Here is a 57,671-nt window from a genome sequence, read left to right on the forward strand (position 1 = left end):
GCTGATCTATATCGCCCACCAGTATGAGACGCATAGACTCAGGGATCGCTTTAAGAAGGGCATTCATAAGTATGATATCTATCATGGAGCATTCATCTACTATGAGCACATCTCCTTCCAGAGGATTGTTCTCATCTTTTTGATATCCTTCGGGGGGCTTGCATTCCAAAAGGCGGTGGATGGTCCTTGCCTCCATCCCTGTTGCTTCTGTCATCCTCTTGGCAGCTCGTCCCGTTGGCGCAGCAAGGAGGATCCTCAGGCCATATGTCTTATATGCTGATATGATGCCGTGAGTAGTAGTAGTCTTGCCGGTACCCGGACCGCCTGTCAGTACCATCACCTTGGCAGTAGCCGCTGTCCTTATGGCTGCTGCCTGGACATCATCATATTCCATTCCTGTCTTTGCGCTGATGGCATCCACATCTACAGACAGATCATAGTTACCAGTCTCTGCCCTGGCATTCATCAGCTTTGTATAGAGCTTATCTCCAGCAGGAGAAGCCGCAAGCTTTTTTAATTTGCTGGCCGTCCCAAGCTCTGCATAGTAAAAGGGTGGAAGATAGATCGCCGGGCAAATATTACCTTCCTTATCAGTATTTATTATCTTATTTTCCAGTATCAGATCCTGCCTCAGGATCATGTCATCCAGAGTCATGGTGATAGTTTCCGTAGAGGCTTCCAGTAGCTCTGATGCTGTATTTATCAGCTGCTCTTTTTCAGCATAGACATGTCCGTCGCTGGCCAACTCAGACAAGGTGTACATAATACCACTTCTAAGTCTCACATAGGACTCAGAGTCAAAGCCCAGCTTTCCGGCAATCTGATCCGCAGTCTTAAAGCCTATCCCCCAGATATCATCTGCCAGCCTGTAGGGATTCTCCTTCATAACAGCTATACTATCATTTCCATACTGCTTGAAAATCTTGGCAGCATAGGAACTGGAGACCTGGTGTTCCTGGAGAAAAAGCATGATATTCTTGATCTCCTTTTGCCGCTCCCAGGACTCTGCTATCATTTGGACTCTCTTATTTCCAATCCCCTCTATTTCTATCAGTAGTCCTATATTATTTTCTATTATGTCAAAAGTATCAGTCCCAAATCTCTGTACTATCTTTTTTGCAAACTTCGGCCCGACTCCCTTTATGAGTCCCGATCCCAGATATTTCTCCATCCCGTATATGGAAGCCGGCAGGGTTTCTTCCCAGTTCTCAGCAAGAAACTGCCTGCCATATTTGGAATCCACCTTCCAACTGCCCTCCACAATGAGCACTGATCCAACATTAGCATCCAAAAGATTACCTACTACAGGAACCAGGTCAGCATAGTCTTTGATCCTGCATTTAAGTACAGAATATCCATTTTCAGGATTCTGATATGTAATCCTCTCCACCACGCATCTTATCTTCACCATATATCAGCCGTTCCCGATTCATTTAAGAGCCTGCTTCTGCGCTTTATGCCTTATTCTCTTCGCTTTTCATATAGCCCAGCACTTACGGCCTCGCCTTTAACATGTATGGACTTCGTCAAAAGGTCTTCATCCGCTTCAAGGCAGAAATATTTAAGGCCATCATCATAATAATACTCTATTATACCGCTATCTAATACTATGGTAACAGGGCCAAAGGATTTATTTATATCTATTTCACTCTTTCCTATACTGATGGTAACAGGAGTATCACTTGTAGCCTCTGCAACAATTATAGCAGCCCTGCCTTCTAACTGATAGCAGAGCTCACCTTCTTTATCTGCTGCCATCTCAGCCTTATCAAAATGCTCCCACAGTTCCCTGACAGGACTGATCTTGAGCCTGGGGCCTTTTGTTGTAGCTGTAAGAGACAGCTCCATGGGAATAGACATCATCCCCCTGTAGATGCCATTATCTGCCGTAGTTCGCAGCCATGCGATACTGATCACTCTATCAGCTAGTCCTGAATAGGTCTGAGCCGCATAGGGGAGCCCATTACCATAGGCATGTAATACCTCTGTTTCAGGAATGAAACTATAGCCATCAAAAGAGCCTAGCATATAATAGCCATCAGCTGACCAGAATACCCATTTGCTATTATCTCTGTCACCATCTATTGGCAGGCAGAAAAGATCAGGACATTCCCACATCCCCTCTGCAGATAGTCTCTGACTCTCGGTCCAATGTAAAAGATCAGGAGACCTGAATATAGCAAATTCATTTTCATCCAGGTAGAGAACCATAATATAGGAGCTGCTATCACCATGATAAAAGACCTTTGGATCTCTGTTCCCTCCCTTAATATGATCTATGAGCAGTCCCTTTTTCTCTAAATGCTCGCCTCCGTCAAAAGATACAGCCAGCCTCTGAGTATGCCCGGCGCCTCTGTCAACTGACCATTTATTAGTACCACCTGCTGCGGTATAGAAATACAGCAGTGCATCCCGCCCAAAGGCTGCAGCATTATTTATATCTTTATAAGCAGATCCCGAGAACACAGTACCATATTCGTCAGGCTCCATTACCATAGAATGCTGCTCCCAGTTTATAAGATCACGACTGACGGCATGCCCCCAGTGCATATTTCCCCAGGATGAGCCATAGGGATTCCACTGGTAATAGAGATGATAGATACCATCTGAATATACAAGACCGTTGGGATCGTTGATCCAGCCCTCATCAGCAGTATAGTGGAGCTGGGGACGATAGGGATAATCTGCAGATTCCCTTTCGCTTCTGCACTCTATAAGAGAGAGTGTCTCATTAGGTGCTTTTGACTGTATCTCCACCTTCCTGCCAATATAATTCTCCACATCCATGGTAAAGATATGATCCGCTTTATCAGCCAGTTTCAGATCCGACTCTCCTATCTTTACTCCTTCAATATACAATTCAATCTTTTGCTCTGCAGCATCCCTTGCAACAGGGAATGCCAAATACTTATCTGAAATCTCCAATATCATAAAAACGCCCTCCTCTATATCATTATAGAGGATGGCGCTTTTATTAACATTCCTTTATATGATTATTTTATTGTTATTTGTACATAAGAAGTCAAAAACAGAAAGTACTATATCATAATCCTTCCGTCTCTCATGTTGATATTCCTTGTTCCAGCCATTGCAACATCTTTATCATGGGTAACGAGAACAATAGTCCTTCCTGAGCTATTAAGTCTTTTCATAACAGTTACAATATTCCTGGTGTTTTTTTCATCCAATGAACCTGTAGGTTCATCCGCCAAAATCACATCAGCATCCTGCGCGAGAACTCGTGCAATTGCGCATCTTTGTTTTTCTCCACCAGATAATTGATGCGGAAACTTATTAACTGCTTGTTCTATCCCAATAACTTTTAATGCGTCAAATACCCTTTCTCTTCGCTCGGCATGCCTAATTCTCCTATATTTTAGCGGAAGCTCTACATTATCATACACTGTCATTTTGTCAATCAAAGCAAAATGCTGAGCTATAAAACCAATTGATTTGTTTCGAAACCGACACAATTCTTTTTCTTTCAGCGATAGGATATTAGTCCCATTATAAAAGTACTCTCCTGAATCTGGTTTTTTTATTGCACATAGGACCTTTAATAGGGTCGTTTTTCCACATCCGCTCTTTCCTGTTATGGTTAAAAACTCACCTTTATCTATTTCAAGATTAACACCACAGAGTGCCTCAGATTCACCAACTTCCTTATCATACGACACTCTAATATTTTTCAGTTTTATCATCATATGTCCTCCCCTATATTTAAGAAATCATCTTGCTTTGAAAAGAAAAAACAAGACAAAATAGCAATTAAAGCCCCAATTGATAATGTCATTATTTGTAAGGTAACTAACAAACGGTTATTATTCATTGAGTGTAAAATCATGCAATCAACTGCATCGGCAATAAATACTATAATAAAAACAAAGAGTCCAATCATCAAAACAACATCTTTTAATGACGCTCCAAATAATATATTAATCACAAAAAAATCCCTATTATTTCTTATCAATGTGCAGATCATCATTGCTATGGAAAGACATGAAAGCACAATAATCAAAGCAGAACACATAGTAGTTTGAAATGCAACATCTTTTGTCATAGACGAACAAGTATTGAATACATTATTCGATCTTTCAAATTGTATATCATTAAAAAAATAGTATGAATTATCAAGTCCTGCTTTTGCCAATAATGAATCATATATTATTTTCACTTCGTCCGCGCTTCTATCCGAGCAAATCAAACAATTTAACTTCTGATCCATAAGGGCTCTTGAAAAATCCGTTCTATCATCAACATCAAGTGCAGGAGCAATTATATAACGATTACAAGATATCATATTTGAAGTTGAGTTATCATAAAAAAAAGAATCTTCTTTAATGAAACCTATTACATTGCACGTGTATTTTTCACACATATAATAAACGTCAAAAGAATCACCTATACTTAAACAATCCGAATAATCGCTACCCAACAATACAGGAATAACGTTTTTGTCATTACTTATATAATCAGAATTATCAAATGATCTTCCTTTTGAAATACAAATATCAAATACTTCAAAAAATTCAGAAGATACTTCTAAAGCTTTTATACAATAGCACAAATCCTTTCCAATTTTGTAGATAGAATCGTTGCCGAATCCAGTTTCGTAATTATATAGAAAAACATCATCAATTCCCATTCCTATTATCTCAAATGGTTGTTCGATAGCCTCAACATAAGAAAAATGACTATCATTTCTCAAAAGCGTCTCGAACGTTTTTAGTTTATCATATAAATTGCGTGAGTCCGTTTTCCAATATTCATTGAATTCATCGCCCTCAAAGGCATCTCCAGAACAATAAAAGTGAGTTTTTCCATAGTTATTATTGTATTGTATAGCACTTTTATTTGCCTTTATAGAAATATCTATTAAATTTACAAACAAAAACATATTAGCCGAAATCATCAATACAATCACAGCTACTTTAATAATGTTATTATGTATAACCCTTAAGAAAAATGCGAAATAATTGCTTATCAATATGAATAATCCTCCAGATTTAAAAACCTATGAACTATTATTGGCAAAAGAATTACAGATAATAATTCAAACGCAAGTCCAATAACAATAGCTTTATAAAGCTGTGATTTGAAGTACATAATGCATATAGGCATTATTAATAGCATTGCAATAATGACTGCATATGTATATCGCATTTGCAATAATGATATTATGCGATTAATTGTTATACCTGATAACCGAAATATATACATATCCTCTTTATAAGAATCAGCCCATTCTGCAAAAAAAGCCAGCAGCACAAAAACACAGCAGATAAGCAATAATATATTCCATTTCGCAGTTATTATTGTAGAGATTAGTGTATTTTCAAAATCCGAATCTGGTATTATCAATTTAGAATGTATGCCTTTATTTGATAAGCATCGCACTATATCTTTGGTTATTTCTATGCCTTCATCAGAGTCAATGTAATCCAAAGTGTATATTTGGTTATCACCCAATTCAACACATTTCAAATTCCGAAAAATGTACCCATCGATTGGTGTAGTTATCTCAATACCTATAATACCAATGACGCGATATTCTAAATTTGATATCATAATGTATCTATACCCATCACTCTTTATATATGAATTCTCCTCGAGTGATTTTCCTATAACAACTGCGTCATATTTGTTGTCAAAGTCAGCCTTAGTAAAAAAACGTCCTTCCTTCATTGGAATATCAACATATCGCCCTGTAAAATAAATCGCTCGTTCGTTGCCATCATCTGCGGTAATTGATAAGCGTTCATCCATACGATCAATGTAATTCATCAGCTCTTGTAAGCCATCAGATTTTTCTAAATATAATTCGTTGTATGACACTCCAAAACTCGCTCTACATATCTTACTGAGAAAGTTAACTTCATCCAAATGCTCGCTCATAACGATAGCAGAAAAAATCGAAGCCCATAATACAACTACAAGTATTATTTCAATGCTTTTTATCTTTCCAAACAATGTCATATCTAATTCCTTATGTAATTAATATACTGTTATTTCATATAACAGTTAATGATTCTTGTGGATGCTCATACAATTACACATTAGTCTCTGCAAATACTATCTTCCATAAAAACCGCATGCCATTAAGCATGCGGTTTTATACAAATATAGATTTCTAATATAACAAAAGCACTGTGCATAAATCATTATCTTGCCAACGCTACAAATGTAATTTTACCATCCGTAACTGTTATGGCAAGTAGGGAAGTACTTTTGGTACGCTTTATAATCCTTACTTGTATGAGCAAGTTCATCCATCAAGAGTAACTCATACGATACTGTTGCGGTAATATCCCCATTACCATATACCTTATTTGACTGAACAAAAATACCCTCATCCTTTTTTCCCATTTGAGCCTTAACCCAATGCCGCTTTTTTTTATTTTTATATCCTCTTGTTTGAGAATAGGCCGTCTTCTTATAAGTTGTCGCCCTGAGAATAGCATGATGTTTTGATGTCCATTTAGCTCCATTCTGCCACGATTGTTTTAAGGTAATGGCACTTGCTACATTCGCAACGGGAGCACAAAACAGACTTATTGTGATAGAGCATAATAACGCCATACATAAACTTTTTAATCTTTTCTTCATTTTTCTATCCTCCTTTTGATTTTTATTGCATAACTGAAACAGCGCTATTTCAGCAATTACAATCCTCTTTATAAATCTCTTTTATTGTGAACGTTCCTTTAAGTACAACTCGACACGATTCTGTATAATATCACATACATCTGCAGCACTTTTTTGTCCTGCCCAGTATGACTGAGCCTCTTCGTAGATGATATTATATATATACGGATCAGTAGTTCCAATCTTATCTGCTGATCTGAGAGCAGTAAGGAGCATTTCTCTTTCAGCTTCTGATAAACCATCTACCTGGATCTCATCACCATCAGGATATGCCTCAAATTTACTATCTTCTTTATACATATACTCATCAAAATGTTTTTCTATAGAAGATGAGCGCACCGGAAATCCGCACTTTATCGAGTCCTGATAATCTGATTTTAGAAAAGAGGATACAAATTCCCAGCAGCCTTTTTTATCTTTGGCTTCAGAATAGATACACAGCTCAGAAACAGGTTCCAGGCAACTAATGCCTCCCTCTTCACCAGGAAAGCCGGCGACATCAACATCTGTACCAAAGTCTCCTCGTACCTCATTCAAATAATCCTGAAGGCAAGATAAAGATACAACTTTAGCTAAGGCCCGTCCTGACTGGTACAAGGATATAGATTCATCAGATTCTATAGATGGATCATCTTCCTTCTTCATCTTATTACTCAATTCCAGAATCCGCCTAAAGTTTTCATGATCGAAGTCGCATTTGCCGCTTTTATCATTGCAAAAAGCAGCTCCTTCAAATCCAAATACATCAGCTATAAAATCCGTAGAACTATTATCTCCAAAAAAAGTTTTGACAGGGATACCGCTTTCCTCTGCAATATCTTCAATTCCATCAAAGCACCACTTTGTCCAATCTCTGATAGAACCAGGCCTTACAACAACAGTATTAAACTTATATGCAGGTACGATGGACCATATATCTCCAGTAGGGTAAAAAGCCTTTTGGATATTTGAGGGACAATCATCAACATCAAAATCCGGATCATTCTTTATATAGACATCTAACGCTTCTATCATCCCAAGATTTTTAAGCCATTCCACCTTTGAGGAATCCTGTAAAAGCATGATATCCGGAGCATTACCATTTAATATATCTTTGTATAATAGAGCAGCAGCATCAGTATCAGTTTCTTCCAAATCATAATAATCTCGTACGATTATCCTATAATCGCTGCTTTGTTTGTTAAATTCAGCCACCTCACGCTGTACATCCAGATCAGGCTGCCAGCAGCCCAATATCAGCTCTGTTTTTGAATCATTATCTATATCTGTTACTTTTTTTAATTCAGATAAAGTGACAGAATCTCCGGATTCTATAAGCAAAAGATAACTATCGTCAGAAATGCGGGCCACATTTACAACATCTTCAGGCACAATCCCATAATCCATATACATGCATACAGTCTTAAGCTCATCCGTCTCTGCATTATATTCATAGATTCCTTTATCATTTGTCACAAGAAGAAGACCACTTAAAGCAGGAAAATAATTATATGTGTCATAACCATTTAGAAAAGAAACTTTATTAGTTCCAATTCTTCCTTCCTCCGAGATAACCTCCACCTTATCAGCATCTTCTGATGATAAATGAACATATATCAGTCCGTTTCCCACAAGAATGATACTGCAAATGTCACCGCCCTCTGGGCTATATCTGTATATTTCCGAACCGTCATGTGTCGAAAAGAGTGTTAATGACTTTTCAAAACAAACAGCAATGCAGTCATCAGAAACGATATACGCATCATAAATATAATCTGATTCAAAATCCACTTCCCACTCTTTTTCACCGTACTCATTATATTTGATCAGATGATTGTCTGTATCGTCTGGCAATACCCTACCTGCAAGATAAAGATTTGATTCACTGTCTATAAGGCCATGACAATCATTTTCTGTATAACAAGCAGCCACTCCATCTGACATGCTTAATGTATCTGAAAGGGGGATATAATTTTCCGAAAGAATCTTGCCATCAGCGTCAAAAGACAAAACTTCATAGGCAAATAGAAAATCATCTGCACTCGCTGTTTCCGGTATATCTTTTCGAACAATATCTGTCAAGTATATCTTGTCACCTATACCAGTCAATCTAGCTGATGAAGATATTTCTTGATCGCCTTCGATTATAAATTCTTTTTGTTCAAATTCGCTGCTTGGAATCTCTGCACTTGATATGAGAGCATCCTTCTTACCAAGCCCGCAAGAGGATGCGAATATAGAAATAATAATAATACCGATAATAAATATAGATTTAATTCTCATTACTATTTGTGCTTAATAATACTGCAATAATGCCGCTTTAAGTCTTCTCCCTCAAAATGTCACGTTTACTTATTGTACACTAATATTACCATAAGTCAACACAGTAAATATATTCAAAACGCCTGTGTTTATTTATCAAGCTTTTAGGCAATATATAAAATAATCAAGATAACCCACCACCTTTAGGTGGTGGGAATATCTTGATTACGGGTGCGGGGTTATAAGCCCCGTACCCGTAGAACTGCGTCAGCAGTGATTTTATAACGAGCAAAAAGCGAAGCGTTTGCGAGTTTAACCCGGCTCCTTTAGTATTCGTCATCTTCAGCTGTGCCCAGACCATAATTTAGTATCTCATTGTATCTGGCATTTGCTTCTTCGCTTTCCTTCTTGTCTCTCCATGCCTCAATCTCACTGCAGATTGCCAGCATCTCATCCACAATGAGCTCTGCTGATGAAGGTCTCACATTATATAGATATCCCATCATCCTGTTCATCGCTTTGGGACTGCCCAGATTCCTGGCTACTTCCATGCCAAGTTCATCCGGGAATCCCAGTTCCCTTATGGCTTTTACCAGTTCATTTCTTGTCCTTATCCATTCCGCACTGTTTGATGTCATCACGTCCTCCAAAGGTAATGCATTTTCGGGGCCGGTCTTACTATATTTATGATCACACGAACTACTAGCAATTCAGATGGCGCCCTTTGCTGTATACTCATTATACATTCTTTGACTAATAATCCAAGAATGTATGTATTATTAGATGACCATTCAGAAACACGCATTTGCTGCGTGTTTCGTGAGAACATGAATCAAGCAAATACAACACAAAAACCCCCGGCGCAACCTGATATGTCCGGATTCCGGGTACATATTAGCTTATGCCAGGGGAATTATAATAATTAGATCTTAATTATTGAATTTAGAGATCAGTCCGTCTATCACATCTGCCAGCTTATGCTCTTTAGCTTCAGCGTCAGCTTCATCATTTCCTTTAACAGATAAATATATCTTGAGCTTGGGCTCTGTACCGGAGGGCCTTACTACAACTGACATACCACCTTCCAGGTAGAACTTCAGTACGTCGGACAGAGGTAGGCCGTCCACGCCCTTTAGGTAGTCATTTACTCTGGACACCTTGTAGCCCATGAAGTCTTCAGATATATTCCTGAACGCAGCCATGATATCCTTCATGACCTTCTCACCTGTCGCGCCCTTGAATTCATAGCTGTAGAGCCTGTCCAGGCAGTAACCAAAGCGTCTGTGGATCTCATCAAGCTTTTCTGTCAGAGATATGCCCTGAGCCTTGTAATATGCGAACATATCACAGATCATCAGAGCGCCGTTTACCGCATCCTTGTCTCTTACATGATCGCCTGTAAGGTATCCGTAGCTCTCTTCAAAGCCAAAGATATAATCAGAGGCTCTTCCGGCTTCTGCCAGCAGCTCTATCTGCTCACCAATATATTTAAAGCCTGTCAGGACATTGATAGTCTTTACGCCGTAGCTGTCTGCTATGCTCTCACCCAGTTCGCTGGTCACTATTGTCTTGACCATTACAGGACTGGCAGGCATGCTGCCTTTCTTTTTTCTAAGCTCGCATACATAGTCCAGTAGCAGGCACCCTGTCTCATTACCGGAGAGCAGTCTGTAATCGTCTCCATCTCGTACTGCTATGCCTACTCTGTCGCAATCAGGATCTGTGGCCAGAAGGAGCTCTGCGCCTGTCTTTCTCGCTGTCTCCATACCACGAGCCATAGCTTCCTTGATCTCAGGATTGGGATAAGGACATGTAGGGAAATTACCATCAGGCTTTGCCTGCTCTTCTACCAGAGTGATATTCTCATAACCCAGCTCCTTCAGAGCTCTAAGCACAGGCTTTAAACCTGTTCCATTCAAAGGAGTATATACTATTGGAATATTTTTATCCACTTTAGAGATATCAGGATCATCATCAGCTACAGCAGATAAGAGAGAGAGCTTTTTGACCTCTTCTGTAAATCTGTCATAAACTTCATCAGGGATATAGGATATCAGGCCCTTTGAAAGACCTTCTTCAAATGATATTCTCTTAACTCCCTGCCAGATATCCACTTCACCGATAGCTGCCTGTATCTCGCCGGCAGCTTCCTGAGTGATCTGACATCCATCAGCTCCATATACCTTGTAGCCGTTATAAGCCGCAGGATTGTGAGATGCTGTCACCATGATACCTGCCGCTGTATGAAGGTCTCTTACAGCAAACGACAGGCATGGAGTAGGCATAAGCTCAGGATATATATATGCATGGATACCGTTAGCAGCAAATACTCCTGCGCTCACCTTTGCAAAAAGGTCTGACTTTATCCTGGAATCATAGGAAATAGCAATAGAACGGTCAGGAGCCGCAAAATGCTTTATTACATAATCCGCCAATCCCTGGCTTGCCTTTGCAACGGTATATATGTTCATACGGCCGCAGCCTGCGCCGATAATGCCCCTAAGACCACCTGTACCAAAGGACAGCTCCTTATAAAAGGCATCTTCTATTTTCTTTTCATCATCCTTAATTTCTAAGAGCTCTTTTTCCAGATCCTTATCTTCCAGATCCTGCTTACACCAACTTGCATATTCTACTTTGTAATCCATCAAACTCCTCCCAAAAGAGAACAGATATTATCATCAGTTAGCTTTAGAAGCTATTATCATCATTTTTCCTTTTAACAAGGCTCTGCCGTAGCCGCATGGGATTATCAGACTGTCACCTTTTCTGACCTTTTCTCCATCTATCTCTCCCTCACCGTCTACCACAGTGACATTAAGATAGCTCTCTTCATCCTCCAGCACAGCTTCGCCATCCACGTTTATCTTATATACGCTATAGTATTTGCCGCTGTATAGAGTCAGCTGCTTGTTTATCTCGTGCTCCTGGGCTTCTGCAGCTATATAGCAGTTATCCAGAGGAGCTGCAGGCGCTGTTATGACAGCCTTACTCTCTGCGATATGAAGAGGCCTTTTGACGCCGCCTGATAACCTGTCATAATCATATACCCTGTATGTGATATCGCTGCTCTGCTGAGTCTCCAGTATGAGGATGCCGCTTCCTATAGCATGTACGGTACCGGGATCAATCTGGAGGAAATCGCCTTTTTTGACCTTTACTTTTCTAAGGAGCTTATCCCATTCTCCCTTATCGATCATATCGGACAGTTCCTCTTTGTCCCCGGCATTGTGCCCCAGTACCAGCTCGGCACCTTCTTCGCAATCCAGGATATACCAGCATTCAGTCTTACCCAGGGATCCGTTCTCATGGACCCTTGCATATTCATCATCAGGATGGACCTGGATACTAAGCTTATCCCTGGCATCTATGATCTTGACCAGGAGAGGAAATCTGTCTCCATTGTCACCGCTGCCAAACAGCTGTGGCACTTCCTCCCAGAGGCGTGATAGTGTGAATCCGTCATAGCTTCCACCCATCACCTTACAATCGCCACCAGGATGAGCAGATACAGACCAGAGTTCACCTATGTCACTTCCGTTTTCGCCGCAGGCGAATTCCTTTGAGAGTCTGTCTCCGCCCCATATGGTATGCTTGACCTCTGCCCTTAATCTGATCAGTTCTTTTTTCATGAGTCTTCCTTTTTGCTTCTATTTAGAATTTCTAATTAGTCTTATTTCCATCGGCATCAAATAATCTCACATAGCTTACCAGCTCAGCAAGATCTGTCCTTGCAATACCGATCTTCTGATCTGCTGCGCCATAGCCCATGATCAGCTCGCCGCCCTTGATAACAGCGCCGGTTGTGAAGATGCAGGGGCAGGGGAATTTATCAGGAAGCTCCCATTTCTGCCTTGCATAGATCAGTCTCTCGCTCATCCTATGCTTTATTACAGGAAAATCATCTTCCTTTTCCTCCAGGATCATAAAGGACTGAGTATAGCCATAGTCAGGCAGCTGTTTGCCATGATAGGATATGAGCCACTCACCATTACCCAGATCGATGGGGGGGAAGCTTGCGCCTACTCTCTCCTCTTCCCAATCAAACTCACTCTTTGCCAGGAGAGTATGGCGTGCCTTATCAGTCATAAAGTCAGCAAAATTATCAGCACAAGCCATAAATATAGCAGGAGTCATTACGCCCTCACCGCCTGTGAAATTGTAGGATTTCTCAGGTCTGTGAAGCATGACAAGCTGCTCTTTGCCATCTATCTTCATCTTCTTTGGGAAGAAGAATACGTCCCTGTTATCACTCTTATTACCATCAGTGAGAGGTCCTACATATGCAAAGGCATCATCATATCTCTGCTCTTTAAGGGCAGTCAGATCCACCTTGAAGAGAACAGTAACTGTATCATTCCTGTTAGCAAGGCAACCGATCATATTATTCTCATCTTCAGCCCAATCAGGAAGATTGTCTCTTCTCTTATCTCCTTCCCAGTATGCTCCCGGGGGAAAGAGCCTGCAGGCTACTGTGAGATAGAGCTCTCCTGCCAGATAAAAGAGTCTGGGATCCTCTATGCAGCCGTTGGCATAATTAAGTACGCGCTCTCCATATATGTTCTCGATATACATATCCTCTTCTTCATAGGCAAGACGAGGAGCAAGGGCAGGACGGCTAAAATCAGGTTCAAAGCTTTCACCGCCGTCTGTACTCTTTGCATATCCCAGGAATATGGGATACGGATCAGACTTACCCTTCAGATTCTTGGAGGGCCAGGGACCTGTTGATCTAAAGAGCATATGAATAGTGTGTCCGTCTTCATCCAGCACAAGAGCGGGATTGAGGACCATGGTATCAGCCCAGTCGCAGCCGGGCTTGGGCTCCAGTACAGGACTTTTAGAATACTTAATTTCCGGGATTTTAATATTTTCCATTGTCAACCTCTTATCTCATGCCTATCTCAGTATCATTATCATTTACAACTGAATGATCCTTGATATAATCTATGATCTCATCCACATATCCAAAGGCCAGACCCACGTAGCTGTCAGCAGCTCCGTAATAGATAGCGATCTTGCCGTTTTCACTGTTCTGAACAGTAGCGCAGGGGAAGCATACATTGGGCACAAAGCCTCTCTCTTCATACCACTCCTGAGGAGTCATAAGGAAGGTCTCGCATCTGTATTTCACGATAGAAGGATTATCAATATCCAGGATCGCACCGCCTATAGAATATACAAAGCCGTTGCAGGTACCTGTTACACCGTGATAGAAAAGGAGCCAGCCTTCAGATGTTTCAATAGGTGTAGCGCCGCTTCCGATCTTAAGAGATTCCCACCAGTTACCATTGGGTGACATCACATGACGGTGCTTGCCCCAATAGGTCATATCAGGACTTTCGCTAAGGAAGATGTCTCCAAAGGGTGTATGTCCGCTATCGGAAGGCCTGGACAGGAGCATGTACTTGCCATTGATCTTTCTGGGGAAGAGCACAGCATTTCTATTGAAGGGAATAAAAGGATTCTCGATCCTGACAAAGCTCTTATAATCCCTTGTCTTTGCTATACCAATGGATGCGCCGTAGAAATCCTGACACCAGATGATATAATAATCATCCTCTACCTTTACCAGTCTGGGATCATAAGCATACTCAGGCATGAAAAGTTTGCCCTCTGCATCGGTGAACCTGATCTTATCTTTGTCTATATTCCAGTTTATGCCATCATCACTTCTACCAAGATAAATTGCAGGGATGCCATTTGTCTGCTCTCCGCGGAATACGCCGATAAAGCCATCACCATAAGGCATTACAGCACTGTTAAATATCCTTGCCACACCTTCTACAGGATTTCTGCCTATAACGGGATTTGCGGAGTATCTCCACACAGGAGCTCCTACAAGGTTTTCCGGCTTATCCTGCCAGGGAACATTTTTTGTCTCCGGTCCATATATCTGATATTTCATATTTATCCTTTCCGATATAATTACTGATCAAACTTTAAAACTGTTTTTCATATTCTAAAGAATGATCAGTAATTCTCATTTACTTTGCTATTTATCAGTTCGATTCTTTAAGCAGCTCCAGATTCCTGCTGATCAGGTCGCATCTCTGAGATACGCAAAGGACTGATCTTCCGGGATCCTCCTCTGTAGAGAATACATAGTCTATCAGCTTGTCCATGGTAGTAGTTGCCACATGGAGTCTGGTATCAGATGAAGCATAGTAGATATATACTTCACCTTTTTCGTTAACGATAGCGCCATTAGTAAATACCACGTTGGATACATCACCTACGCGCTCGCTTCCTCTGGGTCCAATGAGGAGTCCTGAAGGCTCGGCAATGACCTTGGAAGGATCCTTAAGATCTGTAGCAAATGCATAGAGTACATATCTAAGGCCGGCTGCTGTATTTCTAACGCCGTGAGCGATGTGGATCCAGCCCCTGTTTGTCTTGATAGGAACAGCGCCTGCTCCGTTCTTGGCTTCAGTGATGGTATGATATTTTCTAAGGCTGGTCATCTTCTCTTCATCTATCACAGCCTGGCAGATATCATCACACAGTCCAAAGCCGATACCGCTACCGTTTCCTGTCTCAATAAAGTCATCCATAGGTCTTGTATAGAAAGCATATTTGCCATCTACAAATTCAGGATGCAGTACCACATTTCTCTGCTGAGGAGAATGAAGAGTCACAAGATTGGGCAGTCTCTCCCAGGTCTTCATATCCTTGGTCCTGACAATACCGGCAGCTGCTACTGCTGCAGACAGATCGCTGACAGATGTATCCTTGCTCTCAGAGCAGAATACTCCGTAGATATATCCATCCTCGTGCTTGGTCAGTCTCATGTCATATACATTGGTCTCTTCCTTGCAGGTATCCTCCAGCAGGATGGGATAATCATGGAACCTGAAGCCGTCTATACCGTTATCACTCTCAGCCACTGCAAAAAAGGACTTTCTGTCATTACCTTCTACTCTGGCTACCAGATAGTATTTGCCATTCAGATAAATAGCACCGGAATTCATTACAGCATTGATACCCAGTCTCTCCATGAAGAAGGGGTTGGTATCCTTGTTCAGATCATATCTCCAGGTCAGGGGAGTATGATCCCTTGTAAGTACAGGATACTCATATCTGTCGAATATACCGTTATAGAAATCTGATTTTACATTTTTTCTTTCCAGAAGCTCATTCTGCTTCTTCAATTCGTTATAATACTTTTCGTGTATCATTAGTCTCTCTCCCTCATCATATCCATTATTTCAAAACACATTCTTCCGTTGTGGTAAGGACATTTCCAAGGCTCTACTATCTCTCTTCTTATAGGACTTCCATCAGCCCTTGTCTCCCAATACCACTCAGAGCCCTGCCTTTTATCAATCATGTATTCTTTGGTAAAAGCCCAGATATTCTCAGCAGCCTTTAGAAATTTCTCCTCACCGGTCTTTCTATAAGCGTTTGCAAAACCCACAACAGCCTCAGCCTGTACCCACCATATGCAGGTATCATCAACCTTTCCCTTTTCACATTCATTAGAAAAGCTCTGTCCGTTATAGGCCTTGTCAATCACACACTCTGCCATCTCTAAGGTCATGTCCCTGATCTTCTCATACTCACCATCAGGAAATGCAGACTCTCCAAGATCCTCTACAGCTCTGTCTATCAGCCATGAAGATTCAATATCATGGCCATAGCTGTGAAGATCTATAAGTGTGTTATAGTCCTTGTCAAAGAAGACCTCCTGGCGTTTAAGAAGAGGATTATATATCCTTCGCCTTACCAGGATCAGGATATCTGTGAGCCTTTTTTTGACTCTTTCCAGATTCTTGTCCTGCAGATTATTCATATCTTCACTGATACATTCTTTATCAGCATCAGACGCATCGTTTTTTACCAGTGCTTCATATAATCCTGTATAAGCTTCAAGCACATGGAGCGCTGTATTCATGGTCCTCTCTGCAATCACACCGTTTTCTGAGAGTTTCTCATTACTAGAGGGTGTAAAATCCCTGTTAAAGGCTTCAAGATATCCCTCTTCATCTCTCATCTTCTCTTCTATGAGATCAAAGAGTTCAAGAGCCTTATCAAGGGCCTGCCTGTTAGCTGATGCCAGATAATATTTGGAAAGGGCATATATGGCAAAGGCCTGATTATATGTATGCTTGGTATCATCCAGCACCTTGCCGTCATAGGTCATAGACCAGTATATGCCGCCCTTTTCTCCGTCCATGCAATAGCGCATCATAAAATCATATGCATGATTTGCTGCCTTTAAGAGCTCTTTATCACCCAGCTTCAGATATGCCCCTGAAAAGAACCAGAGGATACGGCTGTTTAATATGCAGCCCTTTGGAGCCTTCTTATCCAGACTTAGATCATAATCCAAAAGTCCGTAGTATCCGCCCTTCTCGTCATCCTTCATAGAAAGCCAGAAGGGAATTATATGCTCTTTTAATTCTTTTTCTATTTCTGATCTCATATTAGTCTGCTGCTCATTCATTTGGCCACTCTCCATCACTGATCGCGTTTATATTCCAAGACAATGATCACTATCTCTTTTTATCATCCCTTGACAGCTCCGGCAGTAATACCGCTGTATATCTGTCTCTGACAGATGATAAAAACTATAAGTGCAGGAAGAAGAGATATAAGAACACCTGCGCAGATCAGATTGTACTGACTTCCCATGGGTCCCACAAAGGTATACAGGGATGTAGACATGGTACGTATGGACTTGTCCATGAGATAGAGATTTGCGCAGTAATATTCGTTGTAGACTGCCACTCCCTTAAGGATGCAGGCAGTAACAATGGCCGGGCGTAGAAGGGGCAGGATGATCTTCCAATAGATCTGAAAATATGATGCCCCGTCTATGATCGCCGACTCATCCAGGGATACCGATATATTCTCCATAAACTGGATGAATATATAGATAGATATTACATCAGTGCCGCACATCATTATGATGTATCCATAAAGGTGATTTACCAGTCCCAGGACCGACATGATCTTATATACGGTTACCTGCATAGCTATTGAAGGAAGGAGTGATGCAAACAGAAAAAGATTTCTGATCAGTCCGTTACCCGGGAAGGAAAATCTGTTGAGGATATATGCCAGCTGGGTACCTACCAGCACCGACACTGCCAAAACACAAAGCATTACAGCAAGCGAATTCACAAAGGCCTGTCCCATATTTGCAGTTTGAAATGCTTTGATGAAATTATCGAAGTTAAGCCAGTTACCCGGCATAGCCATAACACTTGTAGTCTGATATTCTTCTGAAGTCTTGAAGGCTGTAAATACACATGACACAACAGGAACTACTGCAACCAGAGAAAAGAAGATCAGGATGATATATTTAATGGCATTTAGAAATACAGAGGATATTTTTCTCATATTTTGTTTCATATTGATCTCCTAACTCTTAATCTTCAGATGACCTGAATATGTACTTGAAGAACAGTTTCTGAAGAATGGTGCAAGCGAATATTATCAGAAGAAGTATCACTGCCATAGCGCTGGCCAGTCCGACCTTCTGTGTTACATGGGCTATCTCGTTCATGATGACGAAATATGTTCCCGTTCCGTTAGCTCCCCCGGTTATTACGTAGGGTGGTTCAAAGGCGCTGAGGGAGCCTGTGATCGAAAGAATCACATTTAAGGTTACGATCGTCTTGATACTGGGCAGTATTATGTGGAAGAACTGCTGAAACTTATTGGCACCGTCAAGGGATGCTGCTTCGTAGAGTTCATTATCCACTGACATGATCGCACCTATGAACAGGACCATGTTCTGACCGAAATAACGCCAGATACTGGTTGCCACAAGTGACCAGTTATTTACCTTCTGGTCTTTAAGCCAATAGGGAAGCTGTTCTGCGTCAAAACCAAATAGCTGCAGGACAGAATCCAGAACAAATCCTCTTGTATAGAAGAATTTAAAGATAAATCCAATGGCAATTCCACTTATAAGATAAGGGAAGAACATCATACCCTTAAAGATATTGCCGCCCTTTACCTTAAAGCTCAGGATCGTTGCCAGAAAGAGTGCAAGGGCCAGCTGCACAAGAGCACCGATACAGTAATAGATACTGAGCTTAAGTGCCTTAAAGCAGTCGTCTCTTGTAAGTACATCTATGTAATTCTTAAAACCGACAAATACTCTTTTGTCCGGTGGAGTCAGATATTTCATTTTGAAAAAGCTGAACTCCACCATTTGAACAAAGGGAAGATAGGTGAATAAAACAAGAAGAAATAATGGGATGACCGCGAAGCTGACTATGATCACAGTCTGTTGTCCCTTTCTACTTTTCAGCCACTTTTTCATCCCACATTTCCTCCTATTTCTTAGTTAAGCTGATAATACATTCTTGGATAAAGCATCCAAGAATGTATGCTCAATTTTAAATTTCATATTATCGGCATCTGATATTTGCCGATCAGTTTCTCTCGATGCCAAGTACGTCCTGTGCATCTGTCCATTTCTGGTTCCAGTCATCCATGATCTCGTCAAAGGTCATATCACCCATGGATGCGTGCTCGATGATGAGCTGTACTCTTCTGTCTCCGCCTGCTCTGAAGTTCATCTCAGACTCAGAGTTGAGCTCGTTGAGTAGATCCTCTTCGCCTTCAAGAGCGGGTGTTTCCTGCATGAATTCTACATTATCAAATGCAAGCTTGGTCTCTGTGCTGCCAGCCTTGATGGGAAGTCCATCTTCGTTGTATGCAAAGCCTGACTCTTCTGTCATCCACTTAACAAATACAAGAGCTGCCTGCTTCTCATTTTCAGGAGCGTTTACGTTTACGCCGTAGCAGTAGTCAGGTCCTGCAAGAGCATACTGCTTGCCATCTACGCTGATGGGGAAAGGCATATAGCCGATGTCTGCTGCGTTTTCGCCTGCAGCTTCCATCTGAGGATAAGCCCATGATCCCAGTACCATGCAGCCGATCTCGCCTCTGTTGATCATGCCTTTGCAGCCTTCCCAGTCAGTTGTGGAATAATCTTCCTCTGTAAGTCCCTCTGCTACTGCATCATAGAGGATCTTGTATACTGCATAGGGATGTGTTCCATCTTCATAGTTCTTGAAAGGATCAGTGGTGTGGATAATGGTGTTGTTAGTGAATGCTGCATCGCCTGTAGCGGATACTCCGGTATAATCATCCCATGAACCCATTGTCCAGCCTGCTGCATAGTTGGTATAAAGAGGAATGATATCGCTGTTGTACTCTTTGATCTTTTTCAGAGCTGCGATGAATTCATCGGGAGTCTTGGGAAGCTCTGTAACGCCTGCCTCTTCAAATACTCTCTTGTTGTATACGATACCCTGAGCTGTTGCTGTAGAAGGAACGCCGTATACCTCGCCCTTGTATTCCCAGTGATCTGCATAGTTGATCTGAGTGTTCATCACATCCAGGCTTCCAAAGGATTCAAAATAGGATGACAGATCGCTCTTATCAATGGAAGGGATCATCATAACAGTCTCGTAATCACCGGACTGAAGATGAGTCTTGGCATCCTCTGCATAGTTGGTGTCAGTGATGACATTTACTTTGATGCCGGGATAGGTCTTGTTAAATTCTTCCATGTACTCAACCCATCTCACTCCGCCGTAGTCCTCGGAATCAAGGTCTGTCCTGTTGTTAAAGAAAGAAATCTCGGCCTGCAGATCTGTGAAGTCCTCCCCAAGCACGATATCTGCATAGGACTTAAGTCCTGTTTCAGAAGCCTCTTCACTTCCTGCTGCCTCCTGGCCATCAGTTTCTACTGCGGCCTCTTCTTTTGCAGGTGCCTTATCGGCTTCATCTGCAGAGCCTGAGCAAGCTGCAAGAGTTGACATCATTACTGCTGACATTGACAGTGCCAGTAACTTTTTGATCTTCATAAGTAACCTCCTTTTATATAGCGAATTGCTTTGTTAAAAATAGAATAATATTTTAGCCTTATTTAATCATCAATTATTCTTGCGAGTTATAACTCATTCTTGCGTAAATCATATTTTTTACCTCAAAATCACATGTTTATTCTCTTTTTACCTAATTGAAATTAGTTAATTTAGGTAACTATCACTTGTTATTTTCTTTTTTCTTGTATAAAATAGGGGATATAAGGAGTAATTTGGGAAAATGGAAGCTTTAAATGAACTCAATTCAATATTCAGACTGCACAGGCTCTTTGAAACAGGGATGGGCTTCTCGGACATACTGGACAGCAAGAGATTTCTGTCCAATGTAAAAGCTGCCGGAACAGAGCTTTTGCTCCATCCTCATTTTGGAGGCGCCATATCCTATGGCATACCCACCACCTTTGAGTATGCAGGCAGCCCTTACTATCTTCTCTTATATATGGAAAAGGGAGATGCCTCTGTCAAAGGCAAAGAACTGGACGCTTTTAAGATAAGCGAGAAAGAAATGATCATAGCGGGCCCGGGAATAGATTTTAGATTTGATACCAGATCCACACCCTGCTTCTTTCATCTCTTCCTCATAACAGGGAGCGCTATGACTCTCTACTGCGACGGCATCAGCAGGATATCCTTTAAAGAGAATTATATTGCAGGACAGCTCTCATATCTGCAAAAGCTCCTGTCCCAGCAGGGAGAAGATATAGAATATCTGGAATCCAGGCTTTTGACCGAAGTTCTGACAGATGCATATCTTGAGTGCAATAAGCATAAAGAGACCGGTTCATATTCACCAATCCCTGACTATATCAGAGAGATGAAGAGGATCCTGGATATGGAATATAAGAGTCAGCTGACTCTGGACGAGCTGGCAGGAAGACTATATATCAGCAAATACAGGCTGTGCAGGGAGTTTGGCAGCTATTACAGCATATCTCCCCTGCAATACTTAAATCACCTGCGTATCCAAAAGGCCAAAGCACTCCTTGAGCAGACCGACATTTCAGTACATGCCATAGGTATGGATGTGGGCATACCCAATACCAGCCATTTTATCAAGCTGTTCAAAAGAGATACCGGCAGGACACCTGCAGAATACAGAAAAAGAGGATGAGCAAAGTGAAAGTCCCCAAAAAGTCAGACTTTTTGGGGACTTCACAGCTCATCCTCTTTTTTTCACGCTTTTCTTTTCAACCAGATGTCCGGTCACTATCTGCATGCCCTTCTTTACTTCACTGCCGGCGATCAGCTTCTCCACCGCAGCTGCTGTAGATCTGACCATCTGCATAGCATCTACTTCATAGGTAGTGATATCCACATCGCAGACACCCGGGAATATGAAATTATCAAAGCCCACAACAGAGAAATCATCAGGTATGCTGTATCCGTCCTCTTCCAGCCTCTTGATCAGCACTCCTGCCGTCAGATCACAGTTGCATACAAAGGCCGTAGGCATTTCCATAGGGAGCCTTAGCTTATCCGGAGTAAAGATGATGCCGCTTGTCTTGTCCCTGTCTTCAATCTGCCAGTCCGGTCTGACATTAGCGCCATGCTCCATCATAGACTTTACATAGCCCAGATATCTGTCTGTGATAGATGTGGTCTGAAGGAGCGATCCCACAAAGGCTATATCCCTGTGACCGTGATCAAAGAGGTAATTAGTCAGATAATAGGAACCATAGAAGCTGTCAGATACCACTGATACCACATCCATGGCTTCATCACAAAAATCCAGATAGAGCACAGGCACGCCCGCTCTCTTCTTGATAAACTCGCAGTATTCCTTGGAAAACTCTCCCTGTAATATCAGGGCATCCACCTTGCCTTCTTTGATAAAGCCGGGAAGCAGGAGCTTCTTTTCCAGATCATAGCTTGCTATCTCCAAAAGGCCAAAATTGCCGTGGCTTGACAGCTCTGTAGCAAGTAGCTGATACATATTGAGATAAAAGGAATTATATTTACTGAAATGTTTCTCATGGAGAAGTATACCTATATTTTTGCCCTTGGCTTCATCTCTGGCAGAAGGCTGTCTGTAACCCATCTCGTCAGCAAGTCTTATGATCCTCTCCCTCATCTCTTCGCTGACGCCCTTTTGTCCTGCAAGAGCCTTGGACACTGTTACTACACTTACCCCCACCTCTTTAGCTATATCTGCAAGCTTGACTGTCTTTGCCATAACTTTTCACACGTTTCCCTTCTGTATTTTTCTGTCCCCCCAACAGCTAATATCGTTATTACGAGTTAAATTATATCATATATAAGATTAACTGCAATTAAAAAAGCAGCAATTTTTTAGCTGCTTTTTTAATTGCATATTGCCGCTATCTCTATGATCCTGTCAGCCAGGGGAGCGGAATCTGCCACATTCATAGTTATATTTACTATTGATATTCCCCTAGCCAGCAGCATCTCCTGCAGCTCCTTAAGGAGCAGTCTCATAGAGAAATCTTCGTCCTTAAAAGGCATGGCACATAATACAAGATCAGGCTTTTGCAGCAGTATCCTGCCATATATCAGCTCGATCTTCTCCTTTTGAGTCAGCTCTCTGATACTCTTGCCAAATACCTCTTCGCCGAGAAGCCCCGACAGCTCCTGTCTGACGCTCCTGGCCACACCACTCCTCCCCCACACAGAAGGTATCCTGTGGTCAACAGTAAAGAGCAGGTTATCCAGATAGCTCAGCTCTTCAAACAGCATGTTTTCTTCGGGATGTTCCCTTAGAAGGGCCACTCTCCTGTCCCTGCAAAGCACTGTTTTGTCACCTTCTATGTAGAAGCGACTGTCAGCGGGCTTGTAGTCTCCAAAGATAGCTGATATAAGGTCGTCAAATACCCGATTATCAAGGGGCCTTATCACCAGATATTCCCCCTTGCGAACAGTTACTGTCAGCCTGGCACCCAGAGCCAGTTTCAGATCTCTGATCTCCAATACCTCTTTTTCGCTCAGAGCCCTGCCCGGTCTTCCTGCTCCCTGACCGGCATAATCACTATGTTCCTGATACAGGGCATCCCATATGCTGCCTGCCAGCTTGTCGCTGCTGATTATATTCAATATCCTGCCGCCGGACATAACTGCAGCTCTTGAGCACAGAGAGCTGATCTCTTCCAAATGTCCGCTGATAAAGAGAAAAGCTATCCCCCGCTTACTGTAATGCCTGACAACCTCGTACAGGCGCCCCATTTCATTCTCTGCTATAAAGGTTCCCAGCTCTCTTAGCACTATCAGTCTGTTACCTGCTATAACAGCCCTTAGGATCTCCACCAGGACTCTCTCGTATGCAGAGAGCTCCTCTACTCTGCTTCCCGGATCTATATCCTCACCGATATCCTGTAAAAAGGGTCGCAGCTGGTCTTCTAAAAGACTATTCCTGATAATATACTGACCAAAGCCTTCCCTGAGTACAAAGATATTGCTGACAACGCTTTGCCCCATTACCAGCGAATTCTCACTCCCTATCACAGTGATCTTGTTGGGGGCCCTGTGCATATCCTGCCAGGAATTGACCTTTTTGCCATTGTAATAAACATAGCCGTAGTAAAGGGGATCATTGCTTTTTAAGAGCTCCAGAAACTCCTCCAGGCCATATGCATTCAGGGGGATCAGGCCCATGATCTCTCCCTTTTGGATATCCAATTCAAAATCACGTAGATAGACTACAGAATCCTTCTCATAGGTCACTCTCGAGAAGCGCAGGATCTCATTTTCCACCGGCAGCCTCCCTTGCAAGCTCTGATCTCTCGCTAACAGCGGGAATGGATATCTCCACGCTGGTACCTATATTTTTAATAGAAAAAACATGCAATCCATATTCCTGCCCAAACAGGAGATGTATACGGTTGTTGACATTAACAAGAGCTATTCCGCCGCTCTCCTTCTCGGAGGTCCTAAGGCTTTCTCCTCCCATATCAAGTCTGCGATTAAGTCTGGCCAGAGTATCCTCGTCCATGCCCACACCGTCATCAGATATTGTTATCTTGATCCTCATATCGGTTCTTTCAATGCAGATCGTGGTCAGGCCCTTGCCTATCTTCATCTCAGTCCCGTGTATGATACTATTCTCAAGTATAGGCTGCAGAGTAAGCTTGGGTATCATAAGGCTCCCCAGGTCCTCTCCTTTCTCGTCAATCTCAAGGCCTATCCTGTCTCCAAATCGGTACTGCTGGATCTTGAAATATGTCCTGCAATTGTCCAGCTCCTCATCTATAGTAACCAGATTCTCAACATTACTAATGGTATACCTGAAAAATGTGGCAAGAGCTTCCGTCATATCCGCTACAGTATCAAGTCCTGCTATGAGAGCCTCACTCCTGATACCATCCAGTGTGTTATACAGAAAATGAGGATTGATCTGATTCTGAAGAGCCAGATACTGTGCCTGTCTCTTATTCAGATTCACAGTCTGAGTAGAATTCAGGATAGTATAGATCGTATCTGACATCTCCTCCGTAGCAGGGGTAAGTACAGTGCCCTGGCTTCCGGAAGGTTCAAATACCATATAACCGTTTATCATACGCCTGATCTTATTCTCATTTCTAAGAAAAGGCCTTGCTATAGCAAAGATAAATATAAACAGATATAGAAAAAGCACTGACATCACTATGACACTGAGATGCTCGTAACCATCACAAATAATACAGATAACCATCATCAGCAGAAAAAAGGATGACAAAAAAGCCAGTATCCTGCCTGATAAAAATCTGCTTTTTCTAAACAATCTCATAATAGGATCATCCATATAGCTTCCTGTATACTGCAGGCTTTACCCCCGCATACTGCTCAAAAATCTTATTAAAATGTCTCACATCACTATATCCCACTCTGCAGCATATCTTTTCAACCGAGAGATTACTGTCCCGCAGCAGATCTTTGGCTGCTTCTATCCTGAGATTGGACAGATATCTGGCAAATCCGGTCCCTGTCTCCTTTTTAAACAAAGAGCTAAAGTATGTGGGAGTAAGTCCCAGCTCTTCGCTGATGGCCTCCAGGCTGATCTGCTGGGAATAGTGATTCTGAAGATACTTTTTGGCCTGTCTGATGGGACGGACAGAGCTATCCTCTCTCATTGCTTTGAGTTCCTTCATAAGACAACCCACAAAATCCGATGTCACAGCAAAAAGAGCATCTATACCGCCGCAGTTATCACAGTCCGTGGTAAAGGCTTTAAGTCTGTCATTTTTGTCCTGGAGTTCAAGTCTCATCAGCAGCATGGAGCCTATCTGCCTGGCGAGCTCGTATATCTCAAAGCCACGCACTCCGGAGATGGAGCCGATCCTGGTCTTTAGCTCTTCTATTTCTCTAAGCAGTTCCTCTTCATCTATGGTCTCCAGCGCATGGGTGACCACCTTGGCATAATGGTCCAATAGTTTCTTATCGTACAAGGCTCCCTGGGAGGGATCTGCTTCTAATACCCTGAGATTGCCCTTGGTCAGTCTGTCTTTGATAGCCTTTTCGGCAGAGCTGAGGCTGGCAGATATATCGGCTGCATCAGCCGCCACACTTCCAAGAGCATAAGCTGCTTCTTCCTTCCTTAGTATCCCCCTAAGGCTCACTGTCTGACTAAGGCATGACCTTACTGCCTTGATAAGATCCTCTTCTCTTTTGGCAGGATATGAGATCAGAGCATAGAGATATCTGCTTTGAGTCAGCATGATGATATCGTCACAGATATCCTTCAGACTGCTGTTCATGACCGACATCACCTTATTCCAAAAGAAGTCTCTCTGTGCAGCATCAGCACCTTCTGCAGCCGAAGTCTCTCTCCTTACTGCTGCAGCTGCATCATCCAGCTTGACGCAGATGATGCGATAAGCGCCGCCCTTTGTATTAAATCTGTATTTGTCCCTGAGCGCAGCCTCTGTCAGTTCTCTGGAAGGATCTATGAGCAGATCCGATATGACTGCAGATCTTATGGTCTGCTCATCAGCATCAGTCCGGAGCCTGGCCCTGTCCATGGCATCTGCCTGCTGCCTGGCTCCGGAGATCTCTCCTGCCAGCTTGGAGAGAGCTTCATTTAACTGACTCTTATTAATGGGTTTTAGGAGATAATCCGACACACCATAGCGCACAGCAGACTGAGCATATTCAAACTCCGCATAGCCGCTGACTATGATGATCCTGGTAGATGGCGATATCTCGCTTACTTTCTCTATAAGCTTGATGCCGTTGATGCCCGGCATTCGAATGTCCGTTATCAATATATCCGCAGGCTTTTGCCCCAGGAGTTCCAGAGCTTCCATCCCGTTGGAGACCGTCCCCGTGACAGTCATACCCATGCTGTCCCAGTCCCCCAGCGCCATTATCAGCCTGCAGATCTTCTCTTCATCATCCGCTATAACTACGTTTATCATGTTTCCCCCAATAAATGAATAAACTTCGCATAAGATCTACTTTTTTGCTATTGATCCCTGCACATATTAAATAGTAATCCATTAGTCAGTCATACTCAAGAATAGAAATCAGCCCGTTACTGACAAGCTGATGACCATGATCAGTAACGGGCTATCATTATATGCTCCGGGCCTAAATCTCAAGGCCCATGATTTCCTGTTTAAAATGGCTTATCAGAAATCACCCTTTTTGAGGACTGTGACGCCTGTATCTACAACTTCACCGCCCAGGCTATCGCCGTTTAAAGCCTTGACGCAGGCTTCTACGCCCTTTGATCCCATCACATCAGGATTCTGCGCCATTGTGCACAGGAGATATCCGTCTGTGATCAGGCCCTTGATGGAATCAGACTTGTCAAAGCCAACGCCAATGATATCTGCATTGCCGGATGCCTTGATGGCATTGCCTGCACCTGTTGTAGAGCCTTCGTTGCCTCCAAAGATACCTACAACACCCTGGGTGATATAGTTCTCTGCGATGCTCTGAGCCTTGGCTGCATCACCATCGCAGTACTGTGTCTCAAGGATATTGAAATCCGATCCGTCAAAAGCTTCTCTAAAGCCGGCTTCACGATCTACTGTAGACTGAGTGGAAGCATTGACATTTACGATACCGATATCACCGGAAGTGATGCCCTTGTCGCTAAGAGCTGAGAGCATCTCTTCTCCTGCGATCTTACCGGCCATCTTGTTATCTGTGGAATATGTTGCTTCTGCATCAACATTGGCAGGGGAGTCTACATATACGATCTTGATGCCTGCATCAATAGCTTCCTTAAGTGCACCTGATATAGCATCAGGACCGTTGGCTGCTACCATGATGGCATCATATCCGCCTGCTACTGCATTGTTGACACATTCGATCTGCTTGGAGTCGTCCTTGGTATCAGGAGACATGAAATCTACTGTAACACCAGCCTCTGCAGCTGCTGCCTGAGCACCTTCATTAAGAGTAACCCAATGCTGGTCAATGGAATCCATGGTGATCAGTGCGATCTTGTAGTCACCTGCTGCCTTGGCATCTCCTGCTCCGTCATCTGCTGCGCTGGCTGCTCCGCCAAGAGCTGCAGCGTCCAGGATGGATACGCCTGTATCTGTAACTGCTCCGCCCAGCTTCTCACCTTTCAGGGCCTTAACACAGGCTTCTACGCCCTTGGCGCCCATCACATCGGGATTCTGAGCCATTGTGCACAGGAGATATCCGTCTTTTATCAGTCCCTGAATGGAATCGGACTTATCAAAACCAACACCCACTATATCTGTGTTACCGGATGCCTTGATAGCATTACCTGTTCCGGTTGTAGAACCCTCATTACCACCAAAGATACCTACAACACCCTGTGTAATATAGTTTTCTGCTATATTCTGAGCCTTGGCAGCATCACCATCACAATACTGTGTCTCCAGAATATTAAAAGCAGAGCCATCAAATGCTTCTCTAAAGCCCGCCTCACGATCTACTGTAGACTGGGTAGATGCATTAACATTGACTACACCGATATCTCCTGAGCTGATGCCCTTGGAATCCAGAGCCTTCAGCATCTGCTCACCGGCAGTCTTGCCTGCTGCCTTATTATCTGTTGAGAAGGTAGCTTCTGCATCTACATTGGCAGGTGAATCTACGTATACGATCTTGATACCTGCATCAATAGCTTCCTTAAGTGCACCTGATATGGCATCAGGTCCGTTGGCTGCTACCATGATAGCGTTATAGCCGCCTGCTATGGCATTATTCACACACTCGATCTGCTTGGAGTCATCCTTGGTATCAGGAGACATAAAATCTACTGTAACGCCTTCTTTTGCAGCCTCTGCCTGAGCGCCTTCATTAAGGGTTACCCAGTGCTGGTCAATAGAGTCCATAGTGATCAGTGCGATCTTGTAATCAGTGCTTCCCCCATCATCACCGGCTGTAGTTTCTGAAGCAGTTTCAGCAGTGCCTTCAGTATTTCCTCCCTCAGTAGCCGAACTGCATCCTGCCAGAAGTGCCGCTGTCATTGACAGGCAGCAGACCATCGACAAAAACTTTTTCCTCATAACTTACCTCTCTTTCTGACCTCTTTTGAATGATGTTACTGCAGGGAGCTGACCTGCAGTATCAAAACTGTATCCATACCGACCTGTGCACCGGTCGGATGACCCACTTATTTACTCTTCTTGAGACCATTACCTGTTCTGAGCACAGCATCTGCCAGTACCGCAAATACTACGATGACACCTATCACTATTCTCTGGATACCAACCTGGGCTCCTACCATATTGAGACCATTCTCCAGTGTCTGCCATACAGCAGCACCCGCAAAGGTGCCCAGCAAAAGACCTGATCCGCCAAGGGGTGATACGCCTCCGATAACGCCTGCTGCCACAGCATACATCTCATAGGTATTGCCTGCTTCCATATTGCCCATTCCGGCCTGTGCGCATAGGATAAAGCCTACTACCACAGAGCAGAAAGCACTTACCAGATAAGTCTTGATGGTAGTAGCCACCACATCTACTCCTGAGAGTCTTGCAGCATCCACATTAGAGCCTATGGCATATATATGCCTGCCTGTCCTTGTCTTGGACAATAGGAAGAAGAGCGCTATGAATATGACAAGGGCGATCCAGAAGGTGTTGTATATACCGGCAGTCTTGCCGTAATAGAAGAAATCCTGAAATCTGTCTCCTACTTCTTTGCCAAGCTTTATACCAATATTGTCTGTATTGCGGTTACCATTGACCATGTAGCCTATACCCCTTGCCACAAACATGGTTCCGAGAGTGGCGATAAAGGGAGGAAGTCGGAACTTACCAACCAGAAAGCCGTTAATCACACCGATCATCAGTCCGCAGCAAAGTGATATCAGCATAGCCACAAGCGGCGGCACGCCAAGAGTCATGAGAGTGGCTGTGAGCATAGCGCTCATACCTACTACGGAACCTATGGACAGATCAATGTTGCCGGTGATCATGACATAGCTCTGGCCTATACCTATGAGGAGGTATTTGGACATAGACCTTAACAGGTTTAGAATATTTTGCCCGGAAAAAACCTTGGGATTTAATATTCCAAATGCCACATATATTACTATCAGTCCGGCAAATGCAGTTATAGCAGCCCCCATGCCTCTGATCGCCAGTATCCTTTTTATACCCTTACGATTGTTCATTTCGCACCTCCCAGCCGGAGTAAAGACGCCCCTTTTATCTCCGGTCATATTTCCCTTCTATTATCTGCTATCTCCATTATTTACCGTCATCAGCTGATATGATTTTGTTCTCAAATGCGGTTGCCAGCTTGAGGATCTCGTTCTGACTGGTAGCCTTTGCATCCAGTTCTCCTGTGATACGGCCGTCGCACATGACTATTATGCGGTCTGCTATACCCATGACCTCGGGCATCTCAGAGGATACAAACATGACTGCGATACCCTGCTCTTTGAGATTGTTCATCAGATTGTATATCTCGACCTTAGCTCCGACATCTATGCCCCTGGTAGGCTCATCAAATATCACGACCTTAGAATTTCTGGCTAGCCATTTGCCTACTACCACCTTTTGCTGGTTGCCTCCCGAGAGAGTATCAACATTGACTTCCGTATCCGGAAGCTTGATCCTGAGGTCTGCTATAGCCTTGTCACAGAGCTCCTTTTCCTCTCCGCTTCTGACCACTCCCGCCTTATTGCAGATGATGTCCAGATTGGGCAGAGCAAGGTTTTGTCTGACGCTAAGCTTGGTACACAGTCCGTCCTTTTTTCTATCTTCGGGAGCCAGCACTACACCGGCTTTTATGGAATCCATGGGTTTATTTATAGACAAGCTCTCCCCATTTAAGATGATCTCCCCGCTCTCTTTGGGATCTATCCCAAAAATCGCCCTTGTGGTCTCTGTCCTGCCTGCTCCCATCAGACCTGCAAAGCCCACAATCTCACCTTCATAAAGGTCAAAGCTCACATCTCTCACCATTCTGCCTGCATTCAGATGCTTTACCTCAAATACCTTGCGGCCCTTCTTGCAGGAGACTCTGGGGAATTTCTCCTTGATCTCGCGCCCCACCATATTCTGTATGATCTCATCCATGGTAAAGTCCGAGAAATTGCCCTCTGTGATATACTGCCCGTCTCGCATGATAGTGACCCTGTCAGCGATATGTGACAATTCTTCAAGTCTGTGAGATATATAGACAATACCACAGCCCTGAGCTTTGAGCTGTCTGATTATCTTAAACAGATCATCTATCTCCCTGGATGTAAGAGCTGACGTAGGCTCATCCATTATGAGTATCCTGGCATTAACAGAGAGAGCTTTGGCTATCTCTATCATCTGCTGCTTGGATACAGGAAGATCTCCCACAGTCTGCCTGGGGCTGATATCCACTCCCAGTTCATCCAGGTATTTTCTGGCTTCTCTCTCCATATCTGCATTTCTGAGAGATAGCCTGCCCCTCAGCTCCCTCCCCAGAAACATATTCTCTGCCACAGACAGATGCCTGCACATATTGAGTTCCTGGTGGATAATGGCCACGCCAGCTTCTCTGGCCAGCCTGGGAGACAGATCTGCGTATTCCTTGCCAAATATATAAAGCTCTCCCGAGTCTCTGGTATACACACCGCTCAATATTTTCATGAGCGTGGACTTGCCTGCGCCGTTCTCCCCCAGAAGAGCCATTACTTCGCCGCTTCTGAGCTCAAAACTGACATCGTCCAGTGCCTTTACTCCGGGAAAGCTTTTATTTATATGCTGCATTGATACTATAACTTCGTTCATCCCCTTACTTTCCTCCGCAATAAGACCTGTTACCCTCTCTAAGTCCATTATATCCTTCGTTATTTTTGCGAAAAAGTGAGGTAGATTTACGATTATATTGGTCAATATTATGATGAAAGGATTTTCTTATTTTCTAACCCTGTAATTAAGGGAAACCTCTCCATCATCAGCAATATCTATTTCCAGTTGGTTCTTGATCTTTCTCTTGATAAAGCTCTTTACTTCCTCGTCTGTCATCTCAATCCTGGTCCTATTTAGGACTTCATTCATCAGACTGTTGAGATTAAGGTCAAGGGACGCTTTGATAGACCTGGCCAGCTCTTTCTGGATGGCATCGGTCTTGATATCATCTGCGCCTCCTGCGTAGAAACTGTCTATATAGCAATAGAAGATATCATTCTTGATAAGGGTCTCTTTAAGGGCATAGCTGACCTTGTCATGCTCTACCATAACGAGGAAGCGGGCCTCCGGAAGCTCTTCCATCAGTCCCCAGTAGTCAGAGTCACTGGATACCAGTACAAAAGAATCTACATTATTGGTATAGTACTCCCTGCAGGTACGGGCAGCCACCTTCACATCAGCCAGGGACTTATTGTCCTTGAGGCGCTCTATCATGATATATTCCACAGGAATAGATACATAGGAGCTTAGTATCTCCCATGCAGAAGCAGCATGGATATCATCAAAGAGTATGATCTTCTCTATCTTCTCAAGGCGCTCCGGATCCAGATTCCTGATAGCGGCGCAGAGGCTGTAGGGATCGGAGTTCTCACAATCTACTATAAATACACACTTGTCACTATTCTCTATATAGGTGTAGATATTTGCCTTGGTCCTGTCACTGACATCCGATACCAGGCTCAGATTCTGGAATTCATCATTATTCCATCTATAAAGGAGAGTCACAAACTTCCTGTCATTGAGCAGGATATTGCCTTCATCTGAAGCCGGCCAGTTGAGATACTGCTTATAGGGATAATAGTTCATATTCTCATAGTAAAATGCAGCAGCCCTCTTGGTGCCCTCTTCTGTCAGGCCGTCAGGCATGATAAATATGTCAGAGAGATAATCCCAGTTGATCCACTGCGGGAAGAGATCCCTGCAGTTATTGATCCTGCTCTTGATATTCTTATTGAGATTGATCAGATATGGTGTGGGTTCTTTGAGATGGACATATATCTCGATGCCGTCATCATAAAGGGACTGCATGGCAGCTATGGGCATATACTCCGGCATACCCATGATACTCCTGCCCTCCTGCTGTATGCCATGGCAGACCTTTAGAAAGTTGTGCTCCAGCTGTGTCCGGAGTATACAGAGATTCCTGATGATCCTGGCCTTCTTGTCCTTTTCCAGTTTCCTGTATATCTCTGCCTTTACAGGCTCATATTCATTTTCAAAAAATTTCTTATTGATGCCCAGCAGATAGGCTACCCTGCTGACAATATCAAACTGCTCACCATGAGAGTTGTAGCCTGCCTGTTCATTTATCCTTGCTATCACATCCGCAAAATCCAGGGATGTGCCGTTATTGTTATCAATATTCATCTATTATTTCCCCTGTAGTATAGTCACACCCGTAAACGTATTATCTACTTTTTCAAAAACACATTTACAAGGTGTTTTCATTAGAACATGAATGCATTATATACTAATAACAAATATTATTGTTTAAATGGTCTCTGAGGGACGGGGTTTGTGGACCATTACAGTTTGTAGTGCATAAAATTGCCATTATGAATAAATCCATATGCTGTATATAACTTCACTCCCATGTCTGATGCTGTGATCTGGACTGTTCCGCAGCCATACTCTCTTGCTTCACGGACTACTCTATCCAGGAGTTCTTTTGCAATTCCCTGACGCCTGTAGGAAGGGGCTGTGAACATGCTTGACAATATCCCCATCTTCCCGCTAGGGCATCCAAAATACGGCGGCTTCTCCACAAATGACATACCACTGGTTCCAATGATCCTGTCACCATCAATCGCAAGCCAGGATACGATACTTCCGTCAGACATATGACGCTCATAATAGTCTCTTAATGCAGGAACAAGGTCAATGTCCTCCTTTGCACCTTCCTCCCTAAGCTGCACAATTCGTATATTAATGAATGTATCAAGATCATCTTTTGCAAGCTTCCTATACACTATAGCCATGTTGATCTTCCCCTTTTAGGCCTTCTCTTATATAATTATCACATTGCCTCCACTCCAAGGAGTTTTTGACGCAAAAGTCTCTCTTCGCTATACGGCTCAGTCCTACCCAATATAATGATACCACCCATTGTTAGTTTTTGTTAACTTTTTCAAAAAACAAAGGCCCGTATCAATTGATACAGGCCTGGTCAATTTTACTGTTTTTCTATATCCGAATGAATACGTCTGTGGAAATGCATATGATATAAAGCCCTTCTGTCAGTCCACGTCATAAATCTCAAGCTCTGCCAGTTGGCCTCCCGTGGCTCCTGTATTGGAATTAAAGGTCAGGCGAAGGGAGGTGATCGTCACAGGATCAAATTCAAGGACGACTTCATTATTTCTGGCAGGATCAAATTCATAGTCTGCGGCGGCTATTAGTTCCTTATAATCACCTGACGCCCCTTTATATTCTACAGAGATATTCTGCAGCCTTGTACTCCACGCAGGTATGGGATTTAAGAGGAGCTTGATAGCGTGGATAGTCTTCTCCTCTTTGAATGAAGCATATAGATAGTTTGGATAATTATCTGCTGCACCCTCCCAGTAGGACTGGGCGTCCACCTTGCCATCTTTTACCTTTCTGGGGGTGTAGACATCATTAAAGGCATCTGCCTCTATCTTGGCCTCTTCAGTAATATTAGTTCCTGAGACTATCACAGGCTCATAGTCTTCCACCACAAAGTCAGGATGCTGCATAGGGCCTTCCTGCTCAGGGCTCTCCACTATACTGATACTGCCATTTCCTGCAGGGGACAAAGTGATGTATTTATAGAAAGCTCCTCCCCACAAAAGAGTACAGAGAATCACAGACAAACAAAGCGGTATTATCTCTACAACACTTCTTCCTGCCGATTTTCGCGTTCCTGGGAAATTTGAAGTGGCAGATGCAGGCACTGCACCAGTAGCAGATTTTATTGTTTCTGAATTTGATAAGCTATTCTTCATATTTTATCACCTTACAAAATCACTAATAGTCAAATCCTTGCCCAGTATATTAACATTTTCTATTTCCACACCGGTGATAGTATGCTCCTCGTCATAGCCCTTAAGACGGCATTTTACATCATTACCGGACAGGACCTTTACGTTCCTGATCACAACGTCATGTATATTACCTCTGTCTATTGTCGTAGACCAGTTGCCGCTCTGACATACCCAGAGGTCTATGAGATATGGCATCTGGCTGCCATCACCGCTTCCTATCTCTTCATGTTCGATAGTAATATTGTCAAATACAATATCACTGATATCTGCATCATCTGCATTATGGATAGAAATTGCAGGCTTATGATAATTGTTTAATACAGTTATATCCTTAAAGGTTATATTTCTAATATATGCATCAGCTTTTTTACCCTTATTGGTCTCATATCCGATCTCCATTGACTGAGCAAGATCAGTCCATATCTGAGTATTCTCAAAGCTGATATTCTCACTGTTTCTGTCATAATTCTTTACCACCAGTGAATCGTCCCAGGAACGGACAAAGGCATTCCTGACTGTATAATCCTGAACAGACTGCAGGGTGATACCATCACTGTTGGGCCTGGCTGATATGATCCTCACGCCGTCTATGAGGCCTCTTTGGTTGTCATATCCCTGCAGGCACCAGGCATTGGAGCCCAGCACTATCACGTCTTTGATAGTAAGGTCATCGCAGTGATCAAACTTTAATGGTATCCTGGCGCTATTACCCTTCCAGCCTTCAAAGGATGATCCGTCTATGATGCCTCTACCACATACTCTAATATCATTTTCAAAGTTGGCATTTACTATGCCATGTACTACCGCTCCCCCTGCCAGATATAGAGTCTGGCCCTTCTTTAACATGATGCACTCTATGTCCCATTCTCCCGGACCAATATATATCACTGAGGGATCATCAGGATCAGGTATATCAGCTCCATCTTCCGGAGAATTGGTAAAAATATGAACTGCCCTCTCAGGGCTGTCATTAAAGGTCAGAGTGTAATTATCGGGGTGATCAAGTTCAAATTCTACGCTGTGCCCATCCTCCGATATCCTGGGCTCTATACCATAGGACAATGGACTAAGAGTCACCTTTTCTATATCAAACTCATCCATAGTGACGCTAAGCCTGACCTTCCCTTCAAAGTCAAAATATGTCATGGGAGTCTTGCCAAGGGGCGGAAGATAGGCATTGTTCCAGCTCCTGCTGTAATTCACCATTGTCTCGTATACATACAGGTCCTGACCATTAACTGATACATGAGCCGAGGTGGAATGCATAAGAGAGCAGTCGCCCCGCTCCTCATTTGCAGGTATCAGGTCTTCAGGCCTCGCATCCTTTAAAGACTTTGGCCCCTCATAGACCACCACCCTGCTATTTGTATATTTCATATTTTCCTCCGCAGTACTATCCAGTTTCTTATATGCCACTATAGACATCAAAGCCAAAATAAGTATAACTATTGATAAAACAATCTTCCTCACATTCTTCCTCCTAATCTTCTTCATAATCCCCTTAAATAATTCATATTATGTCAATGTGATCCCCCCGGGCTGTAACGCCCGCACGCCCCCGCCTGCATCGCCAAGGGGCTAGCGAAGCGAATTGGTCACCTGCTTTGAATAAGAGACCAAGGGGCCTATGTGCTCGTCGGCACTTATGCTGCGTCTTTTGCAGCATTAGTACCGCTACGAAGCACATTGGAGCGAGAGCGTCCCCGAGGTCATTATTCAAAGCAGGTGACCCACCACCCCCTCCCCCTTGTGGCGAATAGCCAAAACGTAGTATTCTATAGTTGATTGAACGTTAAACTATAATCAGTATGGAGGCACTCATCCATGGTCACCATCCGAGATATTGCAAGAGCCACAGGCGTATCCACCACCACAGTATCCAATGTGATCCACGGCAGAGATAACAGAGTATCCGCCGAAGTAATACAGAAGATCAATGAAGCAATAGCCAAGCTGGGCTATGTGCCCAACATGTCAGCCAGGAGCCTGGTGTCCAGCAAGTCCAAGGTAATAGGCTTTGTCAATCACGTCATCACCGGCAATAATGGCGCCTTCATGGAGGACCCTTTTCATTCTGCAGCCATCAGCACCATAGAGTCCACGCTGCAGCTAAACGGCTACTATCTCATGCTCAGGACAGTGGATACTGCCCAGGAACTCCTCGCCTTCCTGCAGAGATGGAATGTGGACGGCCTCTTTTTCACAGGTATCTTCAAGGATAAATTCTATGATACCCTCTCAGGGCTGAATATCCCTGTAGTGCTCCTGGACAGCTATGTCAAGAATCCAGGCTTTTGTAATGTAGGCCTTGAGGACTTCCAAGGAAGCTACCTGGCTACAAGGCATCTCATAGACAACGGTCACAAAAAGATAGGCTTTGCCTCTCCCGGCATTAAGGACGGCGGTGTACTTCAGGAGCGATTCCTTGGTTATAAAGCAGCCCTTTCCGAAAGCTCCATAGCTTTTGACAAGTCCCTGGTCTTTAACTACGAGATGGACCTGTACAGCTGCAGGGAAGCTGCAAGAGAGATATCTCTCCACAAGAGTCTCACAGGCCTTGTGGTCACAGCAGATATCATGGCTGCAGGTATCATGGCCGGACTTAGAGAGGAGGGCCTTAGGGTACCTGAAGACATATCCATAGTAGGCTTTGATGATATCAATATAGCCCGTATGGTCAGTCCCACCCTTACTACCATCCATCAGGACATGGCGCTAAAGGGGCGCCTGGCTGTAGACTTTATGATACAGCTCCTTAATGGCCGCAAGCTTGATACCACCGATATATCCCTTCCTGTCAGGCTTGTGGAGAGAGAAAGCGTGATCAGGAGAGGATGAGTCTGAAATTTTATTCTGATCCTGCCTTGATCATTGATCTTGTTTTATTATCAATCATGCTTTTATTGTTGATTTAATTTTAACCCGACTTATAGACATCAGTTTATTTCATCAATACTATAAGAATCATGACTTACTCTGATACTATATTGCTGTTGTTTATAGAATATCTTAAACGATATTTCTTCTATTTCTTTGGGCAAGCTGGGATTGCAAGTCAGTTCCCCATTCTTTACTGATAGTCCGGCAAATCCCTCAACAGCGATCATATAGGCAGCCCCTGCGGCTGCAGGATGTGTACCGCCTATGTACAAGAGTCCTGCCCACTCTTTACCCTTTTCAGACAGATCCGCTCTTGCAGATTTGAGAAAAAATGGCCACGCCATCCCGGGATTACCTATCTTACAGGCCAGCAGCGAGTACATACCTGCGCTAAGAGATGAGCCGTGCTCAGTCCTTGGTTCATAATAGGACCAGTTGCGGGAGATAGTATCCAGGCTGTAGTCATCTGCAAATAGATTGAGCATAGTAACAACATCTGCCTGCTTGATGATCCTGGTATCGCTGGCTACGCCGTAGGCTCCGCCCCAGTACTCCTTGTCATTTAATAGTCTGGATCTGACATCAGCAAGGCTTGCATCCTCCAGCTGCTCATATCCGTCAAACTGAGGGATGATCCCATTTTCATCAGGCTTTTTTATAAGGATATGCTTAGCTCCATCTTCGAAACCCTCTATGAGAGAGTCTCTCTCACTGTCTGATATATCAAGATAACCTTCTCTTAGAATTTTGGCAGCTTTTTCAAAAACATACTTTGCCATCCTGTTGGTATATACATTATTATTGACTCTCTCATGATATTCATCAGGTCCTATCACGTCCCTGATCTCATAGTAGTCATTAAATATACTCTTTACCAATATGCTCAGATAGAAGAGTGCGCACTGCATGATCATCTCGGCTCCGCCGTCATCAAGAAGTGACATGTCCCCTGTCCAGTCCAGATATCTGCACAGGCCATATACTATGGCAGCAGAGATATGGACCTGCTTGTCCTTAAAATAGGTCCTCATAGGCCTGCCTGTAAATACATCTATCACATTGTAATCCGAGCAGGCATCAAAGCCGCCCTCCTGGCTCTCCCAGGCATAGAAGGCCCCCTTGTATCCGTAATGAGCCGCCTTTTTCATAGCTCCCGGCAGGGTATCTATCCTGTATTTGATAAGCTTCCTGGCAGTATCAGGCTCGGTGAATATAAAGAAATCCAGCATGAACATCTCTGTATCCCAGAATACTGCGCCTCTGTAGGTCTGGCCGGATAGTCCTCTGGCAGGTATAGAGAGATTGTCAGCATGTCTTGGAGCTATGGACATCAGGTGATAGAGAGAATAATTAAGAGCAGTATTCGCTTCATCATTTCCTTTGATCTCTACGTCTGCATTATCCCAAAGCCTGTCCCAGACACTCATATGTCTGTCCATAACTTCCTCATAGCCAAGGGTTATAGACCTTTTAAGGACATCAGCTGAGCTGCACACAGGATCCGCCGCTGTCTTAGAAGTGTCAAAGCTGATATATTTGACGATCCTAAAAGCTTCACCGGGCCTTGTGATAAAGGATATCCTGTGAAGATATCGTCCATCCTCCCTGACACTTGTGATCTCGCAGTCAGAAGCGGCCTCTATGGTCTCATCCATCACCACACGGATACCCTCTTCGTGAGTCCTTGCCTCGTAGTGAATGATATCTTCATTTATGATGGAAAAATCTTCAAGGTGCCTGCCGTTAAGGTCCCAGATATCAGTATCTATACCCGTATAAATTTCAGCCTCAGCGTGGAAATCAGCACTTACCTTCAGCTCCATTACTATCAGGTTCACATCATCCATAGAGGCTATGCGTCGCGTCTCAAGACATATATTCCCCCTTGGACAGGTCCAGCTGCTCGACCTCATGAATATCCCATGTCCATAGTCCAGGCTGATCTTGTGAGATGCAGGCTTTAAGTCAGGAAGGCGATAATTGTTTCCATCTACTTTAATATAGCTGTAGAGGGCATTGGGAAGATTGACAGGCTCTCTGAAATTTTCAACCTTGTCATAGACTCCCGCCAGATTAATTGCAGGTAATAAATCTGCAGTATATTCTTCTAATGTTCCCCTGATACCTACCAAGCCGTTTCCTATGAGAAAGCGGTTGCCAAGAGCAGCATAGGCTTTTCTATCATATCCATTGTCATATATTATCTTATCCACTGTCTCCCCCCTTCGTATCACTGATGATCACAAACTGCAGGGCCCGGTGCTCATATCTGCAGTGTTTATGCTGCTACCCCTTTCAATGGCAGAACTGTCTCATCCTCTGTTATCCTATAGATCTCATCATAGATCTTTACCGTCAGCTCTCCCTTACCCATCAGAGTAAAAGAAGCTCCATCCCCTGATACAGACACCTTGAGTACCTGTCCACCTATTACCAGGCGGAAGCTGTAGCTCTTCCAGCTCTCCGGAAGAGAAGGGGCAAAGCTGATGAGATCTCCATCTGATCTCATACCTGCAAAGCCATATACTATATTCATCCAGGCTGCCGCAATAGATGTGGTATGGATGCCTTCAGCAGTGTTTCTGTTGTAATTATCAAGATCCATCCTTGTGGCAAAGCCAAAAAAGTCATAGGCTTCCTGCTCCCTGCCAAGACTCTCTGCAAGTATGGAATGTACAGAGGGTGAAAGAGAGCTCTCATGGATGCAGCGAGGCGCATAATAGTCATAATTTGCCCTAAGGTCAGCTGCGCTAAAGGAGGATGCAAACATGAACATCAGCATGAGTACAGAGGGCTGCTTGATCATGTCATTACGATATATCCTGTCATAGGACCAGTGAGCATATAGAGGAAAATCCTCATCAGGAATCTGATCCACATCTATATGAGGCAGATCAAAAAAGCCCGCCTGCTGCTCATAGAGTCTTGTATCACTGTCATACAAGATCAGCATCTTATCCGATCTGTCTCTGAAATCTTCTAACTCAGATCCGCAAAAAGAAGTCTTATCACATACTGCCTTCAGCTTATCAGGGCAGCTCTCCTCCATCTCATCATAAAGACGCAAAAGATAATCGAATGTAAATCTGGCCATATAATTGGTATAGCAGTCATGATCCACCATCATCTGGAATTCATCAGGACCCATGACACCATAAAAGGAATAGGCGCTGTGATCAGCATTGTAATCACCCCTATCGGCCAGCATTCTGCAGATCTCTATGAGCATCTCGCAGCCATGATCATAGATGAAGTCCTTCTCACCAGTGATCTTCTCATAGATATAGAGTCCGTATGCCACGGCAGTGGATGCCTGCAGCTGCAAGGAGGCATGCTGCCAGAGATTGCAGCATTCTCTGCCTGATATGGTAGCAATAGGATAAAATGCTCCGTTAAGGTCCAGATCCCTTGCCCTCTTCTTTGCCTCCTCCAGTGTCCTGTAGCGAAACAATAGAAGATTCCCGGCCGCCCTCTTATCATGAAAAATATAAACGGGAAGGCAATAGGTCTCTGTATCCCAGAAAGCATTGCCGTTATAGGCTTCACCTGTCAGACCCTTGGCGCCTATATTGCTTCCGGGAACCACTCCCTGATATGTCTGGAAGAGCTGGAATATACAAAAGCGTATACCCTGCTGATTTAAGGGATCTCCTTCTATCTCAATATCAGACTTTTCCCAGATGTCAGCCCACCATTTACTGTTAGCATTTACAATTTCATCAAAAGCAGGATAAGCAGCCTCCCCATGATACAAATCCTTATAGCAAGCGCCGTTACTATCTCTTCCGCCAGCTGATGATCTGCTTATCTCCCCCAGCTTATCATTGGCGCAGCACACTATCTTATCCACTACTATCCTGCTGCCAGGCCCCATATGAAAACTGTAGCTGATAGCAGACAGCATATTCCCCTCAGCCACTGACTTTATAGCTTCTCCTCCCGAATAGAAGATTTTGCAGCTCTCAGTGAGCTTTTGACCTGTAGAGCGAGTTTCTAATGATATAGAGCAGCTGTCAGACTCGAGATCTGTGTTGATTCCTGTCCTTTTCCAATATTTATAACGTCCTTCGTGAACTGTATCCGCATCTATGCCTGCAGTAACGACCAGCTGACCTTCAAATGAATCTGACAGCGCCGTAAGCCTCTGACCAAGATATGCCACATTGTCCATGGACAATATCCTTTCAAATATAAGGCTTATATCCCCTGCCTTCGTATGCCATACAAAGCTCCTCTTTAGAAGGCCGCTCTTCATGTCCAGGGTCCTTAGAAAATCTGAAAATTCACTTTTATTCAGATCAAGCTCATATACTTCTCCTGTAGGAGAGATAGCACTAAGATGCATATAGAGCTGGTCAGGAGAGTTTACCATGAACTCCATTTCATTTACGACGCCCTTGTAAGTGCCCTCTCCCACCTTCTTGCGTTCATAGAGTCCGTTAAAATATGAACCTTGAAGACGTTCTCCGCTGTAGCCCTCTTCAAAATATCCCCTGACACCCATGTATTCATTTGCCAGTGAAAAGACGGACTCTGCAATCCTGGAGTGATCCTTGTCAAAGCCTTCTTCAATAATCCTCCAGGGATCTTCCTTAAAATATATGTCTGCTGTCTTACCCATTTATTACCCCTTTACTGCACCTGTAGCAGCGCTGTCTGTGATCTGTTTCTGGAACAATGCAAATATGATAGTAGGCGGGATTATGGCAAAGAAGCTGGCCCTGAGAACACTCACAGCATCTGTGGGCGTATCCTTAAAGGAAAAGAGCTTGACCATAACAGTAGTCTTATCTGTCCCGTTGAGCACCAGATATGGAAGCAGAAAATCCGACCATGCACCTGTAATAGCAAATATAGCTACTACCATGATGATAGGCCTGCTAAGTGGTAGGACTATATCGGTAAATATCCTGAATATCCCGCAGCCATCCAGCCTCGCCGCTTCCAGGAGTTCTCCCGGCAGTTCTTCAAAGAACTGCTTAAATAGGATCACATAAAAGGCATTTGCTCCATAGGCAAACCACAGGGGTACAAAGCTGTGATTAAGACCTACATTGTTGATATTTCTAAACAGGGCAACTATGCCTGCAGTGCCCGGTATCATCATGCTCCATAGTACCAGTGCCAGGGGTATTCCATAGCCCCTGGGCTTTAGTATGGCAAAGCCGTATGCCAATAGGCCGTTAAAAAGTACTGCACAGACCATAGCTCCCAGTACATGGATCAAAGAATTGGTATAGAATTTGGTAAATTTAAAAGCCTTCCAGGTAGCAGCCATTCTCTCCCAGTCAAATTCTTTTGGTATAATTGACACCTCTCTTGTAAATTCCTTGATATCCTTAAAGCTGGCCAGAAATAGCCACAGCGCAGGAAAGAGGCTGACAATTGCCATAAAGAAGCATATAAGGGTGATGATAATAGCCCACGCTCTTACTGAAGGAGACTTTATATCATAGGAGCGGATAACACCGTCTTTTTTCTCAGCATATTTATTAAAAAAAACGGGTCTTTTTCTATTATTTATTTTCATATCCTTCATCGCTTATCCTCCTTATCTCTGGTCAGGCTCATATATACTATGCTGAGGACTACAAGGAAGATACTGACCAGAACAGAAAGGGCTGCAGCCTTTGGAACGTTGTAATCCCTGGTAAGATACCTGTACATGAGCATCATAAGGGATATGCTGGCATTGCCGGGGCCGCCATTCTTAAAGATCATAGGCTCATACATGATCTGGAACACAGATATCACCTGCAGGATGAGCATGGTCCTTGCAATGCTGAATATACTAGGGACAGTGATATGAGCTACCCTCTGCCAGATAGATGCACCGTCTATGGTAGCTGCTTCGTAGAGGTCGGGGCTGATGCCGCTGATATTTGCCATATAGATAAGCGCTGTAGAGCCTGCGCTCTTCCAGGTCATTGTAATAATGATGAGAGGTATGGTGAAATGGGCATTGTTTAGCCACTGTGATGGAGCGATTCCCAGCTTTCCCAGGAGTATATTGAGCACTCCTGTGTCACCCGGCATAAAGAAATAACTCCAGACCCATATGGTTGCCAAAGTAGGCATGATATTGGGAAAATAGACTCCTACCCTGAAGAGACTCTTGCCATGTACCGTCTCTGAGATGAGCACAGCCATGATAATAGGCACCAAAAAACCTATAACAAGAGACCAGAAGGTATAGGAAAAGGTATTCCTGAAAGCTGCCATAAAGTCAACATCACCAATAACAGCTTTGTAGTTATCAAGGCCTGCAAAGCCTGTAACTGTATAAAGCTTGGCGCTGCAAAATGAAAGCCTGATATTTTCTAAAAGCGGTTCCCATATATAGAAAGTAAAGAGGATCAGAGATGGCAGGATAAGGAGCCAACCAAATACATCTTTTCTTCTAAAACGGCTCTTTGACCTCATGGCAGTCTTCGGGGATGTATCTATATCCTTGTGTCTTGATATTGTAAAGTCCATATTTTTCCTCATATGTAAATTTTTCTGTGGTGATAAGCTATCATAAGCGGCAGTTATGCTTTTAAACATCCACTTCCCTGTAAGAAAGGGCCGAAGCCTTGTATGCAGCCCCGGCCCTTGTATAGATCATATTGAATGGATAAGGTCCATGACATTTATCTCATGTCCTCATATCCTCTTCTTCCCGGATAGATGATCAGTTGGCTGCACCAAAGGTGTCATCCAGGATCTTCTGATAATTGGCATCTGCCTGGTCCATAAGAGCCTGTACATCGCTGTCTTTGTCAGTAAGTACTGTCTGAAGGACCTTGGTCAGCTCAGCGTACATATCCTGTGTGGAGCCGGGCTCTTCAAGATGAAGTCCCTCACTTGATGCAGCTGCAAAATAGGTCTCATAGAGCTTCGGATCTACGTTGCCATACTCTTCAACAATGGCGGCCTCTGCATCCAGGACGTCCTGATTTACCCAGCAAGGGAATCTCTGAATAACAGGCACTCCATTAGCGACCTTGTTTTCTGCATCAGCCTTCATACCTGCAATGGAAGCCTCTGTAGCAACGGGAGCCTTGCCCATGATCTCAAGGTAGTCCAGTGCTGCATTAATCTCTTCAGGTGTAGCATCCTTGGAGAACATATAAGGTGTGCCGCCGTATAATGAGAACTGTCCGCCGTCTGCTGCAGGAATAGCGCACATAGCAAGCTTGTCTACGGGAAGTCCGTTGACCTGAGTGGGCTGTGCTACTGCATCATTGGCACCTATATACATAGCAGCTCCGCCTGTGCCCAGCTGTGTAAAGCCTGTGCCCCAGTCTTCGGAAAGGGGATCGGCTGTCAGTACGTCATAGTCCCATTTGAGGCTCTTGACGAACTCCATAGCCTTGACTGCTTCAGGGCTGTTAAGGTCAGCTGTAAAGGTTCCATCAGCATTTTCTGTGCAGAGGGTAGCACCAAAGGCCCATGCGATATTGGAGAAGTGCCAGCCGCCTGCTGCATCCTTGGCCAGAAGACACAGACCTGCAGAGCCTGTAGCATCCTTGATCTTCTTTGCTGTCTCTGCAAGCTCATCCCACGTTTTTGGTACAATAGGATATCCTTCATCATCTACAAGGCCTGCTTCCTCAAAGAGTTCCATGTTGAGCATGAGGCCCAGAGCATATCCGTCACGGGGAATACCATATACACGGCCATTCTCATCAGAAAGGAGCTCTCTGATAGAAGGATTCATGGCATCCAGCCAGCCTCTTGCTGCAAGCTCATCTGTGATATCAGCAATAGCGCCTGCATTTATGAGCTTCTGAGGCTCTGTAAACCAGCTCTCAAATATGGTAGGGCAGTTGCCGGATTCTACCATAGGCATAAAGGTATCTGTAGAATACTTGTAATAAGCAGGAACAACAGTCACGCCCGGATGAAGCTCCTTCATGGTCTCCACATAGCCTTCGTGTACAGCGATATCATCTGTAAGTGTGTCCTCAGGCCAGATTCCAAGAGTAATGGTAACTTCTTTTTCTGCACTATCTGATGTAGGAGCTGCCTCCTCCTGCGTCTTCTCATCACCGGCATCCTCTGCCTTATCTGCAGCAGGTGCAGGTTCTGATGACTCTTCAAGCTGGGTGCTTTCCGGTGCCTCACTGTTACCACATGCTGTGACAGCTGCCAAAGTCATTGTTGATAATAACAGGATACTGAGCAGTTTCTTTTTCATAACTTGGACCCCCTTCATTTTGGTTGAACGTTCAACGAAACAAGCAAAGATCAAATATGTATATCAAGTTTTAGATGGGATATTCTCTTTGTTCCTCCCGCTGACGTTTACGTTTTACGTTAAACTAATCGTAACATCAGTGAAGAAAGAGGGTCAACAAAATAGACCTTTACGGTTTTCACAAATATCCTGCCGTAAAGGTCTCTTGTAAGCCATAAAATATTGTTGCATTTTCACAAGTGACAAGGTTATGCAAAACCTAACCTTGTAAACCTGCAGTAAAACTGCCCATTTCCACAACGCCCCCGCCACGCCTTGACTCTTCTGCTGCAAATGCCATAAGGTGGCTGTCAATGGACTCTTCTATTCCGGAGAGAGCTTTGGTTTTTCCTCCTGATATCATGCTGACAAAGTCCCTTGTCAGGCCATAGTCACCGCCTCCGTGAAAGCCCTCTTCACTGACCACATTGATCATGCGGCTCTGACCTGTGTATAGAGCATTGGATGAATAATGTGTGACAATGATCTCCTCTGTGAGATCATCACCATATATCTCACCATCCTCGCACATCACCCTGATCACTCTGTGCATCTTATCTGTAAGTCCTGTAAGGTGAAAGGATGCCGTTACTCCGTTTTCAAAGAGGATATTGGTCACCTGATGATCGCATACATTGTTATCACATCTGTACACACATCTGCCATAGGGGCTGGTCTTTAGAGCCTCCTTTAGCCCTTCCTCACTCTGATCATGGCATATCACTTCAGAAGGCCAGCCTCCGCGCACAGGAAGATATGCTTTGACAGCATCAAAACGGCAGTTGTCACTTACAGGACAATCACAGCACCTCTCAGTGCTCCCTTCAGGAGCATTCTTTTTTCTAAAATATGTAAGATCACCAAAGGAGGATATCTTTGAAGCTCTGCTTCCTGTAAGCCATAGAAGTATATCCATATCATGGCAGGATTTCTGAAGTATGATGGGACTGGATTCATTAGAATTTCTCCAGTTGCCCCTGACAAAGGAATGAGCCATATGGAAATTGCCTATATTCTCGGTATGCTCTATTGTCACTATGCGGCCCAGTTCGCCTGAATCTATGATGCTTTTGATAGTGGCAAAAAAGTTGGTATAGCGAAGGACATGGCAGACCATGATGCGTCTGCAGGTCTTCCTCGCAGTCCTTAATATATCCAGGCATTCTGCAGGATCAGGAGATATAGGTTTCTCCAGAAGGATATCGTAGCCTGCCTTCAGGCAGCTGATAGTCTCCTTGTAATGATCCCTGTCCATAGTAGATATGATGACTCCGTCCAGCTCCATATGAGCATTTAGAAATTTATCAATATCATCAAATAGAAATTTATCATCCAGGCCATATCTGTCTGCTGCTATAGAGAGCTTTTCACCGGATATATCCACCACAGCTCCTATCTCCACTCCCATTTTGTCCTTCATATAGCCTGCATATATATTGCCGCGCTGTCCGGCGCCTATTAATGCTACTCTCATATCTACCCCCCGCCCGCAACTCTTTAGACATTTATCATTTCCAGCTGCTCTATCTTTATACCGGCATTTCTGACTACTGCCCTGTATTCTCTGATATGATCTTCCTTGAGATAGGGATACCTGTGACTGATACCCTGTACATCATCCCTTAGAACTATCATAGATGTAGTATGGAAATCATAGCCCCTGCGCATGATAGTAAGTGCATTTCTCTGAAGAGACGTGAGCTTGTCCTTATCTGCCTCCGCTACTGCATCCTCATCTATATAAGGTAGATGATCATCAGTGTATGATACATAAGCTGCTATCCCCAGTTCCTTTATGAGCATCTCCGAACCTGCTCCTATGGGATAGCAATAGAATCTCCTCTGCATGGATACTATATTGGTATCCTTATCAAGAAGAAGTGAGAGCATGGGATCATAGAGCCAGCTCTCGCTCCAAAAGCCCTTTATATCCAGCTCCGGAAAATACCTGTCATAAAATTCCAAAGCCAGGTTCATGGATTTCTCAAGGCGCCTTGGATTATAGCCCTCACCCGAAGGAATATGAAAAGCAAGGAGCAGGTCTCCCCTGTTCAGAGCAGGTTCATAATCCTTCTTAGGCAGGCTCATCTGTCTGCGGGATATGATACCGCAGGGATTGATGATATTGCCGCAATATGCAGCAGCATCCTCTGAATATGATGTGGTAAAAGAACCTTCTCCCGGGCTTTGACTACATGATATGTACTCAGAACTATCGGATATGTCATAGCCCGGCTCACAGGGCTGCCCCTGGACAGTTACTGTATAGCCACCGTCATAAAGGCCTATTACCCTGTCATTTATCCTGTTCCTGTATAGTCTGAATGGGTCTCCAAAGGTATATGGTGTAAAATAAAACCTGTCAAATAGAAATATAGTGGAAGCATAGAAATTTTTGTCCCAATTAAAATCCAGGACCTCACAGCTTCCTGTTTCCTTATACTGCTGCACCTGAGGTCCTATCCTGTGATAAGGCATGGCTTCATATATCTCTCTTGGGACTTTTCTGTCTTCAAGAGCCTTTCTCCCTACAGATATACAGGAGAGGAGGAGAAGGAATTTCCTCACATCAGGACAGTTAGAAGGATAATCAAAATCAAAATGCAGATAGAAATCCCCGTCTATTCCCTTCTTGTATCTACAGATATCCCATCTAAGGAAATTAAAGAGTGCCAAAAGCTCCGTATCAGCTTCAATCTCATCAAGTCCTGTATACAAGCGTCTTGCAAGCTTATCCGGAACATCATATGCATCAGTAATAGAAGCAATAAGCCCTCTGTCTATTAGAGGTCCCTGCTCTTTTTCCACTTCATTTTCTATTTTTATATAGATTGAATATGCCTTTTTGATTTCGTCAAATCCCTTACAAGCAGTGATCAGTTCAAGCATACAAGTCCTCGCTTATTATTGCAGTCATCTACTATCATCTTCATCTCATCACGTTTATCTTCCATATCCATGGCCAGTTTGAACTGGTTACGGGCTCTGCAGAGATTATGTCCTGCCCGGGCCGTCTTGAAATACACATCTCCATTTAAATGATCTGTCAAAAAGCGCATGCCGCATTCCATGGTCATATTCCAGGCTCCATAGGAGAGGTTATCTATCTCAGCCCGGGTTAGACTGTCCTCAGCACCCTTAATAAAGCCCTGTACATAGAGCCTATACAGTTCCAGATCCAGGCCTACTTTGGACAGATCCATCTCGTCTTCATCTGCGGTATTGGCACCAAAACGTATGGAATCACCAAAATCATATATAGACAGGCCCGGCATCACAGTATCCAGATCAATGATACATATGCCCCTGCCGGTCTCCGGATCCATCATTATATTATTTAGCTTGGTATCATTATGAGTTACGCGAAGGGGAAGCTCTCCATTTTTACGCAGCAGTTCTCCCCTGGACATCATTTCGCGTCTATTCCTTACAAATGCTATCTCCTGCATAGCAGAGGCTGCTCTTCCTGCTATATCCATAGAGACGGCCTTTTCAAAGTCCAGGTATCTTTTAACGGTATTATGAAAATCAGGAATAGTTTCTATAAGAGAATCAGCAGGAAAATCACTTAGCTGTCTTTGAAAATGTCCAAAACTAACCGCGCTTTCATAAAAATCCCTGGGATTGTCTACTTTCTCAAGACACACCGCATTTTCTATATAGAGATAGATGCGCCAGTAGCTGCCATCCTCATCCCTGTAACAGGGACGACCATCCCTGGTCCTTATCACCGTGAGAGTCTCTCTTAGGGGATCTATTGCAGTAGCCCTGATATGCTCTGTTACCTTCAGGATATTATCCATAAGGCCAATGGGGTCTGTGAAAATATCAGTATTGATACGCTGAAGGATCAACCTGTTAAATCTGCCACTTCTCAGCTGCAGAAGATATGTATCATTAATATGTCCGTGACCGTGGCGGGTCACGGACAGGATATTATCCTTATCACATCCCTCAAATGCAGCAGCAGCCCTTATTAGCTTTTGTCTGTCCATGTCTTCAACCTTAAGAGGATAAGAGGCTCCTCTCCTTCATCCAACCACCTATAATCTCCTGTTCCGGTTATTACTTGTCCATTTCTGATCCAGTCACCTTTAGGAAGAAATACATTTCTTCCCCTGGCTCCCTTTTCATAAATAGGTGCTACCAGATATCTGTCACCCAGCATAAACTGGTCTATGACCGTGTCGCAGCCCTCACCGGGAAATTCATAGGCCATATAACGGATAATGGGTTCTCCCGTGCTGCCGGCAGCTGTGACCAGCTCCATTATGTAGTCATTCATGCTCTCTCTTAGTCTGATGCAAGAGAGTATCTTGTCATAATTCTTACTTGACAGCAGTCTGTAGGGAGCTGCTGAGAACTGCATCGCAGGCATCAGACAGGCGATCTCGCAGTGTCTGACAAAGAGCTCTTCGTCAAATCTGCTGCCCAGAGCTTCATGGAAATTCACATACTCTCCTCCGCCTATCATGTCAGGACAGCTAAAGGGATGTCCTGTAAGACCCTGTAAGAGGGAATCAGGCATCAAGCCTCCTATGCCTTCAGTATTCCATGAATGCTGCTTATCACAGAGCCTTTGTAATACAGGCGCTCCGCCTGCCAGGTAAGTAACCCTGTATTCATTATAAGGATATTTTTCTCCGAATCGTTCCCACAGGATAGACTGCTCATTAGGACTGGTATTAGCAAAAGTCTGATTAGGGGCTTCGTAAAAGAAGCTATCCCCTGCATCAAACTTAAAGCCGTCCACGCCCATATCAGTGAGAGCATCAAGCTGAGAGGAAAGCCAGCTTACTGCCTTAGGGTTGGACATATCAAGGACTGCGGAGAAACCATTCCACCAGTGGACAATGTATGGTTCACCCTTTTCATCCCGAATAAGTATCCCCTTTGCCAGAGCTTCTCTGTATTTTACAGTGTCTGCGCTGATAAATGGGCAGAGCCAGAGCATGACCTTAAAGCCCCTTGAATGAAGAGAAGCTATCATAGCCTTCGGATCAGGGAATCTGCCCGTATGAAAGGACCAGTTGCCATAATATTCACTCCAGCCGTCATCTATCATCAGGACTCCGGGAGGCATGCCATTTTCAAGGATCCCATCAGCATAAGACAGAATATCTTTCTGATTCTGATCAAAGGTAAGCTCTATCCAGGTATTATATATAGGATTTTTAAAGAGCTCCGGTGCGGGAGTTCCCCCTCTAAAGGGGAACTCCTTTTCCATAGCTTTTAGATATCCGCGCCTTAGATCTCCATAGCATTCGCTAATAAAACAGTCATCATCTATTTCTATTACCCCTTCCGAAAAGGAGATCATAAAGCCTTCTTTTTTCCAGATATAACGCCCTTTAGTGGATATAAAGAGGGGCATTGCCTGATTGGGAGTACGATTAACTCTGGTGTCGATCACTATATTGCTATCATGGGACAGAGGCATTTTACTGCCGTTTTTGACAGGGCCTCCATACCAGTACTCGTCCTTTGGGAATTCTATTCTCATTATTTGCCTTCCTTGGAAGCCCTGAATTCATCATACTGTCTCTGTACTTCGGCAACATATTCGTCTATGCCTGCTGCCTTGAGCTTGGCTACAGCCTCGTCATAGTGATCATCAAAACTTACAAAGCCGCTTCTGAGAGGTGCAAAATCAGATGCTGTTACTTCGGTGATCGCAGTCTCTATCTCAACCACATTTTCATTGTTAAAGATAAAGCCCTGAGCGGAAGAGATCTTGGCATCATCATCCCAGTGTTCATAAGTCTCGATGTACTCATCAGATACTGTCTGGTCAAAGAGCTGATAGTTCTTGTTCCTGAACATCCATTCATAGAAGAAATCTTCCTGAGTCAGTTTCTCTACTCTGCCGTCTACCATCTGATAATCCTTACCTTCTACGCCATAGATTGCGAATCTGTAGTTCTCAGGTGATGAATAGATCCAGTTGATGAACTTCATAGCGCCTTCTTTATTGGCTGCAGAATAGGGAATACAGAGAACCTCACCGCCTGATGTGGAGATATACTTATCCTTTTCAGGTGCCAGGATATAGGTCTTAAGCTCGGCCTCGGGAGCATTCTGCTGTACAGCATTGATGATCTCGCGGTCCTTGCCTATGGAAGCCTCAACCCAGAGATAGAGGCCTGTCTGCATACGTGAATCCTTTTCGTTGTAATTGGTTGTCAGCTCATCTGCATAGAGACCCTTCCGGTACATCTCTTCATTGAACTTGGCTACCTTCTTAAATGCGTCAGACTCATAGTAGCTGGATACTTTACCGGTCTCTTCATCAAGAACGGTAAATACATCTGTTCCGATCCAGGTAAGCTGATGATCCTGGAAGTATCTGGTAAGGGGCTTGAAGATAATATCAGCAGGTCCGTTCATCTCAGGGAACTGCTCCTTGGCCTTCTCTGCAAAAGTCATAAGGTCATCAGGTGTCTCTATCTTATCCATTCCTACAGCTTCAAGGATATCCTCTCTTACACATACCAGCTGATAGATTCCTGAACTGGGGCCGTATGCGGAAGGGATACCATAGATCTGGCCATCTACAAGGCCGCCTTCAACCTGGGACATGGGCAGGACCTTGAGCATATCCTGGCCGTACTCCTCGATCAGCTCATCAAGAGGCTGAGCCTGCTTCTTATTAACGATCAGTGAGAGATTTGCAAGACCGTCCCAATACAGATCCACTGTCTCATTTGCTGCCAGCATGATCTCTTTTTTGGTCCAGTACTGATCCCAGGGTACAAAGATCATATTTACCTTCAGTCCTATGTCGTTATAGATCTTCTCAGCGAATTCATTTTGTAGAAATTCCGAAAACCTCTCTGTCTCATCGCCGGGATAATAGATAGTGATCTCTCCGGCGTCTTCTACTGCTGCATTATCAGAAGCAGGTACTGCTTCATTATCAATGCTGTCAGCTGCGCTACCTGATCCTGCAGCACTGCCGCATCCGGCAATAGTAGAAGCCAATATGGACATGGTTAGTAACATACTGCATATCTTTTTTTTCATTTAGAAATCCTCCTCTAATATTCTTAATCTGCCGGCTAATTATTAAGATCAATCCTATTCTTTGACTGCGCCTGTCATGACACCGCTTACAAAGTACTTTTGTACAAAGGGGTATGCAAAAATGACAGGTCCGATAGTGATGATGGTAACCGCCATCTTGACGGTCTCAGATGGAAGCGGGATGTTGGCTGCTGCTCCTGCCGGTAAGCGGCCTGACTTAACGGCATTTACATTGGATAGTACATTGTAGAGCAGATACTGAAGCGGCCACAGCTTCTTATTGTCCACAAACATCAGTGCGTTCCACCAGTCGTTCCAATATTGCAATGCATACATAAGCCCCACAGTAAGGAGCGGAGTCTTGCTAAGAGGCATTGCTATACTTGAATATATCTGGAAGTATCCGGCTCCGTCTATTCTGGCCGCCTCATAGAGAGATTGTGAGATAGCCTTAAAATATGTACGCAGCAGGAACATATTCCATACGCTGAACATAGAGGGAAATATCAGTCCCGCAACACTGTCCTTGAGGTGATAGAAATTCACACACATAAAATACCAGGGGATAAGTCCGGCGCCAAATATGATCGTAAAATTACAGATAAAAGATATAGCATTTCTATATTTCAGATCCCTGATAGATACTGCAAAGGCCAGCATACTGGTGATAAACAGTGCCAGGCAGGTACCTACCGCTGTTACAAATATGGTCACACCGTAGGATCTTAAGATCTCTAATCCGCTATTCCCGAATATGTAGATGTATGTGTTGAAGGTAAAGCCCTGCGGCAGTGCCGAATACCCTTTCATAGCGATCATTTTCTCAGAGGAAAAGGATACGCTAAGTGTCATAAGCAGGGGATAGAAGCACACAAAACCTATAAAACCTATAAAAATATATGCAAATATCTGAAGCAAAAGATCGCTTTTATTTTTTCTAACCTTCATCAGAAGAGACCCTCCCCGTCATTGATTTTCCTGGCTGCTGCATTGGCAAGTGTTACGAGGATCAGACCCATGATGGACTGGAACAGGCCTACAGCTGTTGAATAGGAAAAGCCCAGAGACCTCATACAGGAGTATACATAGGTATCTATGACTGCCACAGAATCACCTATAACAGGGTTATTGCCTATGATACCGTATACCATACCAAAATCGCCAAAGAAGATACGGCCTATGCTCATAAGTGTCAGCACTACTGCTGTGGGCTTGAGCATAGGGATGGTCAGGTGAAGGATACGCTGGATCTTATTGGCACCGTCCACCTCTGCAGCCTCATACAAGGATGCGTCAAAGCCTGTCATAGCGCCCAGATATATGATGGAATTATATCCGCTCCACTTCCAGACGTTGGCGATTATGAGGATGGGCTTCCAATAGCGTCCATCTGCATACCAGCGTATCTTCTCCCCGCCAAAGAAGGTGATAACTCTGTTGACCACTCCCACGTCAGTAGCAAAGAGGCCGTATACAAGAGTACCCACAACCACCCAGGAGAGAAAGTAGGGGAAGAACATCATGCTCTGGGTGAACTTCTTATAGAGCTTACCCTTGATCTCATTAAAGAAGATCGCTATGCTGATGGGAAATACAAGTCCCAGTATGATGCCCCAGCAATTTAGAAATAATGTATTGTAAATCGACTTGGGACCCATTCCCGTCCCAAAGAAGAAATATTTCAAATGTTTTAATCCCACAAAGGGACTTCCGAATATGCCATCCACGACATTGTAGTCTGTGAAGGCCATCCATATTCCCGCCAAGGGTATGTATGAGAATAATAGAAGAAAAACCAGTCCCGGTACACACATGATATACAATGTCCGGTTCTTTTTGATCTCATGCAAAAAGCCTCGTTTTTTGGCATGAGATGAGTCATTTTGGGTCATGACCTCCGCCCCAATTCCCTTTATATTTAGTTCGTTTGAAGAAACTTCTGCTGTATTCATATTCATTACCCCCATCTGACATCTTAATAATAAAGCATAGGACTTCTCACAAATAGACTAATTTGTTTTTCAAAACAGATGATTTGTGGTATATTGTGAATTAATGCTGATGGAAAGATTGACAAAAGTGATATCATCCTGACAGGTGATAGTAAATACGCTGAAAATCAGAGAAAACGAAATATCAATAAAAGATATTAAAGAAAGAAAAGTAATGAAAAGTGTAGATTCAGTGATACTCTCTCCCACAGGAGAGGTAATAGAAGAGAACAGGTCACCCTGGCAGCAGCTGTATATAGACGAGACCATGAAGGTAGTGCATGTCAATGACAATTCCAAGTCATCGGATCTCTACATGAACTACTGCGGCACCTCTCAATGTGAGCCGGATCACTCCTTTGGTCCTGCCATGAGAGACCACTATGTGATCCACTATGTCATAGGCGGCAAGGGTGTGCTCACCATAGGAAGCAATAAATATGAGCTTACAAAAGGACAGGGCTTTTTATTGTGCCCCGGCGTAGTATCCCAATACAAGGCAGATCATGACGACCCCTGGGAATATGTATGGGTGGGTTTTAACGGGCTGAACGCCCAGATATACCTGAATCAGGCCTTTCTAAATGCAGATAATCCGGTCTTTACATATGATAAGGATGATACTGTAAAGAACTGCATGCTGGAGATGGTCAATACATATGATGCCTATAAATATGCTACCAATCTCAAGCTCCAGTCCCTGCTCTATCTCCTCTTGTCAGAGCTTGTGGAGAATGCCACAAGAAAGGCTCCCATAGAAAGGATGCCTCTGCAGTACCGCTACATCCAAAAGGCTATTTCCTATATCCAGATGAATTATATGGAAGAAGATCTGTCGGTAACAGGCCTTTCTGACTACGTAGGCCTGGACAGAAGCTATTTATGCTCTATTTTCAAGAAATACCTCAATACCTCACCCCAGTCCTACATCTCGCAGTACCGTATAAACAGGGCCTGCGAGATATTAAAGAGCACTTCCTATCCCATTAGTGATGTATCAAGGATGATAGGCTACAAGGACCCGGTGGTATTTCAGAAATTCTTTAAGAATATCGTGGGCATGCCGCCCAGCAGATATAGAAAGAGTGTTTAATCTGTCATTTCTCTGTAAAAAGACTGAAGGACATAAAAGGCAGGCTTCCTGTAGCTCTTATCCTCTGACAAAAGGCCCTTTCTGTTATAGTATTTTTGTATATCAGAAGTCCTTCTTGGACAGCGGAAGTCATAGAGGATCCAGGGAGTCATGCCCCCTATATAATCTATATTTTTAAGAACCTCTATTTGCTTTTTATATACATATTCCTGGCACTGTTCTGTACCCTTATCCTCTATACTTCCATGAAGGCCGGATAGAGCATCCGCGCCAAACTCTGTGATGATAACAGGCTTTGATGGATCAGAGTTCTTCATAAGAAGGGGCAGCATCTCAAAGTCAGGGGTATACCAGCCGCAATATTCATTGATGCCTATGACATCCAGATAGTCTGCAAGTCTGTCTGCTATCACTACCTTCTCACTGTCCACAAGGCATGCAGCAGAAACCAGGCGGGTATCATCAGCTTTATGAGCGCATTCTGCAAGGCTGCTCATAAATTTCAGTCTCTCATCCGAGTCTGCATTTTCATTGCCCACAGACCATACGATCACACTTGCCCGGTTATAGTCCCTGATCATAAGCTCTCTAAGCTGATTCTCTGCATCCTCATATGTAGCCTTTCTGTCGAAACGAATAGCCCAGTATACAGGTATCTCTTCCCAAAGGAGCATTCCCATCTCATCAGCAAGCATTGCCATATCTTCATGATGAGGATAGTGAGCTATCCTCATAAAGTTGCAGCCAAGCTCCTTGGCCAGCTTTATATTCTCTATTCTCTCCTCATGAGTCAGAGCTTTACCACCCTTTACACTCTCCTCATGGCAGCTGATACCTCTTAGAAATACCTTTTGACCATTAAGGAGTATATCCCTGCCCCTGACGCTGATCTGCCTAAAGCCTACTTTGTCAGTAACCATATCTCCCTGGCAGCTAAGGCTCACATCATAGAGCTTGGGACTATCCGGAGACCAGAGCTCCGGCTCAGCCTCTATTATCAGTTCTCCATGGCCGCCTCTAACATCTATGCTCATATTAATTCCCAGCTCTTTAAGCTTTAAGATAGCTGTGGTATCCAGGGCTTCTGAGAGCTGCAGCTGTGCTCTTATCCTGTGATAGCTGTCATCAGGAAGGAGCGATACCCTGAAATCCTTGATATAGAGCCCGGGTAGAGGGATGATCTCTATATCTCTGTATATCCCTCCGTAGTTAAACCAGTCTGTATTCTCTGTAGGTACCTGCTCAGGACGCCTTGTACTATCCACAGCTATGATGATCCTGTTGTCCTCTCTGACATATTCCGAGATATCAAAAAAGGCAGGCGTAGAGCCGCCTCTGTGCATTCCTATATACTGGCCGTTTAGAAATACCCTGCAGATATAATTAGCCGCTCCAATCCTGAGGATGG

General features: G+C 43.8%; 44 protein-coding genes (2 of these 44 cut by a window edge). 3 read left to right on the top strand and 41 right to left on the bottom strand.

Features of this window, described 5'->3' with window-relative positions:
* The 17 genes from recD2 to G636_RS0105195 form a co-directional block, all read right to left on the bottom strand.
* Positions 1–1,411 carry the 5' portion of an SF1B family DNA helicase RecD2 gene (recD2, locus tag G636_RS17385; RefSeq protein ID WP_035778829.1) on the bottom strand. Its footprint begins 851 nt before the window's first position, so 1,411 of the gene's 2,262 nt are visible here — the first part of the coding sequence; the start codon lies at positions 1,409–1,411; the stop codon falls past the left edge of the window.
* A 50-nt stretch (positions 1,412–1,461) separates the two neighbouring features.
* Positions 1,462–2,931, bottom strand: a complete 1,470-nt coding sequence (locus G636_RS19350) for a glycoside hydrolase family 32 protein (protein WP_051226545.1) — start codon at positions 2,929–2,931, stop codon at positions 1,462–1,464.
* Between the two features lie 107 nt (positions 2,932–3,038).
* Positions 3,039–3,704 (bottom strand): ABC transporter ATP-binding protein, encoded by a 666-nt coding sequence (locus G636_RS0105125; protein WP_242826921.1) that lies wholly within the window; start codon positions 3,702–3,704, stop codon positions 3,039–3,041.
* Positions 3,701–4,987 carry a hypothetical protein gene (locus G636_RS0105130; protein WP_026507165.1) on the bottom strand — a complete coding sequence of 429 codons (1,287 nt, stop codon included), beginning with the start codon at positions 4,985–4,987 and terminating at the stop codon, positions 3,701–3,703. Before G636_RS0105130 ends, G636_RS0105125 begins: the two co-directional genes overlap by 4 nt.
* The gene (locus G636_RS0105135; protein WP_026507166.1) at positions 4,984–5,976 is read right to left on the bottom strand and encodes an ABC transporter permease; all 993 of its coding nucleotides are present in this window, start codon (positions 5,974–5,976) and stop codon (positions 4,984–4,986) included. The genes G636_RS0105130 and G636_RS0105135 overlap by 4 nt, the downstream gene beginning before the upstream one ends.
* Before the next feature lie 213 nt (positions 5,977–6,189).
* Entirely contained in the window at positions 6,190–6,606 is a 417-nt protein-coding gene (locus G636_RS0105140; protein WP_026507167.1) for a hypothetical protein, read from the bottom strand.
* Positions 6,607–6,687: 81 nt separating this feature from the next.
* Positions 6,688–8,907, bottom strand: a complete 2,220-nt coding sequence (locus G636_RS0105145; RefSeq protein WP_026507168.1) for a hypothetical protein — start codon at positions 8,905–8,907, stop codon at positions 6,688–6,690.
* Between the two features lie 305 nt (positions 8,908–9,212).
* A complete protein-coding gene (locus G636_RS0105150) occupies positions 9,213–9,524 on the bottom strand; it encodes a hypothetical protein (protein WP_026507169.1) in 312 nt (103 codons plus the stop codon).
* Between the two features lie 291 nt (positions 9,525–9,815).
* On the bottom strand, positions 9,816–11,534 hold the full coding sequence (locus G636_RS0105155; RefSeq protein WP_026507170.1) for a phospho-sugar mutase: 1,719 nt from the start codon (positions 11,532–11,534) through the stop codon (positions 9,816–9,818).
* 33 nt (positions 11,535–11,567) lie between these two features.
* Positions 11,568–12,518 (bottom strand): type I phosphomannose isomerase catalytic subunit, encoded by a 951-nt coding sequence (locus G636_RS0105160; protein WP_026507171.1) that lies wholly within the window; start codon positions 12,516–12,518, stop codon positions 11,568–11,570.
* A gap of 31 nt (positions 12,519–12,549) precedes the next feature.
* A complete protein-coding gene (locus G636_RS0105165; RefSeq protein ID WP_035778831.1) occupies positions 12,550–13,764 on the bottom strand; it encodes a hypothetical protein in 1,215 nt (404 codons plus the stop codon).
* Positions 13,765–13,774: 10 nt separating this feature from the next.
* Positions 13,775–14,794, bottom strand: coding sequence for a glycoside hydrolase family 130 protein (locus tag G636_RS0105170; protein WP_035778833.1), 1,020 nt, complete (start codon positions 14,792–14,794; stop codon positions 13,775–13,777).
* 94 nt (positions 14,795–14,888) lie between these two features.
* A complete protein-coding gene (locus tag G636_RS0105175) occupies positions 14,889–16,064 on the bottom strand; it encodes a glycoside hydrolase family 130 protein (protein WP_026507174.1) in 1,176 nt (391 codons plus the stop codon).
* On the bottom strand, positions 16,064–17,332 hold the full coding sequence (locus G636_RS0105180; protein WP_026507175.1) for an AGE family epimerase/isomerase: 1,269 nt from the start codon (positions 17,330–17,332) through the stop codon (positions 16,064–16,066). The genes G636_RS0105175 and G636_RS0105180 overlap by 1 nt, the downstream gene beginning before the upstream one ends.
* Positions 17,333–17,394: 62 nt before the next feature.
* Positions 17,395–18,243, bottom strand: coding sequence for a carbohydrate ABC transporter permease (locus tag G636_RS0105185; RefSeq protein WP_026507176.1), 849 nt, complete (start codon positions 18,241–18,243; stop codon positions 17,395–17,397).
* Between the two features lie 16 nt (positions 18,244–18,259).
* A complete protein-coding gene (locus tag G636_RS17395) occupies positions 18,260–19,162 on the bottom strand; it encodes a carbohydrate ABC transporter permease (RefSeq protein ID WP_035778880.1) in 903 nt (300 codons plus the stop codon).
* Positions 19,163–19,274: 112 nt separating this feature from the next.
* Entirely contained in the window at positions 19,275–20,717 is a 1,443-nt protein-coding gene (locus G636_RS0105195; RefSeq protein ID WP_026507177.1) for an ABC transporter substrate-binding protein, read from the bottom strand.
* A gap of 241 nt (positions 20,718–20,958) precedes the next feature.
* Here G636_RS0105195 and G636_RS19355 point away from each other — a divergent pair, with 241 nt between their 5' ends.
* Positions 20,959–21,849 carry a helix-turn-helix transcriptional regulator gene (locus G636_RS19355; protein WP_051226547.1) on the top strand — a complete coding sequence of 297 codons (891 nt, stop codon included), beginning with the start codon at positions 20,959–20,961 and terminating at the stop codon, positions 21,847–21,849.
* Between the two features lie 48 nt (positions 21,850–21,897).
* On the opposite strand, the gene G636_RS0105205 is transcribed toward G636_RS19355, so the two are convergent.
* From G636_RS0105205 to G636_RS0105255, 11 genes are all read right to left on the bottom strand, one after another.
* Positions 21,898–22,911, bottom strand: coding sequence for a LacI family DNA-binding transcriptional regulator (locus G636_RS0105205; protein WP_026507178.1), 1,014 nt, complete (start codon positions 22,909–22,911; stop codon positions 21,898–21,900).
* Between the two features lie 128 nt (positions 22,912–23,039).
* On the bottom strand, positions 23,040–24,443 hold the full coding sequence (locus G636_RS17405) for an ATP-binding cassette domain-containing protein (protein ID WP_051226549.1): 1,404 nt from the start codon (positions 24,441–24,443) through the stop codon (positions 23,040–23,042).
* Positions 24,433–25,470, bottom strand: coding sequence for a sensor histidine kinase (locus G636_RS0105215; RefSeq protein ID WP_242826922.1), 1,038 nt, complete (start codon positions 25,468–25,470; stop codon positions 24,433–24,435). Before G636_RS0105215 ends, G636_RS17405 begins: the two co-directional genes overlap by 11 nt.
* The gene (locus tag G636_RS0105220; protein WP_026507180.1) at positions 25,463–27,082 is read right to left on the bottom strand and encodes a response regulator transcription factor; all 1,620 of its coding nucleotides are present in this window, start codon (positions 27,080–27,082) and stop codon (positions 25,463–25,465) included. The genes G636_RS0105215 and G636_RS0105220 overlap by 8 nt, the downstream gene beginning before the upstream one ends.
* A 213-nt stretch (positions 27,083–27,295) precedes the next feature.
* The gene (locus G636_RS21250) at positions 27,296–29,158 is read right to left on the bottom strand and encodes a substrate-binding domain-containing protein (protein WP_026507181.1); all 1,863 of its coding nucleotides are present in this window, start codon (positions 29,156–29,158) and stop codon (positions 27,296–27,298) included.
* A 107-nt stretch (positions 29,159–29,265) separates the two neighbouring features.
* Positions 29,266–30,273 (bottom strand): ABC transporter permease, encoded by a 1,008-nt coding sequence (locus G636_RS0105230; RefSeq protein ID WP_026507182.1) that lies wholly within the window; start codon positions 30,271–30,273, stop codon positions 29,266–29,268.
* Positions 30,274–30,349: 76 nt separating this feature from the next.
* The gene (locus G636_RS0105235; RefSeq protein WP_026507183.1) at positions 30,350–31,870 is read right to left on the bottom strand and encodes a sugar ABC transporter ATP-binding protein; all 1,521 of its coding nucleotides are present in this window, start codon (positions 31,868–31,870) and stop codon (positions 30,350–30,352) included.
* A 126-nt stretch (positions 31,871–31,996) separates the two neighbouring features.
* Positions 31,997–33,418 carry an NYN domain-containing protein gene (locus G636_RS0105240; protein WP_035778834.1) on the bottom strand — a complete coding sequence of 474 codons (1,422 nt, stop codon included), beginning with the start codon at positions 33,416–33,418 and terminating at the stop codon, positions 31,997–31,999.
* A 158-nt stretch (positions 33,419–33,576) separates the two neighbouring features.
* Positions 33,577–34,029, bottom strand: a complete 453-nt coding sequence (locus G636_RS0105245; RefSeq protein ID WP_026507185.1) for a GNAT family N-acetyltransferase — start codon at positions 34,027–34,029, stop codon at positions 33,577–33,579.
* Between the two features lie 258 nt (positions 34,030–34,287).
* Positions 34,288–35,016 carry a discoidin domain-containing protein gene (locus tag G636_RS0105250; RefSeq protein ID WP_155832322.1) on the bottom strand — a complete coding sequence of 243 codons (729 nt, stop codon included), beginning with the start codon at positions 35,014–35,016 and terminating at the stop codon, positions 34,288–34,290.
* A gap of 6 nt (positions 35,017–35,022) precedes the next feature.
* Positions 35,023–36,432 (bottom strand): glycosyl hydrolase family 28 protein, encoded by a 1,410-nt coding sequence (locus G636_RS0105255; RefSeq protein WP_196803036.1) that lies wholly within the window; start codon positions 36,430–36,432, stop codon positions 35,023–35,025.
* 447 nt (positions 36,433–36,879) lie between these two features.
* Between G636_RS0105255 and G636_RS0105260 the strand changes: the two genes are divergently transcribed.
* Entirely contained in the window at positions 36,880–37,893 is a 1,014-nt protein-coding gene (locus G636_RS0105260) for a LacI family DNA-binding transcriptional regulator (protein WP_026507188.1), read from the top strand.
* A 98-nt stretch (positions 37,894–37,991) separates the two neighbouring features.
* Here G636_RS0105260 and G636_RS0105265 read toward each other — a convergent pair whose 3' ends face one another.
* The 12 genes from G636_RS0105265 to G636_RS0105320 form a co-directional block, all read right to left on the bottom strand.
* Positions 37,992–40,148 carry a glycosyl hydrolase family 65 protein gene (locus tag G636_RS0105265; protein WP_026507189.1) on the bottom strand — a complete coding sequence of 719 codons (2,157 nt, stop codon included), beginning with the start codon at positions 40,146–40,148 and terminating at the stop codon, positions 37,992–37,994.
* Positions 40,149–40,213: 65 nt separating this feature from the next.
* Positions 40,214–42,556, bottom strand: a complete 2,343-nt coding sequence (locus tag G636_RS0105270) for a glycoside hydrolase family 65 protein (RefSeq protein ID WP_026507190.1) — start codon at positions 42,554–42,556, stop codon at positions 40,214–40,216.
* 3 nt (positions 42,557–42,559) lie between these two features.
* Positions 42,560–43,474, bottom strand: coding sequence for a carbohydrate ABC transporter permease (locus G636_RS0105275; protein ID WP_242826923.1), 915 nt, complete (start codon positions 43,472–43,474; stop codon positions 42,560–42,562).
* Positions 43,471–44,412, bottom strand: a complete 942-nt coding sequence (locus G636_RS0105280; RefSeq protein ID WP_081668276.1) for a carbohydrate ABC transporter permease — start codon at positions 44,410–44,412, stop codon at positions 43,471–43,473. Before G636_RS0105280 ends, G636_RS0105275 begins: the two co-directional genes overlap by 4 nt.
* A gap of 196 nt (positions 44,413–44,608) precedes the next feature.
* The gene (locus G636_RS0105285) at positions 44,609–46,117 is read right to left on the bottom strand and encodes an ABC transporter substrate-binding protein (protein ID WP_026507193.1); all 1,509 of its coding nucleotides are present in this window, start codon (positions 46,115–46,117) and stop codon (positions 44,609–44,611) included.
* A 259-nt stretch (positions 46,118–46,376) separates the two neighbouring features.
* On the bottom strand, positions 46,377–47,630 hold the full coding sequence (locus G636_RS0105290; protein ID WP_026507194.1) for a Gfo/Idh/MocA family protein: 1,254 nt from the start codon (positions 47,628–47,630) through the stop codon (positions 46,377–46,379).
* 23 nt (positions 47,631–47,653) lie between these two features.
* A complete protein-coding gene (locus tag G636_RS17410; protein ID WP_051226551.1) occupies positions 47,654–49,045 on the bottom strand; it encodes a hypothetical protein in 1,392 nt (463 codons plus the stop codon).
* Positions 49,033–50,151 carry a phosphotransferase enzyme family protein gene (locus tag G636_RS17415; RefSeq protein ID WP_035778835.1) on the bottom strand — a complete coding sequence of 373 codons (1,119 nt, stop codon included), beginning with the start codon at positions 50,149–50,151 and terminating at the stop codon, positions 49,033–49,035. Before G636_RS17415 ends, G636_RS17410 begins: the two co-directional genes overlap by 13 nt.
* The gene (locus G636_RS0105305) at positions 50,133–51,659 is read right to left on the bottom strand and encodes a glycoside hydrolase family 31 protein (RefSeq protein ID WP_026507195.1); all 1,527 of its coding nucleotides are present in this window, start codon (positions 51,657–51,659) and stop codon (positions 50,133–50,135) included. Before G636_RS0105305 ends, G636_RS17415 begins: the two co-directional genes overlap by 19 nt.
* Positions 51,659–53,179 carry an extracellular solute-binding protein gene (locus G636_RS0105310; RefSeq protein ID WP_026507196.1) on the bottom strand — a complete coding sequence of 507 codons (1,521 nt, stop codon included), beginning with the start codon at positions 53,177–53,179 and terminating at the stop codon, positions 51,659–51,661. Before G636_RS0105310 ends, G636_RS0105305 begins: the two co-directional genes overlap by 1 nt.
* Positions 53,180–53,233: 54 nt before the next feature.
* Complete coding sequence (locus G636_RS0105315; RefSeq protein ID WP_155832323.1) at positions 53,234–54,127, bottom strand: carbohydrate ABC transporter permease; 894 nt, start codon at positions 54,125–54,127, stop codon at positions 53,234–53,236.
* Complete coding sequence (locus G636_RS0105320; protein ID WP_242826924.1) at positions 54,127–55,131, bottom strand: ABC transporter permease; 1,005 nt, start codon at positions 55,129–55,131, stop codon at positions 54,127–54,129. The genes G636_RS0105315 and G636_RS0105320 overlap by 1 nt, the downstream gene beginning before the upstream one ends.
* 214 nt (positions 55,132–55,345) lie before the next feature.
* On the opposite strand from G636_RS0105320, the gene G636_RS0105325 reads away from it, so the two are divergent.
* Entirely contained in the window at positions 55,346–56,263 is a 918-nt protein-coding gene (locus G636_RS0105325; RefSeq protein WP_081668277.1) for an AraC family transcriptional regulator, read from the top strand.
* On the opposite strand, the gene G636_RS0105330 is transcribed toward G636_RS0105325, so the two are convergent.
* Positions 56,260–57,671, bottom strand: the 3' portion of a protein-coding gene (locus tag G636_RS0105330) for a glycoside hydrolase family 2 protein (protein ID WP_026507200.1). Its footprint extends 361 nt past the window's final position; the window shows 1,412 of its 1,773 coding nt (coding positions 362–1,773); the start codon falls outside the window, past its right edge; the stop codon is at positions 56,260–56,262. The two genes, G636_RS0105325 and G636_RS0105330, sit on opposite strands and share 4 nt — an antisense overlap.

Source organism: Butyrivibrio sp. MC2013 (assembly GCF_000424585.1).
Lineage (GTDB): Bacteria > Bacillota > Clostridia > Lachnospirales > Lachnospiraceae > Butyrivibrio.

Bases quoted from the DNA above. Each gene is read 5' to 3' on its own strand.
- G636_RS0105140 (WP_026507167.1), bottom strand. From the start codon at position 6,606: ATGAAGAAAAGATTAAAAAGTTTATGTATGGCGTTATTATGCTCTATC.
- G636_RS0105185 (WP_026507176.1), bottom strand. From the start codon at position 18,243: ATGAAACAAAATATGAGAAAAATATCCTCTGTATTTCTAAATGCCATT.
- G636_RS0105240 (WP_035778834.1), bottom strand. From the start codon at position 33,418: ATGAATATTGATAACAATAACGGCACATCCCTGGATTTTGCGGATGTG.
- G636_RS0105275 (WP_242826923.1), bottom strand. From the start codon at position 43,474: ATGAAGGATATGAAAATAAATAATAGAAAAAGACCCGTTTTTTTTAAT.
- G636_RS0105215 (WP_242826922.1), bottom strand. From the start codon at position 25,470: ATGGATGATCCTATTATGAGATTGTTTAGAAAAAGCAGATTTTTATCA.
- G636_RS19355 (WP_051226547.1), top strand. From the start codon at position 20,959: ATGGAAGCTTTAAATGAACTCAATTCAATATTCAGACTGCACAGGCTC.
- G636_RS0105150 (WP_026507169.1), bottom strand. From the start codon at position 9,524: ATGACATCAAACAGTGCGGAATGGATAAGGACAAGAAATGAACTGGTA.
- G636_RS0105320 (WP_242826924.1), bottom strand. From the start codon at position 55,131: ATGAATACAGCAGAAGTTTCTTCAAACGAACTAAATATAAAGGGAATT.
- G636_RS0105145 (WP_026507168.1), bottom strand. From the start codon at position 8,907: ATGAGAATTAAATCTATATTTATTATCGGTATTATTATTATTTCTATA.
- G636_RS0105205 (WP_026507178.1), bottom strand. From the start codon at position 22,911: ATGGCAAAGACAGTCAAGCTTGCAGATATAGCTAAAGAGGTGGGGGTA.
- G636_RS0105325 (WP_081668277.1), top strand. From the start codon at position 55,346: ATGAAAAGTGTAGATTCAGTGATACTCTCTCCCACAGGAGAGGTAATA.
- G636_RS17410 (WP_051226551.1), bottom strand. From the start codon at position 49,045: ATGCTTGAACTGATCACTGCTTGTAAGGGATTTGACGAAATCAAAAAG.
- G636_RS0105175 (WP_026507174.1), bottom strand. From the start codon at position 16,064: ATGATACACGAAAAGTATTATAACGAATTGAAGAAGCAGAATGAGCTT.
- G636_RS0105250 (WP_155832322.1), bottom strand. From the start codon at position 35,016: ATGAAGAATAGCTTATCAAATTCAGAAACAATAAAATCTGCTACTGGT.
- G636_RS0105255 (WP_196803036.1), bottom strand. From the start codon at position 36,432: ATGAAATATACAAATAGCAGGGTGGTGGTCTATGAGGGGCCAAAGTCT.
- G636_RS0105160 (WP_026507171.1), bottom strand. From the start codon at position 12,518: ATGAAAAAAGAACTGATCAGATTAAGGGCAGAGGTCAAGCATACCATA.
- G636_RS0105220 (WP_026507180.1), bottom strand. From the start codon at position 27,082: ATGATAAACGTAGTTATAGCGGATGATGAAGAGAAGATCTGCAGGCTG.
- G636_RS0105310 (WP_026507196.1), bottom strand. From the start codon at position 53,179: ATGAAAAAAAAGATATGCAGTATGTTACTAACCATGTCCATATTGGCT.
- G636_RS0105235 (WP_026507183.1), bottom strand. From the start codon at position 31,870: ATGAACGAAGTTATAGTATCAATGCAGCATATAAATAAAAGCTTTCCC.
- G636_RS0105285 (WP_026507193.1), bottom strand. From the start codon at position 46,117: ATGAAAAAGAAACTGCTCAGTATCCTGTTATTATCAACAATGACTTTG.
- G636_RS0105270 (WP_026507190.1), bottom strand. From the start codon at position 42,556: ATGGGTAAGACAGCAGACATATATTTTAAGGAAGATCCCTGGAGGATT.
- G636_RS0105245 (WP_026507185.1), bottom strand. From the start codon at position 34,029: ATGGCTATAGTGTATAGGAAGCTTGCAAAAGATGATCTTGATACATTC.
- G636_RS0105135 (WP_026507166.1), bottom strand. From the start codon at position 5,976: ATGACATTGTTTGGAAAGATAAAAAGCATTGAAATAATACTTGTAGTT.
- G636_RS0105195 (WP_026507177.1), bottom strand. From the start codon at position 20,717: ATGAAGATCAAAAAGTTACTGGCACTGTCAATGTCAGCAGTAATGATG.
- G636_RS0105170 (WP_035778833.1), bottom strand. From the start codon at position 14,794: ATGAAATATCAGATATATGGACCGGAGACAAAAAATGTTCCCTGGCAG.
- G636_RS0105305 (WP_026507195.1), bottom strand. From the start codon at position 51,659: ATGAGAATAGAATTCCCAAAGGACGAGTACTGGTATGGAGGCCCTGTC.
- G636_RS0105230 (WP_026507182.1), bottom strand. From the start codon at position 30,273: ATGAACAATCGTAAGGGTATAAAAAGGATACTGGCGATCAGAGGCATG.
- G636_RS0105125 (WP_242826921.1), bottom strand. From the start codon at position 3,704: ATGATGATAAAACTGAAAAATATTAGAGTGTCGTATGATAAGGAAGTT.
- G636_RS0105180 (WP_026507175.1), bottom strand. From the start codon at position 17,332: ATGAATGAGCAGCAGACTAATATGAGATCAGAAATAGAAAAAGAATTA.
- G636_RS0105280 (WP_081668276.1), bottom strand. From the start codon at position 44,412: ATGGACTTTACAATATCAAGACACAAGGATATAGATACATCCCCGAAG.
- G636_RS17415 (WP_035778835.1), bottom strand. From the start codon at position 50,151: ATGGACAGACAAAAGCTAATAAGGGCTGCTGCTGCATTTGAGGGATGT.
- G636_RS21250 (WP_026507181.1), bottom strand. From the start codon at position 29,158: ATGAGGAAAAAGTTTTTGTCGATGGTCTGCTGCCTGTCAATGACAGCG.
- G636_RS17395 (WP_035778880.1), bottom strand. From the start codon at position 19,162: ATGAAAAAGTGGCTGAAAAGTAGAAAGGGACAACAGACTGTGATCATA.
- G636_RS0105155 (WP_026507170.1), bottom strand. From the start codon at position 11,534: ATGGATTACAAAGTAGAATATGCAAGTTGGTGTAAGCAGGATCTGGAA.
- G636_RS0105165 (WP_035778831.1), bottom strand. From the start codon at position 13,764: ATGGAAAATATTAAAATCCCGGAAATTAAGTATTCTAAAAGTCCTGTA.
- G636_RS0105260 (WP_026507188.1), top strand. From the start codon at position 36,880: ATGGTCACCATCCGAGATATTGCAAGAGCCACAGGCGTATCCACCACC.
- G636_RS0105315 (WP_155832323.1), bottom strand. From the start codon at position 54,127: ATGAAGGTTAGAAAAAATAAAAGCGATCTTTTGCTTCAGATATTTGCA.
- G636_RS0105290 (WP_026507194.1), bottom strand. From the start codon at position 47,630: ATGAGAGTAGCATTAATAGGCGCCGGACAGCGCGGCAATATATATGCA.
- G636_RS19350 (WP_051226545.1), bottom strand. From the start codon at position 2,931: ATGATATTGGAGATTTCAGATAAGTATTTGGCATTCCCTGTTGCAAGG.